This is a genomic window from Solirhodobacter olei, from assembly GCF_004010155.1.
GTDB classification, from domain to species: Bacteria; Pseudomonadota; Alphaproteobacteria; order Rhodobacterales; family Rhodobacteraceae; genus Solirhodobacter; species Solirhodobacter olei.
On record NZ_RRYH01000019.1, the window covers coordinates 1 to 57,671 of the forward strand.

Annotated in this window: 49 protein-coding genes, 3 pseudogenes and 1 riboswitch (1 of these 53 running past the window's edge); of the genes and pseudogenes, 37 read left to right on the forward strand and 15 right to left on the reverse strand. The window is 64.6% G+C overall.

From position 1 onward, the window contains the following. Positions 1-266 precede the first annotated feature (266 nt). Positions 267-1,181 carry a LysR family transcriptional regulator gene (locus EIP85_RS14340; RefSeq protein WP_206615544.1) on the reverse strand — a complete coding sequence of 305 codons (915 nt, stop codon included), beginning with the start codon at positions 1,179-1,181 and terminating at the stop codon, positions 267-269. A gap of 126 nt (positions 1,182-1,307) precedes the next feature. Here EIP85_RS14340 and EIP85_RS14345 point away from each other — a divergent pair, with 126 nt between their 5' ends. From EIP85_RS14345 to EIP85_RS14385, 9 genes and pseudogenes are all read left to right on the forward strand, one after another. After that, a complete protein-coding gene (locus tag EIP85_RS14345) occupies positions 1,308-2,840 on the forward strand; it encodes an ABC transporter substrate-binding protein (protein ID WP_127902906.1) in 1,533 nt (510 codons plus the stop codon). Positions 2,841-2,930: 90 nt separating this feature from the next. Further along, positions 2,931-3,905 carry a carbohydrate ABC transporter permease gene (locus EIP85_RS14350; RefSeq protein ID WP_127902907.1) on the forward strand — a complete coding sequence of 325 codons (975 nt, stop codon included), beginning with the start codon at positions 2,931-2,933 and terminating at the stop codon, positions 3,903-3,905. Beyond that, positions 3,898-4,767, forward strand: a complete 870-nt coding sequence (locus EIP85_RS14355) for a carbohydrate ABC transporter permease (protein WP_127902908.1) — start codon at positions 3,898-3,900, stop codon at positions 4,765-4,767. Before EIP85_RS14350 ends, EIP85_RS14355 begins: the two co-directional genes overlap by 8 nt. A gap of 13 nt (positions 4,768-4,780) precedes the next feature. Beyond that, positions 4,781-5,866 carry an ABC transporter ATP-binding protein gene (locus tag EIP85_RS14360; protein ID WP_127902909.1) on the forward strand — a complete coding sequence of 362 codons (1,086 nt, stop codon included), beginning with the start codon at positions 4,781-4,783 and terminating at the stop codon, positions 5,864-5,866. Between the two features lie 12 nt (positions 5,867-5,878). Continuing rightward, positions 5,879-7,432 carry a sulfatase family protein gene (locus EIP85_RS14365; RefSeq protein ID WP_127902910.1) on the forward strand — a complete coding sequence of 518 codons (1,554 nt, stop codon included), beginning with the start codon at positions 5,879-5,881 and terminating at the stop codon, positions 7,430-7,432. Next, the gene (locus tag EIP85_RS14370; protein ID WP_241560049.1) at positions 7,389-8,387 is read left to right on the forward strand and encodes an SUMF1/EgtB/PvdO family nonheme iron enzyme; all 999 of its coding nucleotides are present in this window, start codon (positions 7,389-7,391) and stop codon (positions 8,385-8,387) included. Before EIP85_RS14365 ends, EIP85_RS14370 begins: the two co-directional genes overlap by 44 nt. Positions 8,388-8,399: 12 nt before the next feature. Continuing rightward, on the forward strand, positions 8,400-9,926 hold the full coding sequence (locus EIP85_RS14375; RefSeq protein ID WP_127902911.1) for a sulfatase: 1,527 nt from the start codon (positions 8,400-8,402) through the stop codon (positions 9,924-9,926). After that, positions 9,910-11,349, forward strand: a complete 1,440-nt coding sequence (locus EIP85_RS14380; RefSeq protein ID WP_127902912.1) for a sulfatase family protein — start codon at positions 9,910-9,912, stop codon at positions 11,347-11,349. The genes EIP85_RS14375 and EIP85_RS14380 overlap by 17 nt, the downstream gene beginning before the upstream one ends. Before the next feature lie 104 nt (positions 11,350-11,453). Beyond that, a pseudogene (locus tag EIP85_RS14385) lies at positions 11,454-11,546 on the forward strand (IS6 family transposase); the annotation flags it as partial. A gap of 251 nt (positions 11,547-11,797) precedes the next feature. Here EIP85_RS14385 and EIP85_RS14390 read toward each other — a convergent pair. The 6 genes from EIP85_RS14390 to EIP85_RS14415 form a co-directional block, all read right to left on the reverse strand. After that, positions 11,798-12,613, reverse strand: a complete 816-nt coding sequence (locus EIP85_RS14390) for an ABC transporter permease (protein ID WP_127902913.1) — start codon at positions 12,611-12,613, stop codon at positions 11,798-11,800. Further along, complete coding sequence (locus tag EIP85_RS14395; RefSeq protein ID WP_127902914.1) at positions 12,610-13,503, reverse strand: ABC transporter permease; 894 nt, start codon at positions 13,501-13,503, stop codon at positions 12,610-12,612. Before EIP85_RS14395 ends, EIP85_RS14390 begins: the two co-directional genes overlap by 4 nt. Before the next feature lies 1 nt (position 13,504). Continuing rightward, the gene (locus EIP85_RS14400) at positions 13,505-14,620 is read right to left on the reverse strand and encodes an ABC transporter ATP-binding protein (RefSeq protein WP_127902915.1); all 1,116 of its coding nucleotides are present in this window, start codon (positions 14,618-14,620) and stop codon (positions 13,505-13,507) included. Then, on the reverse strand, positions 14,617-15,636 hold the full coding sequence (locus tag EIP85_RS14405; RefSeq protein WP_241560050.1) for a polyamine ABC transporter substrate-binding protein: 1,020 nt from the start codon (positions 15,634-15,636) through the stop codon (positions 14,617-14,619). Before EIP85_RS14405 ends, EIP85_RS14400 begins: the two co-directional genes overlap by 4 nt. A 144-nt stretch (positions 15,637-15,780) precedes the next feature. Beyond that, positions 15,781-17,076, reverse strand: coding sequence for an NAD(P)/FAD-dependent oxidoreductase (locus tag EIP85_RS14410; protein WP_127902917.1), 1,296 nt, complete (start codon positions 17,074-17,076; stop codon positions 15,781-15,783). A 100-nt stretch (positions 17,077-17,176) separates the two neighbouring features. Then, entirely contained in the window at positions 17,177-18,283 is a 1,107-nt protein-coding gene (locus tag EIP85_RS14415) for a mandelate racemase/muconate lactonizing enzyme family protein (RefSeq protein WP_127902918.1), read from the reverse strand. 147 nt (positions 18,284-18,430) lie between these two features. Between EIP85_RS14415 and pdxR the strand changes: the two genes are divergently transcribed. Continuing rightward, positions 18,431-19,939 (forward strand): MocR-like pyridoxine biosynthesis transcription factor PdxR, encoded by a 1,509-nt coding sequence (pdxR, locus tag EIP85_RS14420; RefSeq protein WP_241560051.1) that lies wholly within the window; start codon positions 18,431-18,433, stop codon positions 19,937-19,939. A gap of 2 nt (positions 19,940-19,941) precedes the next feature. On the opposite strand, the gene EIP85_RS14425 is transcribed toward pdxR, so the two are convergent. Then, positions 19,942-21,567 (reverse strand): GMC family oxidoreductase, encoded by a 1,626-nt coding sequence (locus EIP85_RS14425; protein WP_127902919.1) that lies wholly within the window; start codon positions 21,565-21,567, stop codon positions 19,942-19,944. Positions 21,568-22,200: 633 nt separating this feature from the next. On the opposite strand from EIP85_RS14425, the gene EIP85_RS22820 reads away from it, so the two are divergent. The 12 genes from EIP85_RS22820 (at position 22,201) to EIP85_RS14485 (ending at position 36,060) form a co-directional block, all read left to right on the forward strand. Then, positions 22,201-22,512: a hypothetical protein gene (locus tag EIP85_RS22820; protein ID WP_164871741.1), complete on the forward strand. Its 312-nt coding sequence runs from the start codon at positions 22,201-22,203 to the stop codon at positions 22,510-22,512. A 770-nt stretch (positions 22,513-23,282) separates the two neighbouring features. Then, the gene (gene efeU, locus EIP85_RS14435) at positions 23,283-24,857 is read left to right on the forward strand and encodes an iron uptake transporter permease EfeU (RefSeq protein WP_127902920.1); all 1,575 of its coding nucleotides are present in this window, start codon (positions 23,283-23,285) and stop codon (positions 24,855-24,857) included. 61 nt (positions 24,858-24,918) lie between these two features. Further along, positions 24,919-26,139: an iron uptake system protein EfeO gene (efeO, locus tag EIP85_RS14440; protein ID WP_127902921.1), complete on the forward strand. Its 1,221-nt coding sequence runs from the start codon at positions 24,919-24,921 to the stop codon at positions 26,137-26,139. 11 nt (positions 26,140-26,150) lie between these two features. Continuing rightward, entirely contained in the window at positions 26,151-27,410 is a 1,260-nt protein-coding gene (locus EIP85_RS14445; protein ID WP_127902922.1) for a Dyp-type peroxidase, read from the forward strand. A gap of 361 nt (positions 27,411-27,771) precedes the next feature. After that, positions 27,772-28,545 carry an ABC transporter ATP-binding protein gene (locus EIP85_RS14450; RefSeq protein ID WP_127902923.1) on the forward strand — a complete coding sequence of 258 codons (774 nt, stop codon included), beginning with the start codon at positions 27,772-27,774 and terminating at the stop codon, positions 28,543-28,545. A gap of 66 nt (positions 28,546-28,611) precedes the next feature. Continuing rightward, positions 28,612-29,373 carry an ABC transporter substrate-binding protein gene (locus EIP85_RS14455; RefSeq protein WP_127902924.1) on the forward strand — a complete coding sequence of 254 codons (762 nt, stop codon included), beginning with the start codon at positions 28,612-28,614 and terminating at the stop codon, positions 29,371-29,373. Between the two features lie 75 nt (positions 29,374-29,448). Continuing rightward, positions 29,449-30,147: an ABC transporter permease gene (locus tag EIP85_RS14460; RefSeq protein WP_127902925.1), complete on the forward strand. Its 699-nt coding sequence runs from the start codon at positions 29,449-29,451 to the stop codon at positions 30,145-30,147. Then, a complete protein-coding gene (locus tag EIP85_RS14465) occupies positions 30,144-30,830 on the forward strand; it encodes an ABC transporter permease (RefSeq protein ID WP_127902926.1) in 687 nt (228 codons plus the stop codon). The genes EIP85_RS14460 and EIP85_RS14465 overlap by 4 nt, the downstream gene beginning before the upstream one ends. A gap of 70 nt (positions 30,831-30,900) precedes the next feature. Then, a complete protein-coding gene (locus EIP85_RS14470) occupies positions 30,901-32,277 on the forward strand; it encodes an aspartate aminotransferase family protein (protein ID WP_127902927.1) in 1,377 nt (458 codons plus the stop codon). A 53-nt stretch (positions 32,278-32,330) separates the two neighbouring features. Beyond that, positions 32,331-33,821 (forward strand): M81 family metallopeptidase, encoded by a 1,491-nt coding sequence (locus EIP85_RS14475; protein ID WP_127902928.1) that lies wholly within the window; start codon positions 32,331-32,333, stop codon positions 33,819-33,821. A gap of 21 nt (positions 33,822-33,842) precedes the next feature. Continuing rightward, positions 33,843-34,724: a MurR/RpiR family transcriptional regulator gene (locus EIP85_RS14480; protein ID WP_127902929.1), complete on the forward strand. Its 882-nt coding sequence runs from the start codon at positions 33,843-33,845 to the stop codon at positions 34,722-34,724. A gap of 1 nt (position 34,725) precedes the next feature. Continuing rightward, the gene (locus tag EIP85_RS14485; protein ID WP_127902930.1) at positions 34,726-36,060 is read left to right on the forward strand and encodes an aspartate aminotransferase family protein; all 1,335 of its coding nucleotides are present in this window, start codon (positions 34,726-34,728) and stop codon (positions 36,058-36,060) included. A 410-nt stretch (positions 36,061-36,470) separates the two neighbouring features. Here the strand turns inward: EIP85_RS14485 and EIP85_RS14495 are convergent, their stop codons facing one another. The 5 genes from EIP85_RS14495 to EIP85_RS14515 form a co-directional block, all read right to left on the reverse strand. Next, on the reverse strand, positions 36,471-37,325 hold the full coding sequence (locus EIP85_RS14495) for a LysR family transcriptional regulator (protein WP_164871743.1): 855 nt from the start codon (positions 37,323-37,325) through the stop codon (positions 36,471-36,473). Between the two features lie 40 nt (positions 37,326-37,365). Continuing rightward, positions 37,366-38,493, reverse strand: coding sequence for a saccharopine dehydrogenase family protein (locus EIP85_RS14500; protein WP_241560056.1), 1,128 nt, complete (start codon positions 38,491-38,493; stop codon positions 37,366-37,368). A gap of 15 nt (positions 38,494-38,508) precedes the next feature. Further along, a complete protein-coding gene (locus EIP85_RS14505; RefSeq protein WP_127902933.1) occupies positions 38,509-39,285 on the reverse strand; it encodes an amino acid ABC transporter ATP-binding protein in 777 nt (258 codons plus the stop codon). Between the two features lie 12 nt (positions 39,286-39,297). Next, positions 39,298-39,960, reverse strand: coding sequence for an amino acid ABC transporter permease (locus EIP85_RS14510; RefSeq protein WP_127902934.1), 663 nt, complete (start codon positions 39,958-39,960; stop codon positions 39,298-39,300). A 73-nt stretch (positions 39,961-40,033) separates the two neighbouring features. Further along, positions 40,034-40,879, reverse strand: coding sequence for a transporter substrate-binding domain-containing protein (locus tag EIP85_RS14515; protein WP_127902935.1), 846 nt, complete (start codon positions 40,877-40,879; stop codon positions 40,034-40,036). 285 nt (positions 40,880-41,164) lie between these two features. Between EIP85_RS14515 and EIP85_RS14520 the strand changes: the two genes are divergently transcribed. From EIP85_RS14520 to EIP85_RS14590, 15 genes and pseudogenes are all read left to right on the forward strand, one after another. Beyond that, positions 41,165-42,331: an NAD(P)/FAD-dependent oxidoreductase gene (locus EIP85_RS14520; protein WP_164871744.1), complete on the forward strand. Its 1,167-nt coding sequence runs from the start codon at positions 41,165-41,167 to the stop codon at positions 42,329-42,331. Then, the gene (locus EIP85_RS14525) at positions 42,328-42,579 is read left to right on the forward strand and encodes a 2Fe-2S iron-sulfur cluster-binding protein (protein WP_127902937.1); all 252 of its coding nucleotides are present in this window, start codon (positions 42,328-42,330) and stop codon (positions 42,577-42,579) included. The genes EIP85_RS14520 and EIP85_RS14525 overlap by 4 nt, the downstream gene beginning before the upstream one ends. Next, positions 42,576-43,847: an FAD-dependent oxidoreductase gene (locus EIP85_RS14530; RefSeq protein ID WP_127902938.1), complete on the forward strand. Its 1,272-nt coding sequence runs from the start codon at positions 42,576-42,578 to the stop codon at positions 43,845-43,847. The genes EIP85_RS14525 and EIP85_RS14530 overlap by 4 nt, the downstream gene beginning before the upstream one ends. After that, positions 43,844-45,241, forward strand: a complete 1,398-nt coding sequence (locus EIP85_RS14535; RefSeq protein WP_127902939.1) for an aldehyde dehydrogenase family protein — start codon at positions 43,844-43,846, stop codon at positions 45,239-45,241. Before EIP85_RS14530 ends, EIP85_RS14535 begins: the two co-directional genes overlap by 4 nt. Then, a complete protein-coding gene (locus tag EIP85_RS14540) occupies positions 45,241-45,921 on the forward strand; it encodes a dihydrodipicolinate reductase C-terminal domain-containing protein (RefSeq protein WP_127902940.1) in 681 nt (226 codons plus the stop codon). The genes EIP85_RS14535 and EIP85_RS14540 overlap by 1 nt, the downstream gene beginning before the upstream one ends. Next, entirely contained in the window at positions 45,918-46,811 is an 894-nt protein-coding gene (gene dapA / locus EIP85_RS14545) for a 4-hydroxy-tetrahydrodipicolinate synthase (RefSeq protein WP_127902941.1), read from the forward strand. Before EIP85_RS14540 ends, dapA begins: the two co-directional genes overlap by 4 nt. Before the next feature lie 170 nt (positions 46,812-46,981). Then, positions 46,982-47,944 (forward strand): annotated as a pseudogene (locus EIP85_RS14550) (IS110 family RNA-guided transposase). A 443-nt stretch (positions 47,945-48,387) separates the two neighbouring features. Beyond that, positions 48,388-48,723: a DnaJ family domain-containing protein gene (locus tag EIP85_RS14555; protein ID WP_127902942.1), complete on the forward strand. Its 336-nt coding sequence runs from the start codon at positions 48,388-48,390 to the stop codon at positions 48,721-48,723. A gap of 241 nt (positions 48,724-48,964) precedes the next feature. Continuing rightward, positions 48,965-49,168, forward strand: a riboswitch (cobalamin riboswitch). A gap of 120 nt (positions 49,169-49,288) precedes the next feature. Further along, positions 49,289-49,597, forward strand: coding sequence for a hypothetical protein (locus EIP85_RS14560; RefSeq protein WP_127902943.1), 309 nt, complete (start codon positions 49,289-49,291; stop codon positions 49,595-49,597). A gap of 179 nt (positions 49,598-49,776) precedes the next feature. Then, positions 49,777-50,793 (forward strand): GlxA family transcriptional regulator, encoded by a 1,017-nt coding sequence (locus EIP85_RS14565; RefSeq protein WP_206615545.1) that lies wholly within the window; start codon positions 49,777-49,779, stop codon positions 50,791-50,793. 98 nt (positions 50,794-50,891) lie between these two features. Then, a complete protein-coding gene (locus EIP85_RS14570; protein ID WP_127902944.1) occupies positions 50,892-52,199 on the forward strand; it encodes a M24 family metallopeptidase in 1,308 nt (435 codons plus the stop codon). Then, positions 52,199-52,882, forward strand: coding sequence for an isochorismatase family protein (locus EIP85_RS14575; RefSeq protein WP_127902945.1), 684 nt, complete (start codon positions 52,199-52,201; stop codon positions 52,880-52,882). Before EIP85_RS14570 ends, EIP85_RS14575 begins: the two co-directional genes overlap by 1 nt. A 41-nt stretch (positions 52,883-52,923) precedes the next feature. Then, the gene (locus EIP85_RS14580; RefSeq protein ID WP_127902946.1) at positions 52,924-54,570 is read left to right on the forward strand and encodes an ABC transporter substrate-binding protein; all 1,647 of its coding nucleotides are present in this window, start codon (positions 52,924-52,926) and stop codon (positions 54,568-54,570) included. A gap of 37 nt (positions 54,571-54,607) precedes the next feature. Continuing rightward, on the forward strand, positions 54,608-55,411 hold the full coding sequence (locus tag EIP85_RS14585; protein ID WP_164871745.1) for an alpha/beta hydrolase fold domain-containing protein: 804 nt from the start codon (positions 54,608-54,610) through the stop codon (positions 55,409-55,411). 679 nt (positions 55,412-56,090) lie between these two features. Then, positions 56,091-56,603: pseudogene (locus EIP85_RS14590) on the forward strand (IS5 family transposase); the annotation flags it as partial. Between the two features lie 98 nt (positions 56,604-56,701). On the opposite strand, the gene EIP85_RS14595 reads toward EIP85_RS14590, so the two are convergent. Both EIP85_RS14595 and EIP85_RS14600 read right to left on the reverse strand, forming a co-directional pair. After that, a complete protein-coding gene (locus tag EIP85_RS14595; protein WP_127902948.1) occupies positions 56,702-57,412 on the reverse strand; it encodes an IS6 family transposase in 711 nt (236 codons plus the stop codon). Positions 57,413-57,502: 90 nt separating this feature from the next. Next, positions 57,503-57,671, reverse strand: partial view of an SDR family NAD(P)-dependent oxidoreductase gene (locus EIP85_RS14600; protein WP_127902949.1) — the 3' portion only. It continues 608 nt past the right edge of the window; only the last 169 of its 777 coding nucleotides appear in the window; its start codon lies beyond the right edge, outside the window; its stop codon occupies positions 57,503-57,505.

The following is a 57,671-nucleotide window of genomic DNA, read 5'->3' on the forward strand; positions in this document are numbered from 1 at the left end:
CTGACCCTGCCCTATTCGAAATTCGTCCACGGGCTCTACCGCTTCGCGGCCCTCGCCCGCGCCGCGGCCGAGCGGCGGGCGGCGGAGCAGACCGAGGGTTAGTGGAACTACCCCTCACCGCCCAATGAAAGACGGTGCCTCCATGGAGGCACCGTGCTATTTCCTAAATTAGGTCGCCGTTCTGGCCGCACTCAGTGCTGAAAACCACCGACCCCGTGCTGCAACCAGCGCCTGAACCATCTGTTCATTGCCGACCTCGCAGAGTCTTATTGAGAGAAACGCTCTTTGCAGAGGCTCATCAGTTCTTCCAACGGCGGCCAGCCCGCCATCTCCTGACGGAATATTGCGCCTGAATGGACTTGCCTACGGCTCATCGAGACCGGAACGGGCACGATCCGGGGATTGCGCGTTTCAGTCAGCGCGGCATCGGGCAGGATGCATAGGCATTCGCTGTTTTGCAGCAGTCCGATCGCAGAAATAAGTGACTCGCATCTTATCTTTACGTCTGGAGAAAAGCCCACCCGCTCCAGCGGCGCGTGCATCGTCGCATCGGCATAGTTAGGGTCGCCCGAATAGACGAGCCAAGGATAATCAAGCAACCATTCGGGCTCAATTTTTCTGCCGTACCGAGCCCGAGCGAAGACGGGATGGTCCTCGCGCGCAACAACCACGTCGTTTACGGAGGTAAATTGCATCGCCTGCAACCGCCGATCAGCCGGACCGATGATCTGGGTCCCGCCGAACAGGATGTCGCAGCGGCCTTCGAGCAGGTCGACCATGTTGCCGTCACCCTGGAGGTTCTGCAGGTCGATGACGAGTTCGGGGAAGCGCTCCTGCAGCCGCCCGATCAGCTTCGGGAGCACCACGGCACGCCAGAGCGGGCCTGCGCGCAGCAACAGCCGGCCACGAAGACTGGCGTCGGAGGTCTTCAGTTCCTCCTCAGCGATCTCCCAGTGCCGCGCCAACCGCTGCACGGAGGCGAGTACCCGAGCACCGTACTGGGTGAGCGTGACGCCTTGTGAGCTGCGCTCTAGCAGCGGCTGGCCGAACCGCGCCTCGAGCTGCGCAATGGTGCGAGAAAGCGCAGGCTGAGTGACGTTCAGCACCGCCGCGGCCTTGCGTAGGCTGCCTGCCTCGGCAATCGCCTTCAGCCGGAACAGGTGGGTCATCTGATCCAACATGGGTGATAAAATCCAGTTATAGGGGTGACGTGTTATTATATTATCTTCTGATCCCCATGCGGTGTACAGAAGCATTGAGCGTCGCGCCCTGGAGGTGGGAGTAGCGGCGTCCAGGGGAGGAATACTATGCACAAGATCTCGTACGGCGGGCTTTCCCGCCGGAGCTTTCTGCAATCCACGGCTGCGCTGGGTGTCGTGGCGCTGGCCGGACCGGCGTTGGCACAATCTGCCGACTTCGGACCCGCGCCTAAGGGGCTGCCGCCGGCGAACGGGCCGGTGCGCTGGCTCGACACGGGCGACCAGAAGGGCATCTTCATCAAGAAGTATCTGACCGAGTTCGGCAAGGCCCGGGACGTCAAGGTTGTCTATGACGGGCTGCCCTGGAAGCAGCTCAACACGGTGGTTCCGCTCGGCATCTCCAACAACTCGGCGCCCGACACGTTCAACCTGCCGCAGACGCTGGAACCGGCGGTGGCGATCTCGGAAGGCTGGTTGCAGCCCTTCGACGATTACATCCCCGATTTCGAGAACTGGAAGAAGGCCTTCCCCGACGGCGCCTTCGTCGAGGGCATCAACGTCTTCGGCGGCAAGACCTACGGTTTCACTTTCTCGACCAACCGCCGTTTCGAGAATGCGGTGCTGTTCGACCAGAAGATGATGAACGAGGCCGGCTACGACAAGATCGGCGCTGATCAGGCGCTGACGTTCTCCGAGATGCGCGATGCCGCGAAGAAGATCACGAAGAATTCGAAGGGCAAGGCCTTTGGCTTCATTATTGGCGGCAGCCAAGTTCAGCGCTGGGGCGATGTGGCCACCATGCTGGCACAGCGTGGCGGGGCGCCGGTGGGCTTCCGCGGCCTGATCGAGGGCCTCAACCTGAAGACCGGCGAATTCGCCTTCGACGACGATGCCTATGTCGCCGGGGTGGAGCTTCTCCTCGGCATGCGGGACGACGGCTCGGTCTTCCCGGGCTCACTGACCATCATTGCGCCGCAAGCGCGCTCCTTCATCACTCAGGGCGCAGCTGGCATGATCATTCAGGGTCCCTGGAACATCCCGATCTGGGAGAAGAAGGTGCCGAACTGGAACTTTGGCGTCTCCCCCGGCCCGGCGCCAGACAAGGCAGCGATGGAGAACCCGGTCTGGGTCGGCCAGCTCCCGAGCTCGACCAACATGATGTGGCTGAACGCCAAAGCGAAGAACCCTGCCTATGTCGGCGACTTCGACCACTGGTTCGGCTCCATGGCCGGCCAGATCGCCTATGCCGAGATCGGCAGCTGCGGCGACCCGGCGATCTTCCCGGAGGCGTCAAAGAAGGCCGACCTCTCGAAGCGGGCCCACGCGATGCTTGCCATGGCGGAGAAATACGTCCGGATCTCGCCGAATCCGTTCGTTCGCAACCCGGAGCTGGGCAAGGTTGCCGCGGTCTATATCGCGCCGACGCCGACATTGAGCCAGACCGTCCAGGGTCTGTTCGCGGGCCAGCTGAAGGGAGTGAAGGAGACACTCAAGAAGCTCTCCGATGCGCAGAACAAGGCGCTCGATGCCGCGATCGCCAAGGCCAAGTCCCAGGGTGCCAAGGTAAGCCGGAACGATTTCGTCTTTGCGGACTGGAATCCCAAAACCGACTTCGGTCCCGCGGACTACGCGAAACTCTGAGCCGCAGCGCCGCGGCCAATTAGCCATTGGCCGCGGCCTTGCCGGTTGCAGGCGCAGACAACACCCCAGTCACGAAGGGCGACCACAGCGATGGTGGCATATGCGAATGTTTCTGACATCGGCAGTCCACCGCCGCGAAAGCGCCTGGTCGCCCGGATCTGGTCAGCGCGCCTCGACTACCTTTTCCTCGTTCCGGGCCTGATCATCTTCGGGGCCTTCATCGTCTGGCCGCTGATCGCATCGATCTATTATTCCACGCTGGATTGGAGCGGCTTCAGCCGCAATGCCACATATGTCGGCCTCGCCAATTTTCGCGCGCTCTTGCAGGACTCGTATTTTCTGTCTGCGCTCTGGCGATCCTTCGTATTCACGTTGATGACCGTTCCGCTGCAGATGCTCCTTGGTCTCGTCTTCGCGATCGTCCTCAACAACAAGCTACTGAAGTTCTCGACGCTGTTTCGGGCCCTCATCTTTCTGCCGGTCGTGGCGCCGGTGGCGGTGATCGGCATCGTCTGGGTGCTCCTGCTCAGCCCGTTCAACGGACCGATCAACGGCTACCTGCTCGACGGCCACCTCGTCCAGCGTGCGATCGACTTTCTGGGCACACCAAACCTGGTCATGTGGTCCCTGGCAGGGATCTTTGTCTGGAAATGGACCGGGATCACGATGATCTACTGGCTGGCCGCGCTGCAGACGGTGCCCGACGAGCTTTACGAGGCGGCCAAGCTCGATGGTATCCGGATGCGCCAGGTCGTCGTCCACATCGTTCTGCCGATCATCGCACCCTTTGCGGCCGTCATAGCCCTGATCTCAGCAATCTGGGCGCTCAACGTGTTCCCGCTCATCCAGGCCACAACCGAGGGCGGGCCATTCTTCTCGTCCGAGGTGATGGAGGTCTTCATCTTCCGCAACGCCTTCGCCCCGCCCTCCGGCCAGTTCCCGCGCCTGGGATATGCCAGCGCAGCGGGCGTGCTGTTCGGTGTCGCGATCATGTTCCTGACAATCCTTCAAGCGCTGGCTGTGCGCCGTGCGCGGGCCCGGCGGGGAGAGAACGGGAATGACTGACGCCACGCATTTCAGGGCGCCGAGGCGCGAGGGCTTCTTCACTCCGAGGCGCCGGCGGTTCCTGACCTCGGTCGTACTCGCGGTGATCTGCGCGATCTGGGTCTACCCGATGGTTTGGATGATCGCCGCCTCGTTCAAGCCGAACTCGGAGCTTTTCCGCAATCCGGGCCTGATCCCGATCCACCCGACGTTTGGGAACTACGTCCGCGCCTGGACCGAGGCACATATTCAACGCTACTTCTTCAACACGCTCTTCGTGGCCGTCGGCTCGGTGATCATCACTACGACCTCGGCGGCATTGATGGGCTATGTCCTGGGGCGTCGGCCGATGCCGGGCAAATGGTTGCTCATGGGCCTGATGGTGTTCACCGTCTTCATCCCGCAGGGCTACACCATCATCCCGGTGTTCGAGCTTCTGAGCCGTCTCGGCCTGGGTCAGTCGCTGTGGGGGCTGATGCTGGCCACCTGCGGACAGTCGATCGTCGTCTTCACGCTGCTCTTCGCTGGATACTTTACCCAGGTGCCGAACGAGCTCGACGAGGCCTCGAGGATGGATGGCGTCGGCCCAGTGAAGACTTTCCTGTTCGTGATGCTGCCGCTTGCCAAGCCCATCATCGTCACCGTGGTGGTGCTGCAGTCGCTGCAGGCCTGGAACGACTTTCTGCTGCCCCTGGTCATCACGCTGGCCAATCCGGCGCTGCGGACGCTCTCGGTTGGCATCTATTCGTTCAAGGGCGAGAACTTCGTCGATTGGGGCGGCATGACCTCCGCCTCGACGATCGCGATCGTGCCGATCATCCTGCTCTTTCTTTTCCTGCAACGCTACTTCATCGACGGCCTCGCCGGCGCGGTGAAGGGTTGAACCGGAGACCGGAATGTCCTCAGTCAAACTCACCAACGTCACCAAGCGGTTCGGCGCGCTGGAAGTGATCCGCGGTGTCGACATCGAAATTGGCGGCGGCGAGTTCTGCGTCTTCGTCGGGCCGTCCGGCTGTGGCAAGTCCACGCTCCTGCGGCTGATCGCGGGGCTCGAGGAGATCTCCTCTGGCACGATCGAGATCGGCGGGCGCCGGGTGAACGACGTCGACCCCTCGCACCGGGGCACGGCAATGGTGTTCCAGACCTATGCGCTCTACCCTCACATGACGGTGGAGCGGAACATGGGGTTCGGCCTGCTGATGAACGGCATGCCGAAGGTGGAGGTGAAGAGCCGAGTCGACAAGGCCGCCCGCATCCTGCAGATCGAGAAGCTCCTTGGACGCAAGCCGCGCCAGCTCTCGGGCGGGCAGCGGCAGCGGGTAGCGATCGGCCGCGCCATCGTGCGTGATCCGGATGTGTTCCTGTTCGACGAGCCGCTCTCCAACCTCGACGCCGAACTGCGGGTGGCAACGCGGCTCGAGATCGCGAAGCTGCACCACCAGCTCGCGGGGTCGACCATGATCTACGTGACCCACGATCAGGTCGAGGCGATGACGCTGGCCGACAAGATCGTGGTGCTGCGCGATGGATCCGTGGAGCAGGTGGGCGCACCGATGGAACTTTACGAGAGCCCGGCGAACCAGTTCGTCGCGGGTTTCCTTGGCTCGCCTAAGATGAACTTCGTCAGGCTGGAGGGCGGGATCACGCCCGATGGCCGCAAGCTCGCGCTGAGCGGCGATCAGGCGGTGCGTGCCGCCACGCTCGGCATCCGTGCCGATGCGCTCGAAGCCGCGGCACCGGGCGAAGGGGCGCTCGCGGGCGAGGTGTCGGTGGTGGAACGCCTAGGTGATTCCGATTTCGTCCATTTCCGAACGTCTTGGGGACAGGAGCTGGTGGCGCGCTTCCCCAACGGCTCAGGAGCGCGGGTGGGCGCGGCGCTCGACTTCGCGATCACCGGCCAGACGCATTTCTTCGATGCCGAAGGGCTCGCGCTGTCCGGCATCACGCTCGACCCGGCCCAGACGGCCGGCGCGACGGTCTGAGGGGAGGCACGCATGCGCCCGAACATCATCTTCATCCTGTGCGACGATCATGCCTCCCGGGCGATCTCAGCCTATGGGGCGGGGATCAACCACACGCCGCATATCGACCGGCTGGCGGCCGAGGGGATGCGGCATGATGCGACCTATGTGACGAACTCGATCTGCACGCCCTCGCGGGCGGCGATCCTGACCGGGACACATAACCACGTGAACTGCGTCACCACGCTGGATACGCATATCGACAACCGCCTGCCCAATGTCGCCAAGCACCTGCGCGCCGGCGGCTACGCTACGGGGATCTTCGGCAAGTGGCACCTCGGCGAGGGCGTGGCGCATGAGCCGACGGGCTTCGACGAATGGGCCGTGGTCCCCGGCCAGGGCGATTACTGGGATCCGGCCTTCATCTTCCCCGAGGGGCGGCGGCGGATCCCGGGCTATGCCACCGACATCATCACCGAGATGTCGGTCGATTTCATCGAGCGTCGCGCCGGGGGCGAGAAGCCGTTCTTCATGATGTGCCATCACAAGGCGCCGCATCGGAACTGGCAATACCACCCGCGCTACCGCGACATCCACGCGCCGGGCACGATCCCGCTGCCCGCCACCTTCGACGACGACTATTCGAACCGCGCCAAGGCCGCCGAGGTCGCCAAGATGCGGGTGCGCTCGGACATGGTCTACGAGGACCTGGGCCTCGTGCAGCCCGAGGGTGGGGCGGATATCGCCGGCCCCCTGATGGTCGACGACTGGCACATGCGGAAGGTCCCAGAGCTTGCGCCGGGCGAGACCATTTCGGTCCTCTGCGCCGAGACCGGCGAGCGGTTCAGCTTCGACGACCCGCAGGCCTTCGCCGAGTTCAAATACCAGCGCTACATGTCGCGCTACCTGCGCACCGTGCAGGCGATCGACGACGGGGTAGGCCGCATCCTCGAGACGCTGGATGACCGCGGCCTGACCGAGAACACGATCGTCATCTACACCTCCGACCAGGGGTTCTTCCTCGGTGAGCACGGCTGGTTCGACAAGCGATTCATGTATGAGGAGAGCTACCAGATGCCCTTCCTCGTGCGCTACCCGGCGGCAATCCCGGCGGGGGCGACTTCGAAGGACATCGCCTGCAACGTCGACTTCGCGCCGACCTTCCTCGATTATGCCGGTCTGCCGGTGCCCTCCTACATGCAGGGCCGCTCCATGCGCGGCGTGCTGGAGGGGACAACGCCCGGGGACTGGGATCAGCTCGCCTATCACCGCTACTGGATGCACAACGATGCGATCCACGAGGCCTGGGCGCATTACGGGGTGCGCGATCAGCGCTGGAAGCTGATCTACTGGTACAATGACGACCTCGGCCAGCTCGGCGCGCGGCCCAACGGGGCGGCGCCAGAATGGGAGCTCTTCGATTGTGAGGCCGATCCCTACGAGCTGACCAACCTCGCGAGCGACCCAGCCCATGCCGGGGTCTTTGCCGAGATGCTGGCCAAGCTCGACGCCAAGATGGCCGAGATCGGCGATGTGGCGGAGCATGACAGCGCCGCTGTCCTCGCGGCGCTGGGGGGGGCGGGCTGACATGGGCTGCTGCGCGGATCGCTCGACGGGCGGCGCGGGCGGAGGCGGCGAGAAGCCCGGCCACGCCCTGCCCGAGGCGGCCCGCGCGATCGCCGATGCCACCCCGCCGGAGCGGATCCGTTTCGCCGGCGGGATCGGCCATACCGGCACCACTTCCCCCGCGATCCCCACCGACGGCGAGGGGCTGGTGCGCAAGGTCCGACTGAAGCCCTTCGCAGCCGACGCGAGCCTGGTCACCAACGCACGGTTCGCGGCCTTCGTTGCCGCTACCGGCTATGTTACTGAGGCCGAGCGCTTCGGCTGGGCCCCGGTCTTCCGCCTGCTCCTGCCCGATCCCGAGAGCATCCCTCCCTCGCAATCGCGAACGCCCTGGTGGGTGAAATGCGACGGCGCCTGGTGGGCCGAGCCGGAGGGCCCGGGAAGCCATGTCGGCGCGCGGGCGGATCACCCGGTCGTCCATGTCTCGTGGGCGGACGCCCGCGCCTTCGCCGCCTGGGCCGGTGGCCATCTGCCGAGCGAGGCGGAATGGGAACATGCCGCCCGCGGCGGGCGTTCGGGCGATCCGCGCTTCCCCTGGGGCGACCGCGAGCCGGATGACACCGAGTTCCTGCCCGCCAACATCTGGCAGGGCCAGTTCCCCGAGATCAACAGCTGTGCCGACGGCTGGCTCGGCACCTCGCCAGTGGGGGCCTTCGCGCCGAATGAGGCCGGGCTCTACGATATGTCTGGTAATGTTTGGGAGTGGACGTCGGAGCCCTTCCGCATCCGCTCCGCCAGCCGAGGCGCACAGGCCCGCAACGAACTAGCCCGCGCCGCCGACCAGAAGGTGATGAAGGGCGGCAGTTTCCTCTGCCATGTCTCATATTGCTACCGCTACCGCATCGCCGCGCGCTCCGGCACCTCGGCCGACAGCGGCACCTCGAATACCGGCCTTAGGGTGTTCTACAACGACTGAAGGGAAGGCCCCATGCGCGCGATATTCGTCCTGTTCGACAGCCTCAACCGGCTGGCTCTCGGCCCTTATGGCGGCTCGATCGGCACGCCGAACTTCGATCGGCTCGCCCAGCGTGGGGTGACATTCGACAAGCACTATGTCGGAAGCCTCCCCTGCATCCCGGCGCGGCGCGACCTGCAGACCGGGCGGGCGAGCTTCTTTCACCGCAGCTGGGGGCCGATGGAGCCCTTCGACCGCTCCTTCACCGGCGTCCTGCGCGAGAAGGGCGTCCATTCCCGGCTCGTGACTGACCATTACCACTATTTCCGTGAGGGCGGCTCGCATTACCACACCCGCTACGACAGCTGGGACCTGATCCGCGGGCAGGAGAACGACAATTGGAAGGCGCTGGTCGATCCGCCGCTGGAGCGGTGGGCACGGGATTACGACCCACGCCATTACCTCGCCGAGGGCCTGAAGATCCGCCAGCGCCACCTGATGAACCGTGAATATGAGCGGGGCGAAGAGGACATGCCGATGCCGCGATGCTTCGACGCCGGTTTCGAGTTCCTCGAGGCGAACCGCGCGGCCGACGACTGGATGCTCCAGCTCGAGCTCTTCGACCCACACGAGCCTTTCGACGTGCCCGAGCGCTTCCGCCGCCCCGGCGACAGCACCTGGCAGGGCGGGGTTCTGAACTGGCCGCCCTACAAGCGGGTCGACGAGACGGAAGAGGAGATCGCCGAGATCCGCGCCTCTTACGCTGCGCTGGTCCGGATGTGCGACGAATACCTCGGCCGGCTACTGGACTACATGGATGCCCATGACATGTGGCGCGACACGGCGCTGGTGGTGACCACCGATCACGGCTTTCTGCTGTCAGAGCACGACTGGTGGGGCAAGGGGCGGATGCCCTATTACGAAGAGCTCGTGCATACCCCCCTCTTCGTCTGCCACCCGGACCATGCCGGCCGTGGTGGGCACCGCTGCGGCGCGCTCACTCAGACGATCGATGTCATGCCGACCATCATCGACATCTTTGGCGGCACCGTTCCGGCCGAGGCGCGAGGGCGCTCGCTCCTGCCGCTCGTGGCAGGTGCCAAGGCAGAGGACCGTATCGTGGCCTTCGGCTATTTCGCCGGGCCGGTGGGCGTGATGGATGGACGCTACAAGATGCTCCACTACCCGCCAGACATCGCCGGCAAGGGGTTGCACGAATACACCCTCATGCCACAGCATCTCGCCGCGCCGTTCACGGTGGAGGAACTTCAAACTGCCCGTCTCCATCCGCCCTTCGATTTCACCCGGGGCATCCCGCTGCTGCAGATCGACGCGCTGATCGGCGCGGCGCGGCCGCCCGGACGGTTTGATGACTGTGCGTTTCGCCTGTTCGATCTCGAAACAGATCCGCAAGAAACGCGCCCGTTCCGTGACGCCGAGATCGAGGCACGGCTCTACGCCGGGCTCGGTGCCTACATGGAGGCGCATGACGCTCCGACGGAATACGCCACCTGGCTGGGACTGAATGAAAGGGCTCAAAGCCATGAACCCACCCCCTGACAATCGACCGCATATCGTTCTGGTCATGACCGACCAGCAGAGGTTCGACACGATCCGCGAGACCGGCGCGAGCTGGATGGAGACACCCGTTCTGGACCGGCTGGTGCGTGAGGGTGTCTACTTCGAGAACTGCTTCGTCAACGCACCCTCCTGCGTGCCGTCCCGGGCGTCGCTGTTCAACGGGCTCGAGCCGCATGCCTCGGGGGTGCTGCGGAACGGCCAGCCGTGGTCGCGAACCTGGGTCTCGAACCTCGCTGCGGCCGGTTACCACTGCGTCAGCGTCGGCAAGATGCATACCATTCCCTATGACGCAAAGGCCGGATTTCACGAGCGCTTCGTGGTGGAGAACAAGGATAGGTTCTACGAAGGGCGCTGGTTTGCTGACGAGCTCGACAAGGCGATCGCGGCGCATAAGCTGCAGAAGCCGTCCCGCGCAGGATACCGGGCCTTGCCGGATTACCGCGACCGCCTCGGCGCGGTCGACTGGGCCTTGCCGCGCAGCCTTCATCCAGATGCCTTCGTTGCCGACACCGCCCGCTGGTGGCTGGAAACGCGCCCCAAGCCGGAGAGGCTGTTCCTTCAGGTCGGTTTTCCCGGCCCGCATCCGCCCTACGATCCGCCGACCGAGTATGCCGCCCGGTATCTGGACAAGGCCGGCCTGCCGGTTCCCTCCGTCACGCAGGACGAACTCGACCATCTGCCAGCCTATCTGCAGGAGAAGCGCCGCCATGACGTCGAGGTGGATCACGATGCGGTCGCCTGGAAGGCGGATCCGACAGAAGCCGAATACCGCCGTCTGCGCGCCCATTACTATGGAAATGTCACCCTCATCGACGAGGAACTCGGCAGACTGATCGAGACGCTCGAGCGAACCGGATATCTGGAGAATTGCGTGGTCATCTTCATGTCCGACCACGGCGATGCGCTCGGCGATCACGGCCTCAGCCAGAAATGGTCGATGTACGAACCTGTGGTAAAGGTTCCGGCGCTGGTCTGGGCGCCCGGACGGTTTGCGCCGCGGCGGGTGCGCGAGCTCTGCCAGCTGTTCGACTTCGGCCCGACGATCCTGGATCTGGCACATGCCGATCATCCCAGACCCTGCCAGGCGCGTTCGTTGCTGCCGGCACTGACCGGAGAGGGGTTCGAGGGCCGCCAGGTCGTGTTCTGCGAGCAGGCCGGCGACGTTTCGATGACGGGCGCGCGGCTCGTCTCCATGGTCCGAGACGCGGAGTGGAAAGCGGTCTTCATCCATGGCGCAGAGGACGGCCAGCTCTTTGACCTGACGGCCGACCCGGGCGAGACCCGGAACCTCTGGGGCGACCCTGCGTCCCGGGGCACGCGCGACCGGCTTGCGCGGGCCTATCTTCAATGGCGCCAGGACGGCCTTCTTGACACAATGGATCGTTACGCTGAAGCGCGGTAGCCGAAGAATTGAATATGTAGCGAAGAGGATGTGTCGCAAACTTTTCAGTTCTGCGGCTGTCGGTGATATGTCAACGTTATCAGATAGTTGGTGAGGGGTTTGTCGTGATCGAGTTCAAGGGCGTGCACTATCCGTAGTCGGTGATCCTACATGCGGTGTTCTTCTATCTCCGTTACGCCGTCTCCTACCGTGACCTGTAGGAGATCCTGGCGAAGTCGTCACCCTTATTGGCTACCTCCTGTCGAGTGGGCTCAAGAGCCTTACGGGACAGCAGATCGTGCTCTGTGCCGGGGCCTCGCTGTAGCTGGTGTCCGACGGTGCTGACGCTCTCGTGATGCACGAGCGTATTTGGGCGGCACCAGCTTTTCCGCTCTCGCTGCGAATGTCGGATTGGAGGGGCCGCAGCGCAGAATGTTGGTGGTAGCAAGGGCGGCAGCATTGCGCCACGTCACTTCCGTTCGCGGCCACCGATGAAGGCGCAGGCCATTAGCACCGTCGAGACGAACATCATCAGTGTGGAGACGGCGGCGATGGTTGGGTCTATCTGGTTGCGCAGGGCGTTGAACATGATCCGCGTCAGCGTGGGGTGGTCTCCGCCGGAGATGAAGAGGGCGATCACCACCTCGTCGAAGGCGGTCAGGAAGGAGAGCACAGCCGCCGTCACAACGGCAAAACGGATCTGCGGCAGTGTCACCCGAATGAAGGCCCCGAAGCGGGTGGCGCCGAGGTTTCGCGCCGCCATCTCCTGGCGCGGGTCGTGGCCGCGCAGCGCTGCCGTGATTACCATGAACACGATCGGCACGGCGAGCGTGCTGTCGGCTAGGACCAACCCGCCGATGCTGTCGAGCAGTTTGATCTTTACGAAAATATAGAAGATGCCGATCGCGGTTAGGATGACTGGCACGATGATCGGCAGCAGCAGGATCACCCCGGCCAGCTGCGCCAGCCGCATCCGGCTGGCACTCAGCCCGTAGGCCGCCGCGGTGCCGACGGTGGTTGCCACCAGAGAGGTCAGCACCGACACTTCGAGCGAGGTCTCTGTCGCCTGCTGCCAGGTGATTGAGCCGAGGTAGTGCTCATACCAGTGTAGAGAGATGTGCTGCGGCGGAAATTCCAGAAACCGCGAGGCCGAGAAGGACATCGGGATCACTAGGAGCGTTGGCAGCACCAGGAAAGCGAGCAGCAGGCCGCTCAGCAGGTAGAGCCACAACCGGTCGCGGTGGGTAATGCCGGTCTCGGTCGCCGAGGATCCGAACCAGCTCATGCCCCGCCTCCGAAGATCCGGTCAAGCCGGGCGAAGCGCGAGGCAGTGAAGAGGATCGTCAGGGTGATGACAAGCAGCACCACGCCGAAGGCGCTGGCTGGGCCCCAGCTAAAATAGAGCTCAACATCGCCGGCGATGCCGTTCGCTGCCATCACGATCTTACCGCCGCCGAGGACGGCAGGCGTCACATACGAGCCCAGACAGAGGATGAAGGTAATCGTACCGCCGGCAAAGAGACCGGGGCGCGAGAGCGGAAGATAGACATGCCAGAAGACCTGTATGGGCCCGGCCCCGAGGTTTGCAGCGCCGCGCACATAGTCGCGGTCTATCGCGCGCATCGAATTGTAGAGCGGCAACACCATGAACGGGAGCATGATGTGGACCAGCCCGACTACCGTGCCCTCCATGTTGTAGACCAGCGCTAGCGGCTTCTGCCAGAACCCCAGATGCTCACCGATGACGTTGATCAGCCCATCGCGCTGCAGAAGGACCAGCCAAGCGTAGGTTCGAACCAGGATCGAGGTCCAGAATGGCATCAGCACCCCGAGCATCAGGACGCCGGCGACGCGGCGTGGCAGTTGCGCCAGCAGATAGGCGAGCGCGTAGCCCAGCACGATGCACATCGCCGTCACCGTGAGGCTGATCTCGAAGGTCATCGCGAGGATGCGCCTGTAGGAGGGCTGGTCGATCAGACGCTGGTAGTTGGCGAGAGTGAAGGCGCCGCCCTCAGTCTGAAACGACAGGAGAAACAGCCAGGCGATCGGCAGTACCACGACGAGTCCCACCAGAAGAAGCGCCGGCAGGCTGAGCCCGAAGAGCATCCAGCGCTCGCTGCGGGCGTCGCGCCCCAGTTCCGTGGCATTCGGGCCCTCTGCGGCTAAGGCCTTCATCTCAGCCCGCCTCGCCGCACAGAAGGTTCATGTCTTCCGGGGCGAAGGCCAGCCGCGCCGACGCGCCCGGGACGGGCACCGCGCCCAGGGCCGCACGGGCGGAGCTGACGCGGGCCGCAACCGTCCCGCCGTCGTCGAGTCGGATCTGAACCAGCACGCTTTCCCCCTGATAGACGATGTCGGTGACACGGCCGGTGATCACGTTGTAGCGCGGATCGGGCCCCGGCGCGCCCTCGGGCAGCAGGGCCAGCCGCTCAGGGCGCAGCATCAGGAGGTTCGCGCCCGGCGGCGGCGTATACCCTTCGAGTTTCAGCGCCTGAGCCCCGAGGCGGAAAGTTCCACCCGAGCCGGTGACTGGCAAGAAGGTCGACTCTCCGATGAAATCTGCGACGAACCGGGTTGACGGGCGGTCGTAGATCTCCTTCGGCGTGCCGAGCTGGATGATGCTGCCCCTGTCGATTACCGCAATCCGGTTCGACATGGTCAGCGCCTCGCGCTGGTCGTGGGTGACGCAGACTGTGGTGATGCCGAGCCGGTCGTGCAGCGCCCGAAGCTCGATCTGCATACGCTCGCGCAGCTGTTTGTCGAGCGCCGACAGCGGCTCGTCCATCAAGAGGATACCCGGCTCGAAGACGATGGCGCGGGCGAGCGCCACGCGCTGACGCTGGCCGCCCGAGAGCGCGTCGACACCTCGCCCGCCGAAGTCGGGCAGCTGGACGAGGTCGAGGACCGCCTCCACCCGCCGCATCGCCTCCGGCCGGGGCACGCGCCGCAGCTTCAGTGGAAACGCGATGTTCTCGGCCACCGTCAGATGTGGAAAAAGCGCGTAGGACTGAAATACCATGCCGACGCCGCGTTTGTGCGGGGCCAGCCGCAGCACGTCCCTCTCGCCGAAATGCAGGCTTCCCTGATTGGGCCGAACGAAACCGGCCAGCACCATCAGGAGGGTGGTCTTGCCCGACCCCGAGGGGCCGAGCAAGGTGAGGAATTCGCCGCTTTGCACATCCAGATCGACTTGGTCCAGTGCGACGGCACGACCATAGGTCTTGCTCACTTGGCGAACGCGGATCGGCAGCCCCTTTTGCTGCGGCCTGGCATCCGTCGGGGAAGGCGTCATCCGGTGATCATGTCCTGATATGCGGCCTGCGCCTTTTGATAGTATTTCATGTACCAGGCATCGTCGATCAGCAACTGCTTGGCCGTGTTGGCCGGGGACGACGGCAGCTGCGCGGCATAGGCGGGAGAGATGATCGAGGTCAGGTCATAGGCCTTCTCGTTGGTCGGTCCGTAAGTGATGTATTTCGTCAGATCCGCCTGATATTTCGGCTTGCTGATCTCCGCGATGAAACGCATCGCCAGATCGCGCTTCTTGGTGCCTTTCGGGATCACGAAGCAATCGGTGTCCAGAAGCCCCTGCTCGTAGGTATAGGCGCAGGCCGCCCCGTCCTTGTTGGCGGCGTCGAGCCGGCCGTTCCAGGCTGCGATCATGTCCACCGCGCCATCCTTCATCAGCTGCGCCGATTGCGCACCTGAGGACCACCAGACCGCGATATGCGGCTTCAGTTGCTTCATCTTGTCGATCGCCCGCTTCAGCCCTGCCTCGGTCGACAGGACCTTGTAGACCTCGTGCATCGGCACGCCGTCGGCCATTAGCGCCGGCTCCAACATTGCATTGTTGCGATACGCCCGGCTGCCCGGGAACTTCCTCACGTCCCAGAAATCGACCCAGTTCTGAGGCCCGTTCTTGCCGAAGGTCTTGGTGCTCCAGCCGACCACGGTCGAGAAAACGTCATTGCCGATGTAATAGGGTTGCGCTGTGCCGGAGATGAGGCTCTTTGCGTCGATCACGGAGTAGTCGAGCTTCTCCAACAGCCCTTCCTTGCCCGCCCGCGCCGCGGTTCCGGAGCCGGAGCTGACCACATCCCATCCGCCGGCGCCCGATTTTACGCGCAGCCGAAGCTCGGCCAGCCCGCTGTATGTCTGCTGCTTCACGGTGATGCCGAGCGCCTTGGCCGCCGGCTCGAATTCAGCTTTGCTCTGCGCGTCCTGGTAGGAGCCTCCCCAGGAGACGATGGTGAGCTGGTTTTCGTCCGCGGCCTCCGCCCTGCGTGCGCCTGTGATGATCGCCGGCATTGCCAGAGCCGCTATTGAACCGCCAAGTAACTCCCTGCGCCGCATCATTCCCTCCGATTTTCGAACCCTGTTGTATTTCAAGTGAACCTACGTTTTGGCTGCCTGAATAGGTCCAATCTGGAAGGAGAAGCAGACCAGTTTGACTCAGGCTCTGCGCTCGTCCTTCCATCGATAATAGGCGACCGAGGGAGCCAGGAACCAAGGATTGCCGGTGTAGAGCGGCCGGGTAGGGAAGCGGATTGCGGCAAGTCCGGTGCCTTCGGGGCCGCCCACGACCTGCCGGCCGAGCCGCATGCCGAGATAGCTCGCCATGCCGACGCCGGAGCCGCAGTAGCCCATGGCATAGTGGAGCCCGTCCTGCTGGCCCATGTGCGCGAGCGTGTCGAAGGTGTAGCCGACGAAGCCCATCCAGGAATGGCTGATCCGCACCCCGCTGAGTTCCGGAAAGAGGCGGACGAGTTCGCGCAGCAGCAGCGGGCCGCTGACCCGTGGATCGGACTCCCTCAGGCTCACCCGTCCGCCGAAGACGATGCGCCGACGGTCCGGCGAGGGCCGGTAGTAGTAGACCACCTTACGCGTGTCCGACACGATCCGGTCCGTCGGCATCAGCCGCGCCATCACGTCTTCGGGTACCGGCTCGGTGGCGATGACATAGCTGCCGATCGGGATGATGCGCCTCTGCAGCCAGGGTGTCAGCGGCCCTGTGTAGCCGTTCGTCGCCACGACCACCTCGCGTGCGCGTATTTCGCCACGGGTGGTCCTCAGCACGAAGCCGGACACCCCCCGCGCGATCCCCTCTACCGCAGCCTGCTCCGCGACCTGCGTGCCGGCGGCCAGAGCACGGTTGAGCAGGCCCTGATGATAGCGCCCCGGATCGACCGAGGCATGGTTCGGGAAGACCACCCCGCCGTGGTAGCGGTCCGTGCCAAGCTCGCGCCGCTGCTTCTCGCGCGGAACGACTACGGCGCCGGTGCGGAACTCTGGATCCTCGGCCTGGGTGCTGGCCACCAGTTCGTCGAAGGCACCGGCGCTGTGGGCGGCGTGGAACCGCCCGACCGTCCGGAGGTCGCAGTCGATCCCCTCCTCCTCGATGAACGATTGGATCCAGGCTAGCGAGCAGACGCCGTCGCGCATGATCTCCCGTGCGCGCGTCTCTCCGTAGCGTCGCGTCAGCGCGGCAAGGCCCGGCTTGATGCTGGTACTGATCTGCCCGCCGTTGCGGGTGCTGCAGCCACTGCCGACCTCGCCGCGCTCGAGCACCAGCGTCGAACGTCCCGCCCGCGCCGTGACCAGCGCCGCATGAAGGCCCGAATAGCCGGAGCCGATGACGGCCACGTCGATGGCGGGGGGAAGCTCAGCGGGCGCGATCAGTGGCCGCGGAGTGGCTTCCCACCAGTAGGGCTCGCTCTTGTAGTCGTCGGTGAAAACATCGGGGTTCATGTTCGCTAGTCATCTCCGGCACGGGCCATGGCAGATCTGGCATTTTCCACCCTCCAGAAGACCGTTTTCCGGTTGGCGGCGCAATCGGTCGTGGTCGGGCTCAGCCGTCCCATTCGCTCATGGAATAGCGCGAGCGCGACAGCCAGTCCGGATGCGGCTCGAGACCCCAGCCTGGCTCTTCGCCGATCGTCACATGGCCGTCACGCACCGAGTAGGGCCAGGTCGTGAAGAGCCCCTCCTGCCAGGGATAGTAGTCCGGCCCCTCGATCGAGAATTCGAGGTATTTTCCGGCATTGGGCAGCGCCGGCAAGAGATGCATGGTGAAGAGCGTCACCATGCTCAAATTCGCTGCATGGGGCGTGACCGGCAGATCCTGCGCCTCCGCGAGCTGCGCGACCCGCAGCGTCCTGGAGATGCCGCCCATGTAGCAGACGTCGGGCTGGGCGATGTCGACGACGCCGGTACCCAGCATCACCTTCCAGAGTGCCAGCTCGCAATCCTGCTCGCCGCCGGAGACATCCATGCTCAGCGCCTCCTTCACCTGGCGGGTCTGGTCGAGGTCCCAGTAGGGGCAGGGCTCCTCGAAATGCGTCATCCCGTTGTCTTGCATCATCTGGCCGACCTCGATTGCCCGCTCCGGCGTGAAGCAACTATTGCCGTCGGCCAGAAGCTCCACCTCGTCGCCAAGCGCCTTGCGGATCGTTGGGATGATCTTCTCCGTCCGGCCCGGCCATTCGTCCTGGTTGCGGCCGCATTCGGCGCCAACGCGGAACTTGAAGGCGTCGAAGCCATGTGCGTCGCGGAGCCGCAGGAACCGCTCGGCCTCCTCCTTCGGGGTGATGTCGCGCCGCATCGAGGAGGCATAGGTGCGCAGCCGGCCCGGCTTGCCGCCGAGGAGCGAGACCACCGGCTTTTCGGCCAGCTTGCCGCGCAGGTCCCAGATCGCGGTGTCTAGCCCGCAGAGCGCGCGGCAGAGGTAGGAGCCTGGGAACTTGTGCTCGCGCTCCTTGACGAGGTCCAGAAGGTCGTCGAGATCGTCGAAGCCTTGGCCCAGCACCCAGGGTGCGACCTGCCGATGGACGATTCGCGAGGTGATGTCGGCGTTGTAGGCGGAGACCTGCCCCCAGCCGGTCGCACCGGTGTCGGCGGTCAGCCGGACAAAGCCGACGAACTGGTTGCTGAACGTCTCCAGCTTCTTGATCTTCATTAGAAACTCACTCCAGGGGCCTTGCCGGACAAAGCTCGGCGAATGCCGCGGGCCGTCCGGACAGAGCAAATCCAATCGAGATAATGGCTGGAAAGTAAGGTCCATTTTTGCTAATCTTCTGGACCAGTTTGGTGGGGGCGGACGAGGATGGTGAAGCATGCGGGTGGCGCGCTGCTGCCGATGCTGGAGATTGACCGCTCGTCCGGTGTTCCGATCGGCCACCAGCTTGCGAGCGGCATCCGAAACCTGATCCTTCATGGCGAGCTGGCGCCGGGTCAGCGCCTGCCGTCGAGCCGTACCCTCTCCCGCGATCAGCGCGTTTCGCGTACGACGGCGGTCGGGGTCTACGAGCAACTCGCCGCCGAAGGGCTGATCATCTCGAAGATTGGCGCCGGCGCCTTTGTCAGTGATGCGCTCGAAACCCTCTATGTCGGCAAGCGCGACACCGCAGACCGGCCGGAGCCGGACAGCCGGACGCCGGCGCGCCTCGACCGGCTCGCCCGGAGCGCGTCGGAGCGGTATTTCTCCCGTCTGCCGCATCCGACGCATTCGCGGGCCTTCGTCACCGGTACGCCCGATCTCGATTCCTTTCCGGTCGCGCAATGGGCGCGGCTGACGGCGCGCCACTGGCGCCAGGACCGGAGCGAGATCCTCGGCTATCCGCAGCCCGGCGGCCTGCCGCGTCTGCGCGAGGCGATTGCACAGCATCTGCGGGCCAACCGGGGCGTTACCTGTGAGGCAAGCGAGGTCTTCGTCTTTAACGGCGCGCAGGATGCCTTCAACTGGATCGGCAACACGCTCCTCGACCCCGGCGACGCGGTCTGGTTCGAGAACCCAGGCGCGATCGGGGCCCGCAACAGCCTGATCTCGGCGGGCGCCCGGCCCATCCCGGTGCCGGTCGACGACGAGGGGATGAGCGTCGCCGCCGGCCTCGAGCGGGCGCCCGACTTCCGGCTCGCTTTCGTCACGCCCTCTCACCAGCATCCGCTCGGCGTGACGATGAGCATGGAGCGGCGGTTCGAGTTGCTAATGGCGGCGGAACGCGCTGGCGCCTGGATCGTCGAGGACGATTACGACGGCGAATTCTACTATTCCGGCCGCCCACCACCGACCCTGCGCAGCGTCGACACCACCGGCCGCGTGATCTATGTAGGCACCTTCAGTAAGTCGCTGTTTCCGGCGTTGCGGCTCGGCTTTGTGGTCGCCCCACCCTCTGTCGTCGACGTTTTCGACCGACTCGCCGGCGCAACTTCTCAGGGCACCGCGACCAACCAGCAGGCCGTGCTCGCAAGCTTCATCGAAGAAGGCCATTTCGCTGCCCATATCCGCCGAATGCGCAAGCTCTATCAGGAGCGCCAGACCGCACTGATCGAGGCGGCGGATGAGCATCTGGCCGGGCTGATGGAGGTGAAGCGTGCCGAAAGCGGCATCCAGACGGTCGGCTATCTCGCCCCGGGCTTCGACGAGGTCGAGGTGGCTCGGCGGGCGGAATCAGTGGAAGTGATCGGAACCCCGATCAGCCGCTTCTGCCTTGAGCCAATCGGCATTTCCGCCCTTGCGCTCGGCTTCAGCACCTGTAGCCGGCGTGACAGCCTCTGGGGGGTAAAGTGCCTGCGAACGATCCTCGAAGGCATGGCCCGCGAGGTGCGGGGCTGAGGTCAATCCTCGCCGAGGATCATATCGGCCGCCTTCTGTCCGACCAGCATCGCCGCAGCATTGATGTTCCCGGCCGGCAGGGCCGGAAAGATCGAGGCATCGGCGATGCGCAGCCCGTCGATGCCATGCACCTTCAACTCGTGATCGACGACCGCCCGAGCCGGGTCTGGGCCCATGGCGCAGGTGCCGCAGGGATGGAAGATCGAGGAGGCCCGGGCGCGGATGTCGGCGATGAGCTCGTCTTCGGCCTGGGTTGCCGGCCCAGGTGCGATCTCCTCGGCGATGAGCGCACTCAGCGCTTTCGTTCCGGCCAGCCGGCGCAGGAGACGGACGCCATCCACAAGCTCTCGAATGTCCTCCTCGGTCGCGAGATAGTTCGGCTGGATCGCGGGCGCCTGGCGCGGATCCGCGGAGCGGATGCGGACATGGCCGCGGCTCGTGGGGTGGCAGTTCGAGATGCCGAGGAGGAAGCCGGGGAATGGGTCGGGCCGCAGCAACTCGCGCTTGCCCGGGACGGAGCGGACATAGCTCATCGGTGAAAAGTAGAGTTGGAGGTTGGGCCGTGACCGCCCTTGGTCGCTGCGGACGAAACCGCCGGCCTGGTTAACGCTGAGCGCCAGCGGCCCGCCGCGGGTGAACAAATATCTCAGCCCCAACGCCGCCTGCCCCCCGAGTGTGCCGAGTTGGCTATTCAGCGTTGGCCGCGTGGCGCGGTAGATGTAATCAATCCCGACATGATCCTGCAACGCCTCGCCGACGCCTGGCAGTGCCCGGACGACCTCGATCCCCTGCGCCGCCAGAAGCGCCGGATCACCGATCCCGGACAGTTGCAAAAGTTGCGGCGTGTTGATTGTGCCCGCCGAGAGGATCACCGCGCGGCGCGCCCGGGCGAGGCAGGGCCGGCCGGCCTTCTCATAGGCGACGCCGACGGCGCGGGCGCCTTTCACCAGCACCTTCGTCGCGAATGCCTCGGTCTCGACCGCGACGCGGTGCAGCCGCATCGCCGGACGCAGGAACGCGGCGGCTGAGGAGGCGCGGACGCCATGGTCGATGGTGACCTGATAAAGGCCCACACCTTCTTGCGATGCGCCGTTGAAATCCGGGTTCCGGGGCAGGCCGAGCTCTGCCCCGGCGGCGATGAAGGCCCTGCAGGTCGGGTGAACGAAGCGGTCCGTCGTGGTCACCGCGAGCGGCCCGCCGGTGCCGCGCCATTCGTCGGCTCCGGCTAGATTGTTCTCCATGCGTCGAAAAAGCGGCAATAGCTCGGCATAGGACCAGCCGGGATTTCCGCGGGCCGCCCAGCCGTCATAATCCTCGCGCTGGCCACGGATGAAGACCATCGCATTTATCGAGGAGGAACCGCCGAGGACCTTGCCGCGCGGGCAATAGACCTCGCGCTTGCCAAGGCCATCGATCCCGTCGGTGTAATAGCGCCAGTTGAGCCGAGGGTGATAGAAGGTCTTGCCGTAGCCGATAGGCATCTTCACCCAGAGGCTCCGGTCGCTCCCTCCGGCCTCCAGCACGAGAATGCTGGCGCCACCGTCCTCCGCCAGCCGGCCCGCGAGGGCGCAGCCGGCCGAGCCAGCACCGACGACTACATAATCGAACGCCTGTCCCTGATCCACCATTTCCAACTGCGTCTGCCCCCGGATGAGCCAGACCCTAGAGACCCGGCGAGAGGCCGGCTGCGTCCATTCCGTCTAAACTTGCGGACCACTTGGACGCCAGCCACGAGGCCTTGGGCCCATGTGTCAGATTATGTTGTCACCAAATAAGAATGACGCCGGTTCTGCAAAGTAGAACTGTCGCCTTGGGGCGGTCGGAGCCGGGCCGGGCAGGGCGGAGACCCGCGATATTGGGGACCTGACCGGCCCGGCGGGGCGCGGGACCGGCGGACCGCACATTCCCTTCCGCCGCCTCGCCCCAGGGGCGGCGTCACCCTTGTCGTCTGAATGGGTTTGGTGGGATTGAAGGCACCGGTGATATCGCGTCGCCGGAGGCGTGGGCTGTGATGGTGGTGGGCCTCCAACCCCTGCTGCCCGCCGCCGACCTGGCCTGGATTGATCGCCCAAGCTTCTGGCGCGCACCTCGCCACGAGGTTGGGCCCATATCCTGCTTACCGGCGAATACAGGTGGCCGTGAGGGCCTTTGCGTAGGATCCAGCGCAGCAACGGCTGGCGATGTTTGAGTGAGACTTCGCACCAGTTGTTCTCATGGAACGGCATCCTTATGCCCTAAGGACATATGGATAGAGATGGCGCATGATATTCTCTGAAGGCCTCGAAAAATTCATGCTCGAGAAGGATTTGCCAGTCACAACCTTCTACGATCCCTTCGTTCTTGGCTATCGCCTGTTTCATGCAAAAGCCCTAGATGGGGTGCCTTTGAAGCGCCTGCCGCATGGCTGGGATCAGACGCGCGCCAAGAAACGATCATCGACAAGATGGAAGACCAGGTCGAAGCGAGCTGGTACGACACCGCGCGCCGAGAAGGCGTGTCCGAACAAGATTGCGAGACGATCGGTAGCGCATTTGCCTATCCGGGTTTCCGCCTTCCCCTCGAACTGGCAGTGAAGGGTTGAGCATGTTTGGCGACGGGAAGATTCCAGCGATATTCATCCAATACGTTGCCAACTTGTTGGCAGACACAAACTCCGGATTGAGTGGAGCGAACATCGTCAGGGAGACGGCAGCCTACGCCGTCGAATACGACGTGAACCTGCCGCACCCGACTTACCCTTTCGATGAGCTCTGATGATGTGACCGCCCCCCGACGGCATCTGTGTGCCGAAGATTCCTCTTGCGCAAGAGGCGGTTATGCATGTTGCGCAAACCCCTGGCGGGATTCATCTTGTGAATCCAGATGGGGTATTCGGCGTGAGTCGCGACCTCGACTGTAGAGCATGCGGGAGGTGCTGCGCTTCGAGCTGATGGTAAACGTGGTCGGTACTGGCAGCCACAAACATCAGGAGGAACCGCAGCATGAAGCATCTTATCGGGCTCGACGTAGCAGTGAAAGAGACGGGTGTCTCTTCGGCCAGATAGTACTGAACCGTTCAGTTTCACCGGCGCAGCGATCCCATTCCTTGCCGGGGCGACGTTGCCAAGTTGGTGGTGAAGCGGCCGGGCATTCCGGCCCGCCAGGGAAAGGTATCATACGGCCAGCACTGATTCCTGACAAAAACAATCGGAATTTATGTTGACAGGCTCGGGCGGGCCCCGTAGCAAAGCCTAGCATTTCAGTCAGGATTCCTTCTGGCCGGTTTCCGCCAGCGGTGACGCCGAAAAGAGGGGCGCGAGGACAGGATGAACGCTCGGATCGACGGGACCCGCAGGGCGCGGGCATGCTAGCGACTTTCGTCATCGGATTGCGCGAGGGGCTGGAGGCCGCGCTGATCGTCGGCATCATCGCCGCCTTCCTGCGCCGCAACGGTCGCAGCCTCGGCCCGATGTGGCTGGGCGTGGCGCTCGCCGTGGCGCTTTCCTGCGCCGTTGGGGTGGGCCTCGATCTGGCCGAGAAGGCGCTGCCGCAGGCGGGACAGGAGGCGATGGAGACGGTGATCGGCGCGATCGCCGTGGTCTTCGTCACCGGCATGATCGCCTGGATGAGCCGCCACGCGCGGGAGATGAAGCGCCAGCTGGAAGCGGAGGCGGCCGAGGCGCTTACACGCTCCGGCGTCCTGGCGTTGGTCAGCATGGCCTTCCTCGCAGTGCTGCGGGAAGGGTTCGAGACCAGCGTCTTCCTTCTTGCCACCTTCTCGGCCGCGCAATCGGCGGCGCTGGCGGCGGCGGGGGCGATGATCGGGCTTGTCCTCGCGGTGGCGATCGGCTGGGGGATCTACGCGGGCGGCGTCAGGATCAACCTGTCGCGCTTCTTCCGGGTGACCGGCGGGTTCCTTCTCCTCGTTGCGGCGGGCCTCGTGATCGCGTCGCTGAGGACCGCGCATGACGCGGGCTGGCTGAACGGCGGGCAGCAGGCGACGGTGGACCTGGGCTGGCTAATGGCGCCGGGGACGGTGCAATCGGCGATGATTACCGGTGTGCTGGGCATCCCCGCCGATCCGCGGCTGATCGAGGTGCTGGGGTGGCTGGCCTACCTGATCCCCGTCTCTGCCCTGATCTACTGGCCCCAGGCGCGCCGGCCCGGCCCGGCGGGGGCTGCCCGGCTGAAGCTGGGTGCGGCGGCGGCGCTGGCGGTGCTGGCTGGGGGGCTTGCGCTTTTCACCCCGGTGCCGCGGGCCGAGGTCGGCGCCCAGGCTGAGATGGTGGCGGCCTCCGGGGCAGCCGGGGCAGGGCGCGCGCGCCTCGGGGTGGCGCGGCTCGACGCGGCAGCCGCCCGAGCGCCCGCGCAGCTGATCCTCGCCGGGCGCGGCGATGCGGCGCGGGTGCTGGCGCTGCCCGCCGACGCGCGGGCGAGTGCAGAGCATGACGGCATCGCCGCGACCCGCTGGACGCTGAGCGAGAGCGGCCCGCTCACCGGGACGCCGGCGCGGCTGACGCTGGCTCAGGTCATGGTGCTCAACGGCGGGCGGCTCCCGATCGGGCTGAACCCGGCGCAGCATCCCGGCCCCTTTGACGCGGTCTGGACGGTGCGGCGGAGCGTGAATGTCTGGGCCTCGGGCGAGGTGCTGCTGGATGCGGCCGAGCGCAGCACGGCGGTTGTGGTGCTTTCGGGCAGCGGGCTTGCCACGCCCCGGGCGCTTGGCGTGAGGGTGCGGCCGGCGGGGCTGCATGCCGGAAACTGGCGGGTCTCGCCGGCCTATGTCGACAAGGCCACGGCGGCGCTGCGGGCGCTGGGCCACGCGCGGGCGGAGCGGCACCTCTGGGCATTTCAGCTGCCCGTGGCGCTGCTGATCGCGGCGCTTCTGCTGTTCCTCTCCGCGCTTGGCGGAGAGGTCCGGCGCCGCCGTGTGCCGTGACCCGAGATCCCTTCCAACCCCGGCTTTTCCGCCGGATCCCACACAGCCAAAGGAGCTTCCCATGCCGCGCCCTGACGTGACCCGGCCCATCCTCGCCTCTGTCGGGTTTGCCGCCCTTCTCGCCTTCTCGCAGGGAGGCGCGGCGCAGGCCGCCGAGGAAGGAAGCCCCGCCCCGGTGGTGAACGGGGCCGCGCAGGTGGCCATCACCCTGACCGGCGAGGCGGGCGGCACCTGCGCGCTTGACCATGCCGAAGCCAAGGCCGGGCCGGTGACCTTCACCGTCACCAACAGGACCGCCACTGCGATCACCGAGGTCGAGCTGATGAGCGGCAGCCGGATCCTCGGCGAGAAGGAAAACCTCGCCCCCGGCCTGGCGCCGGTGAGCTTCACCGTCACCCTCGGCGGCGGCAGCTACGAGGTCTACTGTCCCGGCGCGAAGGTGGAGACCGTCGCCTTCAAGGTGAACGGCGCCGTTGCCACGCCCACCGGGGCCACCGCGGCGATCCTCGCCGAGGGGACCAAGGGCTATGCGCGCTATGTCGACGGCATGGTCTTGGCCATGGTGACGGCGGTGGATCGGCTGAAGGCGGATATCGACGTGGGCGACCTGGCCAAGGCACAGGCCGCCTATGCCCGGGCTCGGCCGTTCTACGAGCGCATCGAATCCGATGTCGAAGGCTTCGTGCTGCCCGGCTTCAAGCCGACCGACAATGCCGGCAACCTCGACTACCTGATCGACATGCGCGCCTCCAACCTCGACCCGGCGGTGGGCTGGCACGGCTTCCACGCGATCGAGCGCGACCTGTTCCGGGACGGAAGGATCACCGCGGGCACCCGGAAACTCGCGGCCGGGCTGCAATCGAACATAGCCCGCCTCGGGAAGCTGGTGCCGGGGCTGACCTACCGTCCCGAGGACCTCGCCAATGGCGCGGCGGCGCTGCTGGAGGAGGTGCAGAGCGGAAAGATCTCCGGCGAGGAGGAGGCCTACAGCCACATCGACCTGGCCGATTTCGCTGCCAACGTGGAAGGCGCGCGGCAGGCCTTCGCCTTCCTGGAGCCGGGGATGAAGAAGATCGACCCGGACCTGACGGCCCGGGTGGACGCGCGGTTCGCGGCGGTGGACAAGCTGCTGGAAGGCTACCGCGACCCGACGGCGATCGGCGGATACATCCGCTACACGGCCGCGGTGAAGGCGGCCGACGCGGTGAAGCTTTCCAAGGCGATCCAGGCGCTGCAGGAGCCGCTGTCGCGGATCGCCGAGAAGGTGGCCACGGCCGGCTGAGGAGACCTGGAATGACCGACGAGACAAACAAGACGACAGGCGCGCGTGCGCGCCTGTCCCGCCGGGGGCTGCTGATCGGGGCCGCCGGCTCTGCGGCCGCCGCTGCCGCTCTGCCCGGCGCGGCGCGCGCGGCGGGAATGGCGCCGGGAGAGCTGAACCCGGACCTCTCCTACCCGTTCTACGGTGCGGCCGGGCAGGCCGGGGTGATGACGCCGCCGCAGCGCTACGTCTTCTTTATGACCTTCGATCTGACCACGGACCGCAGGCGCGACCTGCAGGTGCTGCTGGCGCGCTGGTCCGGCGCCATCGCGCAGCTGATGAAGGGTGAGACGATCGGGCAGGTCGAACCCTCGCGCCCTGATGCGGTGGGCTTCGACACCGGTGAGGCGCTGAGCCTCGGGGCCTGCGGGCTGACGGTGACGGTGGGCCTCGGTCCCCGGGTGTTTACCGGGACCTACGAGCTGGCCGAACGCAAGCCGGCGCTGCTACGCGCGCTGCAGCGGCTGCCGAGCGACGCGCTGAGGCCGGAACTGACCGGGGGCGACCTGTCGCTGCAGGCCTGCGCCGACGATCCGCAGGTGGCTTATCACGCCGTCCGCGACCTTGCCCGCATCGCCAAGGAGACCGGCGCCGCCGTGACCCGCTGGACGGTGATGGGCTTTGGCCGCGCCTCCGCGGGCAAAGGGCAGGCGACGCCGCGCAACCTTCTGGGCTTCAAGGACGGCACCCGTAACATCCGCGAGGCCGGCGAGTTCGACCGCCATGTCTGGCTGAATGAGGGCCCCGCCTGGCAGCGCGGCGGCACATTCCAGGTGGTGCGCAAGATCCAGATGCATATCGAGAACTGGGACACCGACCGGGTCTCGGACCAGAACGCGGTCTTCGGGCGCCACAAGCTCTCCGGCGCGCCGCTGACGGGGAAGGCGGAGTTCGACACCCCCGACTTCGCGATGAAGAAGCCCGATGGCGCACCGGTGATCCCGGACAACGCCCATATCCGGCTGGCCGCGCATGAGAACAACGGCGGGATCAAGATCCTGCGCCGCTCGTTCAATTATACCGACGGGATCAACCAGTACGGGCTTCTCGACGCGGGGCTTCTGTTCATCAGTTACCAGACCGACCCGGCGCATTTCGAGGCGCTGCAGCAGAAGCTCGGCGCCGCAGACGCGCTGAACGAATATATCGCGCATATCGGGTCGGGGCTGTTCTTCGTGCCCCCTGCGCCGCGCGAGGGTTCCTACATCGCCGAGGGGATGTTTGCCACCTGAACCGCTTGGGCAACCGATTTCGCAAGTGCGATGCGCCCCATCCTGACCGGGCATCTCCTGACCATGACCCAGGTTGCCACCGTCAGGTCCAATTTCTCGTTGCGGCCGATCCGTACGGGGTGAGGACACCGTCAGCTTCCCGACTGACACCCGGAGACCACCGACGACGTTGACCGTGGGATCTACATCCGCCCGGCGGAAGGGTAAGGCACAGCTCTATCCTGGCACGCGTTTCGCGGCCGAATGACTGGACAGAAACATTTGGATCATATTATGTCTGTATGAAACGATTGAATTAGAATCGGCGTGAGGCGTGTCTTCCTCCTCGTCGCCCGTTCTCCCGGGGAGGAAGAGCTCATCAATGGCCAGCCAGCAGCCGGAAACAGCATTGGAGGTGAAAGGCCTCGAAAAGAGCTATGGCCAGGTGAAGGTGCTGCGCGGCATCAACCTGCGCGCCTATCCTGGGGAAGTGGTCTCTATCATCGGTGCGTCGGGCTCGGGCAAGTCGACCTTTCTGCGCTGCATCAACATGCTGACGAAGCCCTCAGGGGGAACGATCCGCGTGGCCGGCGAACTAATCGAGACGCGGCAGACTGCGGAGGGCCTTGAACCGGTCGACAAGCGGCAGCTGCAACGCATCCGCTCGGAACTCGGCATGGTGTTCCAGGACTTCGCACTTTGGAGTCACCTCACCATCCTCGAAAATGTCATCGAGGGCCCGATCCAGGTGCTGGGTTTGCGGCGCGCGGAGGCGAAGGATCGTGCCGAGGCACTGCTCGACAAGGTAGGCCTTGCCGACAAGCGCGATAGCTACCCCGCCCATCTTTCAGGCGGCCAGCAGCAACGGGCGGCGATAGCGCGTGCGCTGGCGATGGAGCCCAAGGCGCTGCTATTCGATGAACCCACCTCGGCGCTTGATCCGGAGCTCGTGGGTGAGGTGCTTCGGGTGATGCAACTGCTCGCTGAAGAAGGCCGGACGATGATCGTGGTGACCCACGAGATGCAGTTCGCCCGCAACGTCTCCAGCAAAGTGATGTTCTTCCATCAGGGTCTGGTCGAGGAAGAGGGCACGCCGGAGGAGCTTTTCCTAAACACGAAATCCGAGCGCTGCCGGCAGTTTCTATCGGGACACTGACGTCAGCCGCTCAGGGCCACAAGCCACTGAATAATCAAAGGCAATCGCGACAACAGGAGGGAAACCATGATCCGCGAGATCCTAACCGCCGCCGCTTTGGCGTTGGTCTGCGCCCAAGGGGCGCAGGCTGAAAACATCCGCATCGCCACCGAGGGTGCTTACCCGCCCTTCAACCTGGTGGACTCCAGCGGCAAGCTGAAGGGCTTCGACGTCGACATTGCCAAGGCGCTCTGCGCGGAGATGAAGGCTCATTGCACCATCGTCGCCCAGGCCTGGGACGGCATTATCCCCGGCCTCAAGGCTGGCAAGTACGACGCTATCATCGCCTCGATGTCCATCACGCCTGCGCGCAAGAAGGCAGTGGACTTCACCGCGCCCTATTACGTTGCCGGAGCCGCGCTGGTCGGGCCCGCGAAGAGTGACATCACCTTCACGCCCGCGGGGCTGAAGGGAAAGACGATCGGCGTCCAGCGCGCCACCACTTATGCGGCGCTCCTGAAGGAAAAGTTCCCCGGTGCGAAGATCAAACTCTACGACACCGTGGACAATCAGAACCTTGACCTGAAGGCTGGCCGGCTCGACGGTGTCGTGGCCCAGCAGGTCGTGATGTACGAATGGCTGAAGAAGGATGGGGGCAAGGCCTTCGCTTTCAAGGGAAAGCCGTTCCTCGATCCGAAGTACATCGGAGACGGCGCTGGAATCGCGGTAAACAAGGGCAATACGAAGCTGCGCGATCAATTCGACGCCGCGCTCAAGACGATCATGGCGAACGGCACCTACGCCAAGATCAACGCGAGTTATTTCCCGTTCTCGATCGCCCCGAAGTGAGCCCAGGTTCCCGCTGCCGCCCCCGACCCGGGGCGGCGGCACCCGGCATGAACATGCGGCTGCGCAGGATACCTCGTGTTTGACCTTTATGGCTTTGGCCACCTCCTTTTCGAGGGCACGCTCGTGACCATCGAGCTGTCGCTGGCCGCGCTTGTCTGCGGGCTGGTGCTTGGCCTCGCCGGCGCGGCAATGAAACTTTCTGGCCTGTGGCCGCTGCGACTGCTGGCCGGGATCTACACCGCCGTGATCCGCGGCGTTCCAGAACTGGTGGTGATCCTGTTCATCTATTACGGCGGCGTGATCCTCCTGAACAAGTTCGCCCATTCGCTGGGGTATGTGGGCTATATCAACGTGAACGCCTTTACCGCCGGCGTTACCGCGCTCTCGCTGACCTTCGGTGCCTATGCGACCGAAGTCTTCCGCGGGGCAATCGCGGCCGTGCCGGCGAACCAGATCGAAGCGGCGCGTGCGATCGGGATGCGCCCGAGAACGATCTTCCGCCGGATTCTTCTTCCGCAGGTCTGGCGCTTCGCGCTGCCGGGCCTTGGGAACATCTTCCTGATCATCATCAAGGAAACCGCCTTGGTTTCGGTGATCGGGCTCGATGAGTTGATGCGCAAGGCCGATCTGGCGGTCGGCTATACCAAAAAACCGTTCACCTTCTTCCTGTTCGCGGCCTGCATCTACCTATCCATGACCGCGGTGGCGATGCTGTTTCAGCGGGGGCTGGAGCGTCGCGCGAACCGCGGCGTGGCGGGGAGGCCTATGGCATGAACATCTCTGTCATGATAGGCGCGCTGCCGGATCTGTTGGGCGGGGTGGCGCTTACGACCGAGCTTGTGGCGCTGGCGCTGCTGGTCGGCTTTGTCATTGCGTTGTCGACTGCGCTGGCCCGATTGAGCGGGGTTGCGGTATTGCGCTGGCTCGCCACGGCCTATGTCTTCACGTTCCGCGGCACACCGCTTCTGGTGCAGATATTTCTAATCTACTACGGCCTATCGCAATTTGCCTTTGTCCGCGACAGCGTCGCGTGGGTGGTGCTGAAGCAGCCGTTCTGGTGCACGCTGATGGCACTCGCACTCAATACGGGGGCCTATACGGCGGAGGTGTTCCGAGGTGGCATCCTGTCGGTGCCGCACAACCAGATCGAGGCGGCGCGCGCCATTGGCATGTCGCCGGTAACCGCATTTCGCCGCATCATCTGGCCGCTGGCGATCCGCCAGGCCCTGCCGGCATATGGCAACGAGATGATCCTGATGGTGAAGGCAAGCTCGCTGGCGTCGACGGTGACGCTGATGGATATCACCGGGGTTGCCCAGACGCTCGCAGCCGACACCTACATGCCGATCGAAATATTCACGGCGGCGGCCTTGGTCTACCTGTGCCTGACCTACGCCATGACCCAAGCTATCCATTTTTTCGAACGGCGCCTGGATGTGACGCGCCGTCGGTCCTGACCGGGGGCGCCGTCCCCGAAACCATTCGTTGGCCCGCCATTCACCGTGCGGCCCTTAGGGAGATGAGACGATGAAAGACCAACCGCTGGCAAACCGTTCGGGCTCCGATCTGCGTGCTTCAGATCTGGCTCATCATCTGCATCCGTTCACCGACCATACGGTGCTTGCCGCTGAGGGCGGGCCGCGTGTCATCACCCATGGCGAGGGCGTCTACCTTTGGGACAGCGAGGGCCGCCGGCTGCTCGACGGTATGGGCGGGCTGTGGTGCGTGAACCTCGGATACGGGCGCAAAGAACTCGGTGAAGTGGCGCGGCAGCAGATGGACCAGCTCGCCTTCTACAACACGTTCTTCAAGACTTCGCACGAGCCGGTGATCGCGCTCGCCGAGAAACTCGCCGGACTGACGCCGGACGGAATCGACAATTTCTTCTTCGCGAATTCCGGCTCGGAGGCCAATGACACAGCCATCCGTCTGGTGCGGACCTACTGGGCTGCGCAGGAGCGGCCCGAGCGGCAGATCATCATCAGCAGAGAGTATGCCTACCACGGCTCCACCCTCGCTGCGGCGAGCCTTTGCGGTTTGCCGGGGATGCACGGGATCAGCGGTTTGCCTATTGCAGGCATCGCGCATGGGAAGGCGCCTTATGCCTGGGCCGCCGGGCGCGACCTGGACGATCCCGACTATGGTCGCGAGGCTGCCGATGCGCTGGAGGCTAGGATACTGGAACTGGGTCCGGAGAACGTCGCGGCCTTTATCGGTGAACCCGTGATGGGCGCCGGCGGCGTGATTACGCCGCCTCCGGGCTACTGGGCGCGGGTCCAGGAGATCTGCCGCACCTATGACATCCTGTTGGTCTGCGACGAGGTGATCTGCGGCTTTGGCCGGACCGGACGGTGGTTCGGGGCACAGACCTTCGACATTACGCCCGACATCATGTGCATGGCGAAGGGCCTGAGCTCTGGTTACCTGCCGATCTCTGCGGTAGGTACCGGGCCCCGGGTGACAGAGGCACTACGTGGCAAGCCCGGCGTCTTTTCCCACGGCTTCACCTATTCCGGCCATCCTGTCGCCGCGGCAGTGGCGTTGAAGAACATCGAACTGATCGAGGCGGAAGGCGTGGTCGATCACGTCCGAACGGTAGCCGGGCCTGCACTCGCCCGCCGCCTCGGCGCGTTGACGGACCATCAGCTTGTCGGTCAGGTGCGGGGCGTCGGTGCAATGTGGGCGGTGGAACTGACCTCTGACAAGGCGACGCGCGCGCCGTTTACGCCGGTAGGATCGGTCGCGACGCGGGTCCGAAATCTCTGTTTTGAGCATGGCCTGGCAACCCGCGCAGTGCGCGAGGGCCTGGTGTTCGCCCCGCCGCTAATCATCAATGAGGCACAGGTGGATGAGATGGTTGGGATCCTGACCGACTGCCTCGATACTGTCGCGGCCGGGCTCTGAACCTCAGGGCCGGCCCGATCGGCGCCAGGCAGTTCGGATAAGGAGAGATTGGAGTGAAGATCGGTGTCGCCCGCCTGTGGCACGAGGCCAACTCGTTCACCCCGACCAATATCGGGTTAGGGCATTTCCAGGCTCGGGAATTCACCAGCGGGACTGCGGCTGCGCAGGTTTTTCGCGGTACGTCCGTGGAGACCGGCGGCGTTTTCCGCTGGGCGGAGCGCGCAAGGGCAGAGCTCGTCTTCAGTCGTCTTGCGGCATCCGCTCCCGGCGGCACGGTGGAGCAGCTGGTGCTCGACCGGATTATCGGGGAAATTGTCGAGGATCCGGAGCTAGAAGCCGTTGACGGGCTCTATCTCTCGCTGCACGGCGCCTGCCTCGGCACCGAGGATCTTTCACCTGAAACCACCTTGGTCACACGCTTGCGCGCCCGGTTTCCGGAGTTGCCGATCGTTGCCTCCTTCGACATGCATTGTATCCCGACGCCTGACCTTGCGGCGGCCCTCGACGGGGCGACCATCTACCGCCGCTATCCACATACCGACATGGCCGAGACGGCGGAGCGGGCGCTGGATCTGCTGAGTGCGCTGGTGCGCGGTGGCGCCCGAGGGCGGGTGACGCTGGCACGCTGCGGAATGGTGCTGCCGAGCTTCAGGATGGGTACGGACGGCCCAGGCCCGATGACAGAGATCGAGGCACTCGCTCTCGCAGAGGAGAGCAAGGCGGCCGCGCATGGCGTGCCTATCTCCGTCTACCCGTTCGCCAGCTTCGCGTATGCCGACAGCCCGGAAACCGATTCCGGCGTGCTGGTCACGAACCTTGCCCCGATGGATGCAGACGCTTGCCGCATGGCGGACGCGAGTGCTCGACGCCTGGTGTCTGACATGCGCAGGCTGAGCGGTGACTTTGTTCCGGACCTTCCTACGGCCGAGGCATTCCTTGCCACCCGGCCATGGCGCGACGGGCGGCGTTGGGCGATCCTCGAGCCATCGGACAACCCTATGTCCGGCGGCGCTGGCGATACTCCCGGGCTTCTCGCGGCGGCCTTGGGGGCCGAGCTTCCCGAAGGCTCGGTTTTCGCCTTCTTTGACGATCCCGAGGCGGTGGCGGCAGCGCAGATAGCCGGTTTGGGCGGCGCAGTGTCGCTGACCCTCGGTGGCAAGCTGGATGACCGTTTCGGGGCACCCATCCGGGTCGATGGAACCGTCGATCGGCTGACCGACGGGCAGTTTGCGAACACCGGCCCCATGGAGACCGGTATATCCGTGTCTCTCGGTCCTACGGCCGTTGTGCGCGTGGGGCCGCTCCGGATCATAGTCACTAGCAGCTGCTATTCGCCGAACGATCCGCAATATTTCCATCTTCACGGCATCGATCCGGACCGCGTGCCGGTTCTGCTGGCGAAAGCAAAGAACCATTTCCGCGCCTCGTTCGGCGATGTGTTCGATGCGATTGCACAGGTCGAGACACCCGGCCCGGCGATGGCGGAGGCAACCAGGTTGCCGTTCCGGCAAATCCCGCGCGAACGGCTGGAACTCTCGCGTTGACCATTTAAGCAAGGTAGCACGATGACATTTCAGGAACTTCAGGCGCTGATCATCGAGAACTTGCCCAGGATGCCACGGCAGGTTGCCACGGCCGCGCGCCACATTGCCGATCATCCCGACGAGGTGCTGGTGCATTCCATGCGCGATCTGGCGTCGCGCGCGTCAGTTTCGCCGGCCACGATGCTGCGCCTTGCCCAAGCGCTGGAGTTCGGGTCCTGGGCAGATTTCCGGGCAGTCTATGCGGGCGAGCTTCGAAGCGCACCGGACGCATATGCGGAGCGAGCAAGCCGGGCCCTCGACCGTTCCGGTTTTTCCATCCTGTTGCAGGAGAGTTTCTCGGCGCAACGGGCCAATCTAGATCATGCGGCAGGCGTGAATGAGCCCGAGGTATTCGCGCGGTCGGCAGAAATCCTGGCTGGCGCGGATCGCGTGTTCATTTCCGCCTTCATGAGCTGTCGGGGGCCGGGTCTTACCTTCACCTATCTCTGCCGTATGCTTCGAGACAACGTTATGTTGCTCGGCGGCGAAGCCACTCCGCTTGCCGCTGACCTTGCGCTCCTCCGGTCCTCGGACGCGGTGCTGACGATCAACTTCCAACCGTATGGCCAGGAAATCGACAAGGTTGCCAGAGCCGTCGCGGAAAGCGGCGCGAAACTCATCTGTCTGTCTGACAGCCGCGCAACTCAGGTCACCCGAGTGGCGACGGAGACGTTGATCTTTCCCGTCGAGGGGCCGTCCTTCTTTCCCTCACTCACCGCCGCTCATCTTTTGGTGGAAAGCTTGGCGATCTCGATACTCAAGCATCTTGGCGACGAGGCTATCCAGCGCATCCGAAAGATAGAGAATGCCTATTACGATAGTGGAACCTACAGCGCGGCGAACAGCCCGCGGAAAGTGAATTAGAATGAGTCACGTCTTCCACCGCTCCGCGCTCAGCGTTCCCCCATCCGCCATCGCGGCTGACGGAAACTACATCTTCGATGCGTCCGGCCGGCGCTACCTCGACGCGTCGGGAGGCGCCGCGGTCAGCTGCATCGGACACTGTGATCCGCGCGTGGTTGCCGCCGTTTCGCAGCAGATCGCCCGGCTGGACTATGCCCATACCGGCGCCTTCACGAACGAGCCGGCGGAAGTGCTCGCGACACATATCTGCGAGGCGGCGGGTGAGGGAATGGCCCGGGTCTATTTCGTTGGATCCGGATCTGAGGCGGTGGAGACCGCGATCAAGATGGCGCGCCAGTGCCAGATCGAGCGTGGGCAGTCGGACCGCCACGTGGTGATCTCGCGCCGTCAGAGCTACCATGGCAACACCCTCGGAGCGCTCGCGCGCTCGGGTAGTGAGGCCCGCCGCTCCCCCTATGCGCCCCTGTTGCCGGAACGGGCGCAGATCGCGCCCTGTTTCTACTACCGCTACGCCGAACCGGGCGAGACGCCGGAGGCCTACGGGCGCCGCGCCGCCGATGCGCTGGAGGCGGAGATTTTGCGCCTGGGGCCGGAAAATATCGCGGCCTTTCTGGCCGAGACCGTTGTCGGCGCGACGTCCGGCGCGGTCGCGCCGGCGCCCGGCTATTTCAAACGCATCCGGGAGATCTGTGACCGCTACGGCGTGCTGCTGATCTGCGACGAGGTGATGTGCGGTGTCCATCGCACCGGACCCTTCCTGGCCTGCACGGATGAGGGCGTATCCCCCGACATCGTAACGCTCGCCAAGGGACTGGGGGGTGGCTACCTACCGATCGGGGCCGTTGTCTGCCGGGCCGAGGTCTACGACAGCTTTGCGACGGGCTCTGGCGCGTTTATCCATGGGCACACCTACATGGCGCATCCGGTTGCCTGCGCGGCGGCTCTTGCGGTGCAGCGGGTGATCGTCGAGGACGGATTGCAGGCCCGGGTCGCCGCGCGAGGTGCCGAGCTGGATGCGGCACTTCGGGAGCGCCTGTCGCAGCATCCCCATGTCGGCGATATCCGCGGCCGCGGACTGCTCTACGCGGTCGAACTGGTTGCCGACCGGGAGACGGCCTCGCCGTTTCCGGCGGCGCGAAAGCTTGCGACCGACATCGGTGCGCGAGCAAAGGCCCAAGGGCTGCTCGTCTATCCTGGCAGCGGAACCATCGATGGTACCCATGGCGATCATATACTGCTCGCCCCGGCCTATTCGATTGGAGAGCAGGAAATCGAACTGATCGCCGATGGCCTTCTCTCCTCGATTGACGCGGCGCTGGCGGGCTCTGGCAGATAGGCCGATTCCCGGCCTTGCATCCGGGCGGTTCCGTCGCGAACTTTACCGGATGAAGGCCATCTGCGATTATCTGCTACGTCACAACACCAAGCCAAAGCGCTTCGTTTGGACCAAATCCGCCGAAGATACCCTCGCCAGAGAACGCAGCGCTCTCGATAAACTCGATGCAATCCGAGGGAACAGGTAATAAGCGTCAGACTCGCGGCGCTAAAGGAAATGTCTGAGACCTTGCGACCGTTTTATCGTTCGTCAATTACGCCGGCATGACGCTAGAGGTCATCGACGGGACGTCCGGCGAGGTGGGCCAGGCACAGCTCATCGTGGCGGCCTTCGGCGCCTCGAATCTGGGCTATGCCGAGGCGACTTGGGTCCAGACTGCGGTTTTCTTGCGCAATGGCCAAGTCACACTGTTAGCCGAGCGTTTGTTCACAAATGTCGCGTAGGTGGCGGATGTAGGTATTCGAACCGAGAAAGACCGTGTGCGCGAACCACAGTTTCATCGGTTCCATCTCGGCCAGCACGAATTTCGCGACACGGGGATGACCGTCCGGCACGCTCCATTCGGGGACCACGCCGTATCCTAGTCCCGCTTCGACCAGCCTCGTGACCGAGGTGCTGCCCGACGCGGTTGTGGATATTCGTGGCGGGACGCCGATGCGCCGTTCGAGGTAGTCGGAGGCGCGCACCCGGACGGTCTGACCGCTTTCATAGGTAACGAAGGGGCGATCGCGGAACGTCGAGAGATCCGGCTGGATCGGATCGATCCCCCAGTCCGCGGGCCAGATCAGCGCAAGGCGGTAGGTGCCCAGCAGTTTTTGAGAAATCGCTGGGTGGCTGAAGCTGCGTTCGCTGATCGCTGCGTCCAGCGCTCCATCCATCATCATCTGTTCCAGCGTTGTGTCGCGTTCGTAAAAGGCCAGCTCGATCTCCGGGGCCTCTTCGCGGAACTGTTGCAGGATGGTCGGAAAAAACTGGTGAAACAACGCCTGCGGCACCCCGACACGCAGGAGCGAACGGACATCGTGCAACAGAACTCCGATGCGTGACAGGATCGTGTCCAGCTCCTGGCCGAGCGAGGCATGAAGGGCCTTCCCCTGCGGCGTCAGGTTGACACGGCGAGAACCCTTCTCTGCTTCGATCAGACGCGCGCCGTAAAGCTGCTCCAGCCGACGAACGTGGTTGGCGGCGGATTGATACGACAGGTTCAGCTCGCGCGAGGCCCCCGAGAAGGATCCGGTCCGCGCGACAAGGTGGAAGGTCTGCAACAGGGAAATATCGACCTTCGCGCGCTTGCGCCCCTGATGTTCACCGTCGGTAATGGTCCGTCTCCCCGCTGGCGTGGCTGTCCTTCGCCTCGCGGTCGAGCAGAGCAAAGAACGGGCTTTCGCGCAAGCGGGCGACGGGGACGGCACCCGGCGCGATCAGCCCGCGCAAGGGGGGCCGACCCGTCAGAACGAGGTCGAGCATCGCGGCCACGTGGGCGGCCGTCGTGGTCGCGATCGCGCTGTCCCGACGACCATCGGAGCGTGGCGTCGCGCGCAGGGTGCGTTCACTCCAACGAGTTGGGCGTCCCGGTTCGACGGTGCGCAGGGCGATCACCACTCGGTCGTCGTCGCTCTGCGGGAGAGAGGACAACAGCAGGCTTTTCAAACGATAGAGCTGGCGGGACAGGCCAAGGTCTTCCAGGAGGAAGCGGATATAATCGAGATGGCCGGGGTAGCGCAGCGTCTTGAAAACCAGTCCGCGCACCTCGCCTGCGTGGCGCGCGGCCAGCGCATCGAGGCTTCCGGCCGTTGTGAAAGCCTCAAGCCGTTGGCCGCCGATCTCAACCTCTTCGCGTTCTGACAGGGGGGCGATCCGGTCAAGGGCCCAGTCGCGCAGACACAGGCAGGGCTGGGTATATTCATCGATGAGACCCGAGACCCCCCAGATATTGGCATATCCTAGCCGGTTTGTCGGATCGGCGGGCAGGACGCCGACGAAAACGGTGACCTCGGCCTGGGGGCCGGCGGCGGCAAGGTCGGCCGATGCCAGTGCGGTGACATAGCCGGGGGCGAGGCCGCAGCCTGGTGCAAAGCCAACCTTGGCAGGTGCCGCTACGGCGGCCTTCCCCACTGCCTTTGCCGATACGGCGCTTTCCAGCACGTCGAGGTAATGGCACCCCTGCGTGGCGGCGCAGGCAGCGATGTCCGGGGCACTGTCGGCGGCATCGGACACGATCACCGCCGCCTGTCCCGTCATCGCGCGTAAGAGCGCCTCGCGATAGGATGGACCGGCGATCGGCCGCGTGTGGTAGCCTGCGATCTGCGCCGCGTGTAGCCCGTCGCCGTCGCGATCAGCAATCGTTGGGCAAAAGCGGCCATCGGCGGCCAGAACGTCGGCGATGCGCCGCGAGAGGACGCCGCAGCCAAGGATGAGGATGGGATGCGCCACGGTCAACGCCCCACCTCAGCCGTGGAACCGCGAAAGGAACGCCTTCAGCCGCTCGGACTTTGGGTTGCGTAGGATCTCTTCGGGGCTGCCCTCCTCGGCGATGCGGCCGGCCTCCATGAAGATCACACGGTTTGCCACATCGGCGGCAAAGCCCATCTCGTGCGTCACGAGGATCATCGTCATCCCCGCATTCGCTAGGCGGCGCACGACAGTCAGCACCTCCCCCACCAGTTCCGGGTCCAGCGCCGACGTGATCTCGTCCAGCAGCAGGACATCGGGGTCCATGGCCAGCGCGCGGGCGATGGCCACGCGCTGCTTCTGTCCGCCCGACAGCTGCGAGGGGAAGAAGTTCGCCTTCTCGGCGAGCCCCACTTGGGACAGCAGGTCCATCGCGTGGGCCTCGGCCTCGGCCCTGGATTTGTCCAGCACGACACGGGGCCCCTTGGTGACATTGTCCAGCACGCTCAGATGCGGGAACAGGTTGAAATGCTGGAAGACCATCCCGACATGGCGACGCAGGTCCCCCATGCCGATCTTCTTGCCGTCGCCCTTGAAGCGGGGCAGGACCTCCTTGCCACGAAAGTGGAAGGTGCCGCCGGAGGGTGCCTCCATCATGTTCAGGCAGCGGATAAGCGTGGATTTCCCGGATCCCGACGGGCCGATCACGCCCAGCACGTCGCCACGCGTTAGGGTCAGGTCGATGCCGTGAAGGACGGTCAGCGCCCCGAAGGTCTTAGTCAAGCCCGAGATCGAGATGACGGAGTTTTCCGCGATGGCTTCAGGCTTGGTCATTGGACACTCCGATCAGTCATGGCGCCGCATGCGGCGTTCGTAGTGATCCGCGATCTGGGTCAGCGGGAACAGCATGGCAAAATAGAGGATTCCGGCCAGCGTGTAGGATTCGAGCGGCCGATAGGTCTGGGCGTTCACCTCGGACGTCATGTAGGTGAGCTCCGCCACCGATATCGCATAGAGTAGCGAGGTGTTCTTTAGCTGGATCACGGACTGGTTGATGAACGCCGGCAGCATGTTTTTTATCGCCTGCGGCATGATGATGTGACGCATCGTCTGGCGTCCCGACATACCCACGGCCAGCGCGGCCTCGGTTTGGCCTCGGTCAACCGCGAGGATCCCGCCACGAAAGATCTCGGCGTAGAACGATCCCACGTAAAGTGACAGGGTCATCAGGCCCGCCGTGGTATTCGAGATGTTGATGCCCAGAAGCATCGGCAGCGCGTAATAGGCCCAAAGGATCTGCACCAGCAGCGGCGTGCAGCGGAAGAGTTCCTGATAGACGCGCGCCACCAGGCGCAGAAGGCGATAGTTGGATAGGCGGGCAAAGCAACTTGCCAGGCCGATGACGATACCAAAGGCGATTGAGCCGACCGTGTAGAGGAACGTGGCCCACATGCCCCAGAGAAACAGGTCGAACGACTGCAAGACCGCGTAGAAGTCCCAGTGATACATCAGTGAGTGCTTTCTGTTCTCTGGGTGAAAGGGAAGGGGAGGGGCCGGGGGCAGGGTTCCCCCGGCCGGCCATTCAGCCGTTGAAGGAGAAGCCTTTCGGCAGGTCGTCCAGCGTGATTCCGAAGGGCTTCAGGCCGTCAATGATCCAGGTCTGGTTGTTGCCCACGCGGCGATTGTAGTCCGCCCAGGCCGAGACGAAGGATTTCCACTGGTCGTCGGTATTGTAGTTGATCCCGATGACCGAGGGCGACGACAGCAGCGGCTTCGGCACGATGACCTTGCCAAGCGCGGGGTTCTTCTTGACCATCACCATTCCGTTGAGAACCGTGTTGATCACCGCGTCCGCTTTGCCCGTTGTCAGTGCCAGAACGGCCTGATCGCGTGTCTGGAACCGCAGTATGTGCGCTTTGGGCAGGTATTGCTTGGTGATCTGGTCTTGCGCCGAGCCGAGATCGACGGCGATCGTATATTTGGGATTGTTGAGTTGCGCCCAGCTCAGCCCGTCTAGCTCGGCCTTGGGTGAGATGATGACGAAACTATTGTAATAGGTCGGATGCGAGAACTTCACCGCCAAGGCGCGCTTGGGAAGCGCGGTTAGCGCGAAGGCCACGTCCACCTTGCCGGATTCGACATCGAGGATCGAGTTGGCCCAGCTCGATTCCACGACCTGAAGCTTCACGCCCAGGTCCTTGGCCATGTCGCGGCCCATCGCGACGGCAAAGCCGTGCCATTCCCCGGTGCGCGGATCCTTCGAGAAATAGGGATCTTCGTTCAGGATGCCGGCCATGCGCAGCACGCCGCGGGCCCGGATCTGGTCAACCTTGGATTTCTGCTGCTGCGCCTGTGCGGGGCTGAGCGAGATGCTAAGCGCGGCCGCGGCAAGGGCGGCGGCGGTCGCCAATCTTTTCAGAAGGGTCATGGGGTACTCCATGTCGGACGGTTTCGGTCAAGTGTTTCTGTCCGGCTTCTCGCGATGCTGACCTGGCCGGTTGGGAGCATGCGAACCCGTTTCAGGCCCCATTTCAATACAAGATTCCAGCGCCATCCTGTAAAATTTCTTATATTTCAGAAGATTTTTGATCGTTAGGCGCGCTCTGTTTTGCGCGTCCTCCAATGATATTTGTATGTTGACCGGTACATTTTGCATCGTCCAGCGGGGTGGGACGGCGCTAGCCTAGCGTTATCGCAACCCGTGGAGTTCGCCTTGACCCCTTCCCCCGACATCGACGTGGCGATTGCCGGTGCTGGCGTGATCGGCGCATCAACGGCCTGGCACCTGGCCCAAGCCGGCCTCAGGGTCGCCATCATCGACGCAGAGGGACCAGCCGCCGCCGCCTCGGGCGCCTCCGACGGCGCGGTCTCTGTCGCCTCGAAGAAGCCCGGCGTGATGGCGCGGCTGGCCTCGGCCTCGCTGGCGCATACGGCGACCCTGGCCAAAGGGGGGCCCTTGTCGCGCGCCTTCAGGCGGCGGCCGTCCTTCCTGTTTGGGCAGGGCCCGGAAGAGGCCGCCGCGCTAGATGCGCTCGCGGCGAAGCTGGCCCAGATCGGCGGGCCAGTGTCGGTCGAAAACGATGGTGGCGCCGCGCTTCTTCCCGGATGCGGCATGGGCGTGGACCGCATCGTTCGGCTGATGGGCGAGGGACATATGCCCGGCCACAAGGCGGTGCACGGCTACCTTGCGTCGGCGGGTGATCGCGTTCAACGGATTTGGCCCGCGAGGTTGAAGGGGCATGAGGCCGACGCCACGGGCGTCACTCTCGATCTGGGCATGTCGCAGCTGCGTGCAGGCTTCCTGATCGTCGCAGCGGGGCTTGGCGCCGGAGAGCTTTGGCCGCAGCTGCCGCTGATTCCGCGGGCGGGGCAATTGATTGTCACCGACAGCGGCCCAGCGGGTGTCCTACCCGGAGCGCTGACTGCCGCGGCCTATCTTCTGGCCAAGACCCGCGATGGCGCGCCGCCGCCGCGCCCGCCGGTGGTTATCGACCCTCTTTCGACCGGCCAATACCTTGTCGGTTCCACCCGCGAGGCGCATGGCGATCCCCGCCTGAACGACTTCGCCACGATCGCAGCCCTCATGGAGCGGGCGGCGGCCGTCTGGCCCCCGCTTCTCGGCCGGCGGATCATCCGTATCTTCACCGGCGTGCGGGCGGCCGTGGCCGACGGGCTGCCCGTGTTTGGAACCCTGCCGGACAGCCCGCGCGTTCTGCTGGCGACCGGTTTTGAGGGCGACGGCATCTGCCTTTCAGCGCTGATCGGGCGGGAGGCCGCGCGCATCGCCTGCGGCGATGGTGTGACGGCGGGGCTGGAGGCCGACCTGGCCGCCCTCTCGCCCACACGGTTCACCAAGCACGCGAGGTGGGGAGCAGCATGACCGAAAGCATCCTCTGGCAGGGCCGTATAGTGCCGTTCGAAGTTGGCGACACGGTCGCCGGCGCGCTGACGCGTGCGGGCATCGCCGACTTCGGCGCGGGCAGCCGGGGCCAACGCCGGGGCGTCTTCTGCGGCATCGGCCAGTGCCAGTGCTGCCTGGTGACCGTTGATGGCTGCGTGACCGAGGCCTGTTTGATGCCGTGCGCGCCGGGGCTGTCGGTCACTCCTGAGATGGGGGCCGAAGGATGACCGGACAGGTGGTTCTTGTGGTCGGCGCCGGTCTTGCCGGACTTGGCGCCGCTGTCGAACTGGTGCGTGCAGGGCAGCGCGTCACTGTGGTGGATCAGACCCAGGCGGCGGGCGGGGCGATCCATCGTCAGCCGCTTCCGGGTCGCCCGTCGATTGCGCGGACCGCCGAGCATCGCCGATGGCAATCCCTGATGGCCGAGGTGCGGGCGGCGGGCATCGAGATCCGGACCGAGACCCGGTTCGGCGGGATCGATTCTACGGGTGAAGTCTTGCTGACGGGCGCCGCGCCCGGTTTTCTGCGGCCCAAGGCGCTTGTCCTTGCAACTGGCGCACGCGAGGCGGTGCAGCCGCGCCCTGGCTGGACGCTGCCCGGCGTGATGACCGTGGGGGCGATCCAGACCTATCTGAAGACACAGGCCGCCCCGCCGCTCGGGCGGATCGCGCTGGCGGGCTCCGGCCCTCTGCTGCTGGCCGCCGCGGCGCAACTATGCGCGCTTGGCCGGCCCCCCGTCGCGGTAATCGAGGCGGGCCGCCCCTTCGCCCATCCCCTCGCGGCGCTTCGCCTGCCGCCCGGGTACCTGGCCGAGGCGGCGGCCTACATGCGTCGCCTGGTCGTCGCGCGGGTGCTGATTCTAACGGCAAGCCACGTCACCCGTATCAGCGAAGACGCCGCGGGACTTACGGTCGAGATTGAGCGGGGCGCCCGGCGCCGACGGCTTGCCTGCGACCTCGTCGGGTTACACGATGGGATCCGTCCGAACGACGCGGGCCTGCCCGACATTGCGCCCATCCCCGTCGTGCGCTTAGGCGACTGCCGCGAGGCGCTTGGCGCAAGGGCGGCGCTTGCCGATGGGCGCAACGGCGGGCGACGTCTTGCGGCGCAGCTTTCCGGTACGCTTGCGCCCGCCCTGTCTCAGGAGTTGCAGCGTCAGCGCCGAGCGCAGGGGCTGCTTGCTCGAATCTACGCCAATGACGGGGCCGACCGGCTGGCCACGCTGCCGGGGGATACCGTGTTGTGCCGGTGCGAGATGCGCACGCTGGACGACCTGCGTGCGCTTGGCCCCGCGCCGACCGACAGGATGCTGCGGCTCGATGGCCGCTTTTCGATGGGCCCCTGCCAAGGCCGCTTCTGCGCCGAATGGGTTCAAAGGCTGGCAGGACGCAGCGGGCCGGCCCGCCGCATTGGGGCGGCACGCTATCCCGCGGCCCCGATCACCGTTGCCGATCTGCTGGCCGCACAGAAATCAAGAGAAGGAGAGTCCCCATGACAGCCGCCGCCTCCCGGTTTGCTGCCGAAACAGGTACGCTTGAGGTGTTCAACCCGTTCGACGGGAGTCCCGTCGGCTTTGTCCGCGAAAGCACGGCCAGTGGAATCGACCAGGCCATCGAAGAGGCGCGCAGGGCAGCGGCAGACTTCCGCAGCACGACCCCGGCCATGCGGCGGGTTTTGCTGGAGCGGCTGGCTGCACTTGTTGCCCGCGATGCCGAGCCAATGGCGCGGACGATCGCTGCAGAGATGGGCAAGACCCTGACGGAGGCGCGCAACGAGGTGCGCCGCGCGCAGAACACGCTGCGGCTTTCGGGTGATGCGGCGACCTTTCTGGACGGCGAGGTGCTGAATTGCGCCATTGTGTCAGGCGGTGCGGACCGGCAGGCGGTAGTGACCTATGTCCCGGTGGGCGTCGTAGGTGCGATCACGCCGTTCAACTATCCGGTCAACCTGCTCTGCCACAAGCTGGGTCCGGCCATCGCCGCTGGTAACGCGGTCATCGCCAAGCCCTCGCCCAAGGCGCCGCTGGCGGCCGATCACCTCGTGCGGTTGACGGTCGAGGCAGGATTCCCCGACGGGCTTGTGCAGATCGTGCATGGCGGTGCCGATGCCGCGGTGGCGTTGGCGCAGGGCGGGATCGACCTTTTGTCCTTCACCGGCGGCCCTAAGGCGGGCCTCGCGCTCAAGCGCGCATCGGGGCTTGTGCGCTGTCTGATGGAACTGGGCGGGAACGATCCGCTGTTTGTGATGCCCGATGCCGACCTGGAGGCTGCCGCCCGCACCGCCATCGCCCATCGCTTCGAGATCGCGGGCCAAAGCTGCGCGGCGGTCAAGAAGCTCTATGTGCACCAGGCCGTGGCCGGAGCCTTCACCGCTCGGCTTGCAGAGATGGTCGCCGCACATCGGGCGGGCGATCCGATGGCCGAAGACACGGAAATGGGCCCGGTTATCGACGCCTCCGCCGCGCAAGAGATCATGGATCGGCTTGATCAAGCTCAGGCGATGGGCGCGCGGCTGGTGCAGGGTGGAACCCGGCTCGGAAACCTTATCGCGCCGACCCTGATTGAGGATGTCCCCCCTGAGGCGCGGCTTTGGGCCCAGGAGACGTTCGGACCTGTTCTGGCCATACGGCGCTTCACCGATCTCGATGCCGCGGCGGCAGAGGTTAATGCCACGGCCTATGGCTTGCAGGCAGGGATTTTCAGCAATGACCATGCGGCGATCCGTAAACTCTCGCGGCAGTTGCAGGTGGGCGGGCTCATGGTGAACGAAGGCCCGGATTTCCGCGCCGAGCATGTTCCATTCGGCGGCGTGAAGCAGTCAGGTCTTGGGCGTGAGGGTGTGCGCATCGCTCTGCGTGAGATGAGCGAAACCCGCGTGGTGATCGACTGATGCGGGTCGCGGTGCTGGGCGCAAGTGGCAAGGTCGGCCGCGAAGTTGTCGCGTTGATCGAGGCGGCAAGCGATCTTGCCTTGGACGAGGCGATTGGTGGGCGGGATGGCTCAGCCCTGGCAGCGGCGAGGCTTGGTGCCGAGCTGCTGGTGGACTTCTCGACACCTGCCGCGGTGATGGCGCTTCTCGAACGGTTGGATCCGTCGCATTCCCTGGCCCTAGTCATCGGCACGACCGGTTTTTCGGAAGCACAGAGCGCGCGTCTTCGGGCCGAGGCGGAACATCGTCCGGTGCTGGTCGGGGCAAATTTCGCCCACGGCTTTGGGCCGTTTCGCGCTGCCTTGGTGGCCCTTGCCGTGGCGTTGCCACAGGCGCGGCTGGCGCTGTCCGAAACGTATAACGCCGCCAAGAAGCCGCAGCCCTCGGGCACGACGCGGGGCCTTCTGACCGATTTGGCGGCTATGGATCGCGTGGCCAACGTTGAGGTTCACCGCATCGGCGATACGCCGGGCATTACCGAGCTGCGCTGTGATCTCGGTGTGTCCGAAATCACCCTGCGCATGGCCGTGGCCGGTCGCCCTGCCTATGCCGCCGGTGCGCTGGCCGCCGCGCGCTGGCTGCGTGGGCGGCCAGCCGGATTCTATACCCCTTCCGACATGCTGAGCGAGGATCACCCATGACTTCCCCCACCCGTTTCGACGGCATTTTCACGGCGCTCGTTACGCCCTTCACCGCAGCCGGCGCCATCGACTGGGCCGCGCTGGACCGTTTGGTTGTCCAGCAGATCGAGGCGGGCATCGCGGGCCTTGTTCCCGTCGGTACGACGGGTGAGGCGGCAACCTTGTCCGAGGCTGAGCAGCTCGCCGTCATCTCGCACGTGGTCAACCGGGCCGATGGGGCTGCTTATGTGATGGCGGGCGCCGGCACCAATGACACGGCGCGTACGCTGGACACGACGCGACGGGCGACCGAGGCCGGCGTGGACGGCGTTCTGCTTATCACGCCCTACTACAACCGACCTAGCCAGGAGGGATTGGTTGCGCACTTCACGGCTGTGGCGACGACGACGCGTGCGGATGTGATGCTGTACTCGGTTCCTGCCCGGACCGGCGTGACAATTGCGGCAGAAACCGCTGCGGAACTGTCGCGCAGTTGCGGGAATATCGTCGCGATCAAGGAGGCCGGCGGCGATCCCGGCCGGGTCACCACGCTGCGGGCGGCTTGCGGGCCCGATTTCGCAGTGCATTGCGGCGACGACGGGCTGGCGCTGCCGTTCTACGCGCTTGGCGCCTGCGGCCTGACCTCGGTCCTGTCGAATCTGCGCCCGCGAGATGTCGTCCGGTTGCACCAGGCCTGGCGCAGCGGCGATCACGAGACCGCACTGGCGCTGCACGATCACCTTGCGCCGCTCGCGGCGGCCATGTTCCTGGAGCCAAGCCCCGGCCCGGTGAAACACGCGCTGGCGATCGAAGGGCTGATCGAGGACAAGCTGCGCCTGCCGATGATGCCGGTATCCGCCGCCGCCGACCGGCATCTGCGGTCACTGATGGGACAGGCCACCGGGCAATGATACTGTTCGGCCGTCAGCTTCGGAGGAGATCAATCCCATGCGACGCTCCTCCGGTTGCCGAGGGCGCATTTGCCTGTTTCCCTCGCAGAGTGGGTTACTTCTGGCTTTGTCATCTGTGGACGCCCCCGGGGGAGAGCCTTCGAACGCAACCGCTGAGAAGGAGGAACCCGATGCGGATCGTTCGAATTGGGTCGGACTTGGCGAAGTACGTGTTCGAAGTTCATGGTGCCGACGCGGAGGACAGGGTTGTGCTCCGGAAGGCGCTGCGACGGGATGGGGTCGCTCAATTCTTCGCCGAATTGCCGACCTGCGTCGTTGGCATGGAGGCATGCGGCGGCGGCCACTACTGAGCAAAGGTGTTGTCCGATCTCGGGCACGAGGTGCGCCTGATCTCGCCGCAGTTCGCGACGCCCTACGTGAAGTCGAACAAGAACGACCGCAATAATGCTGAGGCTATCTACGAGGCTGTCGGCCGGCCATCGATGCGGTTCGTGCCGCCAAAGTCGCCCGAACAGCTGGCGCTTCAGGCGGTGCATCGCATCCGCCAGCGCTTGGTCTCAGACCGGACACGACTGGTGAACCAAATCCGGAGCCTTCTGGCCGAGCATGGCATCGTGATCGCGCGCGACATCTCCCACCTGCGCAGCGCCCTCGGGGAGATCGCTGATGGAGCAGATGCCGGCCTTGGCGATCTGATCCGGGACCTGGCGCGGGACGTGCGCGAGGAGTTGGTCGAGCTGGACCGACGCATCGCCAGGATCGAGGGCATCGGTCCGGTGACGGCGACGGCATTGGTTGCGGCAGTGGGGGATCGGACCTGCTTCAAGAACGGGCGCCAGTTCGCCGCCTGGCTGGGACTGGTTCCCAAGCAAAGATCAAGCGGAGGGAAGGCGCGGCTCTTCGGGATCAGCAAGCGGGGCGACCGATACCTGCGGACGCTGATGATCCACGGTGCCCGTGCTGTCCTCGGCAAGGCCGGTGGCAAGCAGGATCCGAGAAGCCAGTGGATCGGGCGGATGCGCGACCGGGGTCACCCGAACGTGGTGACCGTCGCGCTCGCAAACAAGAACGCCAGGATCGTCTGGTCCATCCTGTCGCGGGGAGATGATTGCCACTCCGCTCAGGTGGCCTGAGGGCAACAGCGAAGAAACAGAACGCGGGAGGTCTCGCTCCGGAACATTGCAGCACACTGGCAGGAGATGGTGAAAGGGTCACGGCCCGTCGCTTCGTGAACCTGATTTGTGAACCGGCACGGCGATCGCCGGTGTCTTGGGGCTGTTGAGGTCGAAGCGTGCGGAAACCCATCGGGGCTCGCGGCGACGATGTATCGGCCCGCATCAGGAAACCGGATATACGTCAGCAATCGTGACGCTCAACCCAGAACCCGCCAGACCGTTGCAGTCACGTGGGGTCCATATACGTCCACATATGATAACGCCTGATAACGCCGTCCAAACAGCGGACGAAGCTGTCGTCCTGTGCGGGATTTTGAGTGTCCACCTTGTTTCCAGTGGCTAGTTTAACGGATCGTCGCCTAATCGTCTCTGCGGCGCCGGTCAGAAGGCAGGAATACAGTATGGCCCAATCCTTTGACCGCCTCGTGGAGCGGCAAATCCAGAAGGCTCTCGCGGAGGGCAAGCTGCGCGGCCTCGAAGGCGAGGGGAAGCCACTGCCCGAGCGCTCAGGCGAGGCTTTCATCGACACGGCGACAGCAGTGGCGGCCCGCATAATGGCCGAGGCAGGCGCATCGCCCGAGCAATTCAGAATCAAGAAGCTGCTGGAAGCAGCGAAGCAGAGCTACAGGGAGGCAGAGGGCGACGATACCAAACGCGTTGCGATGGCTCTGATCGCTGACCTCCAGCAGCGCTACAACATGGCCGTGGAAGCAAGGCGGCGGTTCATGGGGTCATAGCCCGACGCGGCCGCTCGTCTGCTGCGCAGCATTCGACACAATGGGCTCGGTGTTGCCCTTCGCCGCGCGCGGCGTGAAGGGCAGCAAAATCCGCTGATACGCCTTTCTTGGGGCATAGCATTGGTCGAAGCACGACCCTTGATCAAGAGCTTCGCATCGCTGAAGGGTCACGGCAACGTGTCAGGGCTGATGGTGTCGGTGAAAGAAAACGTTTCCATGATGGACAACAATTGCGCAGCGTGTCAGTCATGAACTTGATGGTGTCCGGTTCTTCAGGACCGGCTGAAAAGGGAACGCGGTGCGGGTCTTGACCCTATTCCGCGACTGCCCCCGCAACTGTGAGCGGAGAGCGACTGCGAGATTGACCACTGGGCCGTGCGCTCGGGAAGGTTCGTGGAAGCGATGATCCGCAAGTCAGGAGACCTGCCATCTCCGGCGCCAGACGCGCCGCAGTCGACTTGAACCCGGGCGGGGCACCCCGGGAGGGAGAGACCTGGATGGACCACAACGGCCTGTCGACATCGCTGCTTCTCGCTTGCGCCCGCTCACCTGTGCGGAGGGCGCAATGCTTCTGGAACACACAATACTGCAACTCGACATAGGACTGGTGCCCCCCGATCGGGCGCGCGAGCTTGGACAGCTTGGCTATATGCAGTGGCTGGGCGCATTGCCCGGTAATCTAGGCTACCGGCAGGAGGCCGAGCGGGCCTATTCGCTGGCTTGCCCATTCGCGGTTACTTCCCCTGCAATCGCCATATTCTGCGACCTGGTGAATACCTCCATCCGATCGCCACTTGCGCCGTTGGCGCTCTCCATGCCCGCCAAACGACGGCGTGGCGGGGCCCGCGCGCGGCGCGCACTGACAGGAGGCTGAAGGAATAGGATCCGCTTCGCCCCTTACAGCAGTCCCTCTCGTCAGCGGTCGGTTTTCTACCAAGCGGACACTCCGATTGCTTCCATGGGCGGGATCGCTGTTGTCTATTTGATGGAGCCCTGACCCGGTACATCTTTCATGTTCGGCTGAGGCGCTCAGTCGATTATCAATAGTGGTCATTGACACAGGAGTTTGTCAAAACGGATGATATGGGGACCAAAGGACCACCCGTAGGCCGGCCTGAACCCATCGAGGGCCGACCGATCCATTTCAGCCTGCTTCTTTTTGCTGGCTTTCCGTTCATGGCCTTCGCCTCGGTGATCGAGCCGCTTCGGGCCGCGAATGTCATTTCCGGCCGACAGTGCTATTCTTGGTCCATCGTCGCGCCGGAGGCTGCGCCAATCCGGGCGTCGAGTGGCTACGCATTGCAGCCCGATCATTCGGTCAAGGAAGCGCCAATCCCCGACCGGATCGTTGTGTGCTCGGGCGGCGATGCCGATACGCTCAAATCCGAAGCTTCGCTGCGATGGATCCGGCGGGCGCTGCGGGCCGGCGCTAAGCTGGGCGCGGTCGCCGATGCATCCTTCTTTCTAGCGCGAGCCGGCCTGCTTGATGGTTACCGCTGCACCCTGCATTGGACCAGCCAACCGGCCTTCGGCGAGGCTTTCCCCCGGGTCGAGCTCGACCGCTCGCTCTTCGTAATCGACCATGACCGTTTCACGGCAATCGGCGGTGTGGGCAGCTTCGACATGATGCTGGCCCTGATCGAGAAGGATTTCGACACCGCTCTGGCCCTCTCGGTTGCGGACTGGTTCGCACACTCGCCCCTGCGATCGCCGCTCGATCGCAGCCAGATGCCGCTCCGACTTCGTAGTGGGATTCGCGACGAGATAGTTCTGGCCTGCGTCGAAGACATGGAGAATTCGGCTGAGGACGCCCTGAGCGTCAGTGTACTTGCCGCTCGCCGCGGCATCTCGCGTGACCGTCTGGAGCGGGCCTTTCGCGCCGAACTGGGCGACACGCCGGGACGTTACATGCGCAAGCTCAGGATGCGCCGTGCTCGAGACCTGCTCATCCACTCCCGCCTGCCCGTGCGGGAAGTGGCACTCTCTTGCGGCTATGGCGACCCCTCCGCCTTCGCTCGTGCCTTCCGTGCCACGTTCGGCGTCCAGCCCGACAGTATCCGCCGCAGCTGATCACGTAGTGGGACGGCAAACGGCATAGAAATCACGGCAAACGGCACGAACGAATCGCAGCCGATTTGGATACTGGGCCCGCGGACAGGAGGGTTCCAATGAGCATCGTCGTATTCGATCCCGACAACACTGATGACGTCGACTGGAAGGACCGGATGCGTCATCCAATGGCAGAGGACCCGGCCGGCGGCATGTGGCTCTCGGATACAGAGCCAAGTTTCATCAATACGGTGAAGCTCCGGGCCGAGCGGCTGGCCCGACTACGGAGCTGGATGGTGCGCGACGGCTATGGCGGGGTGGTGCTCTTCGATCCGTATAACCAGCGCTATGCCACCGGAACGCGCAACATGTTCGGTTACTTCCTGAGGAATTCCACCCGCTACTTCTTCATTCCCGCGGAAGGCCCGGTGGTGCTCTTCGATTATCCGCAGAGCTATCATGTCTCCGCCTCCGCTGACACGGTGGACGAGGTCCGCCCGTCAAAGCTCGTCTGGTCAGCTGTCTCTGGCAAGGACGGTGAGACGGTACGTCCGTTCGCGCAGGAGATCTCTGACCTGCTGAAGTCTCATGGCGACGGTTCGATGAAGATCGGGATGGATCGCTGCTCGCATATCCAAGCGGTTGCGCTTGAACAGGAGGGCTGCGAGGTCGTCGACGTCGCGGGTGCGATCCTGACGGAGGTTCGCGCGGTAAAGACGAAGGAGGAGGTAAAATGCCTTCAAGCCTCCATGGCCGGCGCCGAGGCCGCGGTGGCTGCGGTCCGCGAGGCGATCAAGCCAGGGGTGACGGAACAGGAGCTCTTCGCTGTCATGTATCATGAGGTGATCCGCCAGGGTGGCGAGTTCATCGAAACCCGGCTTCTGACGTCTGGTCAACGCACCAATCCCTGGTTCGGCGAGGCGTCGGGCCGTGTCGTCCGACCGGGAGAGCTGGTGGCACTCGACACCGACACGATCGGATGCTTCGGCTACTTCTCCGACTTCTCACGGACGTTCCGCTGCGGCCCTGGCTCGCCCACCCGCGAGCAGAAGACGCTCTACCGCATGGCGTGGGAACAGGTGCAGCACAACATGTCGATCATGAAGCCTGGAATGGAGTTTCGCGAAATCGCCAATAAGGCATGGAAGATCCCGGAGAAATACGTGGAGCAGCGCTACACCTCGGTGATGCACGGGGTTGGCATGCATGGTGAAACGCCCTTCATCGCTCATGCGATGGACTACAACACCTACGGCCGCGACGGCATCCTGCTGCCCGGCATGTGCCTCTCGGTCGAAAGCTACATTGGCGAGAAGGGCGGCAAGGAGGGTGTGAAGCTTGAAGACGAGGTTCTGGTGACGGAAACCGGCATCGAGCTGCTGTCGCGCTTTCCATACGAGGAAGAGTTTCTGTCGGGCGAACTCTGATGCACCAGCCGCTGGCCCTGCCGCTGCAAAAGACGGCGCTCGTCGTCGTTGATCTGCAGGAGGAACATCGCGCGGACCAACGCTTCCTCGTCGCGGATTTTGGATCTGTCCTGGCCCGCGCGGCGCAGTTGATCGACGCCGCGCGGGCGTCAGGAGTGCCGGTCCTGCATGCGGCCTATGTACGCGACTTTACGCTTGTGCCGCCGCGCAAGCTGGAGCCGCTCGGTGCCAGTGGCACGCCGCTCTTCAGTCCGCTCGGCCATGCGCTGACCGAGATCTGCCCAGAGGTAGCGCCGGCGCCCGGCGAATTCGTCCTGCGCAAGAACGACGCGAGCTGCTTCAGCGCCGCGGCGTTCCTCGCCGAGGTCACTCGCATCGGGGCCACCCACCTCGTCGTCTGCGGCGTCTGGACGGAGGCCTGCATCGCCGCAACCGTCCGCGATGCCGTGGCTGAGGGGCTGCGCGTTGTGCTGGTCAAAGACGCGTGTGGCTCCGGCACGGCGACGATGCATCAGACAGCGCTGCTCCACCTCGTCAACCGAATGTACGGCGGGGCAGTGACGGTGACCGAGGCTGCGGTAGGCCTTCTTGCCGGCGCCACCCGCCCGGTTTGGCAGCTGCAGGGCTCCGCCCCCCTCCGCTTCGAGATCGATACGATAGCGCGGGACTACGACGCGCTCTGAACCGGCCCTCGGAAGAGGCCACCTGGACAGGGAGACCGACCATGAAGAACTTCATGCTGACCGATCGAAAGCTCCATCCCTTCGCGCTCCGCTACGCGCGCGAATACCGAGAGGGCGCCCTATCGCGGCGAGAATTTTTCGCGGCAATGGCTGGTGTCGGCGTCACAGCTGCCGGTGCCATCGCGCTCGGCGGTATCGCACCAGAGGCGGCTAGGGCAGAAACAGCGCCAGTGAAGGGGGGCACCCTCCGCATTGGCCAGGTGGTGAAGCCTTTCCGCGACCCGCGCACCTTTGATGGCACCGAGATGGCCAACATCGCGCGCCAGTGCAACGAATACCTTGTGCGCTGGAAGCGGGACTTCAGCTTTGAACCGATGCTTCTTGCAGGCTGGGAAGCCTCGGACGACGCCAAGGCCCTGACCCTCAAGATCCGCCCCGGGATCACCTGGTCAAACGGCGACAAATTCGACGCGACGGATGTGATCTTCAACCTCACCCGCTGGTGCGACGCCACCGTCCCGGGCAATTCCATGGCCAGCCGCATGGCTACCCTGATCGACCCCAAGACGAAGCAGGCAGTGAAGGGCGGCATCGAAAAGGTCGATGACATGACCGTCCGGCTGAACCTGCCCAACCCAGACGTGACCCTCATAGCGGGCATGGCGGATTATCCGGCGCTCATCATGCACCGCTCCTATGACGGTGGCAGCGATCCGATGAAGGCTCTCGCGATCACGACCGGGCCGTGCAAACTGGTTTCGTGGGAGCCTGCCAACAAGGCCTCCGTAAAACGCTCGTCCCGACCTTGGTGGAACGGTTCCTTCTGGCTCGAGGGTGCGGAATGGAACGATCTTGGCACGGATCCGACCGCGATGGTGTCCGCCTATGAGAGCGGTGAGATTGACGCCAATTACGAAACGCCAGCATCCATGGTCGGCATGATGAAGGAGGCCGGCGCCGCCACGACAGATATCGCCACCGCCTCTACCATCGTCGCCCGGATGCAGGTCAATACCGCTCCCTATACTGACGAAAAGGTACGACAGGCCGTGCAGATGGCGGTGCGTAATGAGGTGCTCCTCGATATCGGCATCGACGGAAAGGGTGCGGTGGCCGCCGATCACCATGTCGGTCCCATGCATCCGGATTATGCCGATGTCGGACCTGCCAACTACGATCCGAAAAAGGCAATGACGTTGCTCAAGGCGGCAGGCAAGACGGGTTTCGAGCATAATATCGTCTCAGTCGCCACCGATTGGCAGACGAATACCGCCGACGCTTTGGCCAACCAACTGCGCAAGGCCGGCCTCAAGGTGAAGCGGACCGTAGTGCCCGGGCCGGTCTACTGGACAAACTGGACGAAGTATCCGTTCTCCCTGACGGAATGGACCGGCAGGCCTCTCGGCATACAGGTCCTGTCTCTCGCCTATCGCTCCGGTGCGGCATGGAACGAGAGCGGCTTTGCCGATCCTCAGTTCGACAAGTGGCTCGACAAGGCCCAGGCCATCCCCAGCTCCAAGATCCGCCAGGCGGTAATGGCGAAGCTGGAGACCAGGCTCCGCGGCGCGGGCGTCATCATTCAACCCTATTGGCGGTCGGTCTTCCGATCCAACCGACCGAACGTGCATGGCTACGCGGCGCACCAGGCCTTCGAGCAGCATCTCGACCTGGTCTGGATGAGCGCGTGACGCTCCGATGCCGGACTGGGCAGAGGGAGACCCGGCCATGCTTCGGGCGTGGCGCGACGCGCAGCCGGAGGTGGTCTCCCCCATCCTGCCGACGGGGCTGCGCGAGAAGGTAGTTCCGGCTGCGGGCGCATTTTGCGGCGGTATTCTTTTTGAACCATTCCAGCGCGTTGACCCTAGGATGGTGTTGCACTTCCACGGAGGTGGTTTCGTCGTAGGCTCGCCCCACACACACCGGATCGTCGCAGCCACTATCTGCGCGGAACTTGGTTTACCCGTTCTGTCCGCAGCCTATCGCCTTGCGCCGGAGCACTGCCTGCCTGACCAACCTGCGGATGCCGCCGCGGCAATCGAGGTAGCCGAGGCGATGTTCGACGGCACAGTAATCCTTGCCGGCGACAGCGCCGGAGCACTCGTGGCCCTTTGGGGGTATCACGCGGCTCCGGCTTCGCGTCGAGACAGGATCGCCGGTGCGCTCCTCTTCTACGGCATCTTCGGCACACCGCCCTCTCCCGATGAAGGCGACCCCGCACTTGTCGCGGCGGGACTGGACGCACGATCGATAGGGGCTGCCTATCGGCGGGTCGACCCCAAGTGTCTGATCGGGACAGCCAAGGAGTTCACACCAATGTCAGCAGGGTTTCGCCTGCCTGCGAAGACGGTCGTCATAGGGGCAGGGGCGGACCCCCTAGTTGCAGACAGCCACCGCTTCGCCGCGTGCCGGCCGGAGTGTTGCACACTGCAACTGGTAGCGGACGAGCCGCACGGTTTTCTGTCCTCGCCGCAGCCTTCGGCGAGAGCGCGAAGCGCCGTTCGCTCTGCTGCTGCAAGCTTGATGTTGTAGCCCAACGCATCTTGCAGAACGTGCGATAAGCACTTTCTCGCCGGACCTGTAGATCTGGCGAAGGCTGAGGGTGCGGGACGCGGCGGAGGACATAGGCCGGATACCCTTTGCCGCGCCCTGCTCGAGCGGCGGCAAGGCGCCCCATCTCGGCTGTTCCACGCCCGAGTTCAATACCCTGGGAGCGGTCTGGCCGCTTTCCCGTTGGCGCGGACCATTGGCCGCCGGCGCGCGGTGGCGGCATCAGTGCCAGGCGGATATTGATGCGGAGCGCAGGTCGCGCAATGTCTCGCGCAAGGAGCTTGTGAGAGCCAGCTTCTATCGCCCGCCTGCTTACCTCAACGCGTTGTGTCGTGGGTGGTCTCCTGACAATCTTCGACCTGAAGCCGTGCGAGAGGAACTTGAAGCCATTCTTAATGATCCCGGGCGCTTCGTTGGCACGTTCGATGATCCAGGTGCCGCGGTAGAACCTGCCGTTCGCCGCGGTCCATTCAGCGGTCTAGGAAGCGGACGAAGCGGACGTCGCTCCCAGCGCAAGACGTTGATCGGCAACCAACATCAGTCGACCATCCGTTCGACCTGTGGGAGGCCACTCAGGGAACGTTGGCCAACAACTCCACAGGAGGCGCAGGATGATCATCCGCGAGGGAACCGTGAAGACGGTCAAGGCTCCGGCCGAGAACTGCCCCGAATATGGCCTGATGGTTTGGTCGAGAGCCCGATCCGGATGGCTGGGCTCGACTGGCCAGTTAGGGACTTTTCGACGCTTTGCAGGCGGCAAGCGCGGATCGGGGTTCAGATCCCCTATCGCCGCACGGGGAAACCTTGAGCCTGCTTGTCGACATTCAGCCGGTACGTGCCACTGATGAGGTTCGTGTGAACCGGCGAGGGGGGAGTGAAGTTCCGGGGCGATGGCGAATAGTTGTCCCGCGAGCATGGGCCCTCCCGCCGCAGGCAATGGCGGAAGGTCCACATCGCCATGGATACGGAGACCGGCGACATACGCGCGGTCAAGTTCACCTCGAGCCGTCAAGGGGACAGCCCTCTGCTACCGGAACTGCCGGCGCAATTCCCCGGGGATGAGGAGGTCGCCACCGTCACCGCGGATGGTGCCTATGACACGCGACGATGCCACGCCGCGATCATCGCGCACGGTGCCCATGCCGGCATTCCAATCCGCCGCAACGGGCGCGCCTGAAAAGAGGACTGCCCTGCAGCCTCGGCTCGAAACGAGATCCTGCGGGGATTGCCAATTTGTTGGGCCGAAATCGGCATGGGCCTGAGTGGTGTTCGTCAGGCGCTCATTTCGAGGGCATAGATAGCCCAGAGATCGAAGGCGTCGGATCTGGCGTGTCGCCAGGAGAGAGCGGAGAGACGATAGCGGCGGGGTCGGAAGAGCGTGTCGACCTGGTCACGTGCGGCGAGGAACCTCTGGGCCTGTCCGGGTGACTTGAGCCGCCCCATGATCTTCTCGCGCTTTCGGGTCGACCGGTGCGATCCTTCGATGCGGTTGTTGAGCCCCTTGTGCGCGCGGTGATCCGCATCGGGTGCGAGATGGCCGATCGGTCTGGTATAACTGCGCAGCTTGTCGGTGACGACGACACGCGGAGTGACGAACCGGCCGATCAGCCGCTTCAGGAACCGCTTTGCTGCTTTCGCATTCCGCTGTTTCTGCACGAGGATGTCGAGCGCATCGCCGTTTGCGTCGACTGCTCGCCAAAACCAGAACTTCTCGCCGTTGATCGGCACGACGACCTCGTCGAGGTGCCACTTGTCGCTGGCGGTCGGCCTGTCGCGCCTGATGCAGGCGGCGAAGTGGCTCCCGAAGCGGTTCACCCACTGCCCCACGGTTTTCCGACTGATAATCACCCCGCGCTCGGCAAGCAGATCCTCGACATCCCCGGTACTGAGCGCGAACCGGTGATAGGCCCGGACCGCGTAAGCCACGATCTCGCGAGGAAGACGATAGCCCTTCAGGCGCGGCAGGGTGTCAGGCATCTTCATCCTCGCCACCTAAGACAACGCTACCCCAGGAACAACTTGGCAATCCCAAGTTGTCCGGTGGTCACAACGGCACCTGCGTGCAGCGACGGTTCAGACTGTCAAATAACCGCCGTCGACGAACACCGTCGTCCCGGTGACATAGGCCGAGGCGTCGGACGCCAGGAACACCGCCGCGTCGGCAACCTCTTCCGGCCGCCCCATGCGCCCCATCGGGATGTGGGCGAGCGACTGGCGGCGGCTCTCGGCATGACCCGGGTCG

Excerpts from the sequence above, each read along its gene's own strand:
- EIP85_RS14340 (WP_206615544.1), bottom strand. The coding sequence starts at position 1,181 with ATGTTGGATCAGATGACCCACCTGTTCCGGCTGAAGGCGATTGCCGAG.
- EIP85_RS14345 (WP_127902906.1), top strand. The coding sequence starts at position 1,308 with ATGCACAAGATCTCGTACGGCGGGCTTTCCCGCCGGAGCTTTCTGCAA.
- EIP85_RS14350 (WP_127902907.1), top strand. The coding sequence starts at position 2,931 with ATGGTGGCATATGCGAATGTTTCTGACATCGGCAGTCCACCGCCGCGA.
- EIP85_RS14355 (WP_127902908.1), top strand. The coding sequence starts at position 3,898 with ATGACTGACGCCACGCATTTCAGGGCGCCGAGGCGCGAGGGCTTCTTC.
- EIP85_RS14360 (WP_127902909.1), top strand. The coding sequence starts at position 4,781 with ATGTCCTCAGTCAAACTCACCAACGTCACCAAGCGGTTCGGCGCGCTG.
- EIP85_RS14365 (WP_127902910.1), top strand. The coding sequence starts at position 5,879 with ATGCGCCCGAACATCATCTTCATCCTGTGCGACGATCATGCCTCCCGG.
- EIP85_RS14370 (WP_241560049.1), top strand. The coding sequence starts at position 7,389 with ATGACAGCGCCGCTGTCCTCGCGGCGCTGGGGGGGGCGGGCTGACATG.
- EIP85_RS14375 (WP_127902911.1), top strand. The coding sequence starts at position 8,400 with ATGCGCGCGATATTCGTCCTGTTCGACAGCCTCAACCGGCTGGCTCTC.
- EIP85_RS14380 (WP_127902912.1), top strand. The coding sequence starts at position 9,910 with ATGAACCCACCCCCTGACAATCGACCGCATATCGTTCTGGTCATGACC.
- EIP85_RS14390 (WP_127902913.1), bottom strand. The coding sequence starts at position 12,613 with ATGAGCTGGTTCGGATCCTCGGCGACCGAGACCGGCATTACCCACCGC.
- EIP85_RS14395 (WP_127902914.1), bottom strand. The coding sequence starts at position 13,503 with ATGAAGGCCTTAGCCGCAGAGGGCCCGAATGCCACGGAACTGGGGCGC.
- EIP85_RS14400 (WP_127902915.1), bottom strand. The coding sequence starts at position 14,620 with ATGACGCCTTCCCCGACGGATGCCAGGCCGCAGCAAAAGGGGCTGCCG.
- EIP85_RS14405 (WP_241560050.1), bottom strand. The coding sequence starts at position 15,636 with ATGCCGGCGATCATCACAGGCGCACGCAGGGCGGAGGCCGCGGACGAA.
- EIP85_RS14410 (WP_127902917.1), bottom strand. The coding sequence starts at position 17,076 with ATGAACCCCGATGTTTTCACCGACGACTACAAGAGCGAGCCCTACTGG.
- EIP85_RS14415 (WP_127902918.1), bottom strand. The coding sequence starts at position 18,283 with ATGAAGATCAAGAAGCTGGAGACGTTCAGCAACCAGTTCGTCGGCTTT.
- pdxR (WP_241560051.1), top strand. The coding sequence starts at position 18,431 with ATGGTGAAGCATGCGGGTGGCGCGCTGCTGCCGATGCTGGAGATTGAC.
- EIP85_RS14425 (WP_127902919.1), bottom strand. The coding sequence starts at position 21,567 with ATGGTGGATCAGGGACAGGCGTTCGATTATGTAGTCGTCGGTGCTGGC.
- EIP85_RS22820 (WP_164871741.1), top strand. The coding sequence starts at position 22,201 with ATGATATTCTCTGAAGGCCTCGAAAAATTCATGCTCGAGAAGGATTTG.
- efeU (WP_127902920.1), top strand. The coding sequence starts at position 23,283 with ATGCTAGCGACTTTCGTCATCGGATTGCGCGAGGGGCTGGAGGCCGCG.
- efeO (WP_127902921.1), top strand. The coding sequence starts at position 24,919 with ATGCCGCGCCCTGACGTGACCCGGCCCATCCTCGCCTCTGTCGGGTTT.
- EIP85_RS14445 (WP_127902922.1), top strand. The coding sequence starts at position 26,151 with ATGACCGACGAGACAAACAAGACGACAGGCGCGCGTGCGCGCCTGTCC.
- EIP85_RS14450 (WP_127902923.1), top strand. The coding sequence starts at position 27,772 with ATGGCCAGCCAGCAGCCGGAAACAGCATTGGAGGTGAAAGGCCTCGAA.
- EIP85_RS14455 (WP_127902924.1), top strand. The coding sequence starts at position 28,612 with ATGATCCGCGAGATCCTAACCGCCGCCGCTTTGGCGTTGGTCTGCGCC.
- EIP85_RS14465 (WP_127902926.1), top strand. The coding sequence starts at position 30,144 with ATGAACATCTCTGTCATGATAGGCGCGCTGCCGGATCTGTTGGGCGGG.
- EIP85_RS14470 (WP_127902927.1), top strand. The coding sequence starts at position 30,901 with ATGAAAGACCAACCGCTGGCAAACCGTTCGGGCTCCGATCTGCGTGCT.
- EIP85_RS14480 (WP_127902929.1), top strand. The coding sequence starts at position 33,843 with ATGACATTTCAGGAACTTCAGGCGCTGATCATCGAGAACTTGCCCAGG.
- EIP85_RS14485 (WP_127902930.1), top strand. The coding sequence starts at position 34,726 with ATGAGTCACGTCTTCCACCGCTCCGCGCTCAGCGTTCCCCCATCCGCC.
- EIP85_RS14505 (WP_127902933.1), bottom strand. The coding sequence starts at position 39,285 with ATGACCAAGCCTGAAGCCATCGCGGAAAACTCCGTCATCTCGATCTCG.
- EIP85_RS14510 (WP_127902934.1), bottom strand. The coding sequence starts at position 39,960 with ATGTATCACTGGGACTTCTACGCGGTCTTGCAGTCGTTCGACCTGTTT.
- EIP85_RS14515 (WP_127902935.1), bottom strand. The coding sequence starts at position 40,879 with ATGACCCTTCTGAAAAGATTGGCGACCGCCGCCGCCCTTGCCGCGGCC.
- EIP85_RS14525 (WP_127902937.1), top strand. The coding sequence starts at position 42,328 with ATGACCGAAAGCATCCTCTGGCAGGGCCGTATAGTGCCGTTCGAAGTT.
- EIP85_RS14530 (WP_127902938.1), top strand. The coding sequence starts at position 42,576 with ATGACCGGACAGGTGGTTCTTGTGGTCGGCGCCGGTCTTGCCGGACTT.
- EIP85_RS14535 (WP_127902939.1), top strand. The coding sequence starts at position 43,844 with ATGACAGCCGCCGCCTCCCGGTTTGCTGCCGAAACAGGTACGCTTGAG.
- EIP85_RS14540 (WP_127902940.1), top strand. The coding sequence starts at position 45,241 with ATGCGGGTCGCGGTGCTGGGCGCAAGTGGCAAGGTCGGCCGCGAAGTT.
- dapA (WP_127902941.1), top strand. The coding sequence starts at position 45,918 with ATGACTTCCCCCACCCGTTTCGACGGCATTTTCACGGCGCTCGTTACG.
- EIP85_RS14555 (WP_127902942.1), top strand. The coding sequence starts at position 48,388 with ATGGCCCAATCCTTTGACCGCCTCGTGGAGCGGCAAATCCAGAAGGCT.
- EIP85_RS14560 (WP_127902943.1), top strand. The coding sequence starts at position 49,289 with ATGCTTCTGGAACACACAATACTGCAACTCGACATAGGACTGGTGCCC.
- EIP85_RS14570 (WP_127902944.1), top strand. The coding sequence starts at position 50,892 with ATGAGCATCGTCGTATTCGATCCCGACAACACTGATGACGTCGACTGG.
- EIP85_RS14575 (WP_127902945.1), top strand. The coding sequence starts at position 52,199 with ATGCACCAGCCGCTGGCCCTGCCGCTGCAAAAGACGGCGCTCGTCGTC.
- EIP85_RS14580 (WP_127902946.1), top strand. The coding sequence starts at position 52,924 with ATGAAGAACTTCATGCTGACCGATCGAAAGCTCCATCCCTTCGCGCTC.
- EIP85_RS14585 (WP_164871745.1), top strand. The coding sequence starts at position 54,608 with ATGCTTCGGGCGTGGCGCGACGCGCAGCCGGAGGTGGTCTCCCCCATC.
- EIP85_RS14595 (WP_127902948.1), bottom strand. The coding sequence starts at position 57,412 with ATGAAGATGCCTGACACCCTGCCGCGCCTGAAGGGCTATCGTCTTCCT.